Below are 56,966 nucleotides of genomic sequence, written 5' to 3'. Positions count from 1 at the left end.
GTAATTTCTCAATTCGATCAATTGATTCACCGGAAGCATAATAAATGTACTTTTGATCTTCAGGCATTCTTGACACATATTCATCCAGCGTAACGAGTTTCTTCTCTTTAGATGAGTAGAACATGATCAAGTCTTGTAATAATTCTTTATTGGCACCAAAGTCGCTATAGACTCCATACTTTAATTGACGACCGAACGATTGATAAAATTCTTCGTATTTTTCTCTTTCTTTTCTTTGCAGGCTTAGTAATTCGCTCTTGATATTCTTATTAATATTTTTCGCAATCAGCTTCAACTGGCGGTCATGCTGGAGCATTTCCCTTGAAATGTTAAGCGATAAATCCTCGGAGTCCACCATCCCTTTGACAAAACTAAAATGGTCAGGCAGCAGGTCTGCGCATTTATCCATGATCAGAACGCCATTTGAATAGAGTTCTAGGCCCTTTTCAAACTCTTTCGAATAGAAGTCGAAAGGCGTTTTTTCAGGGATGTAAAGAATAGCATTGTACCGGATGGACCCTTCTACGCTGATATGGATATGTTTGATCGGTTTATCAAAACCATAGCGTTTTTCCGCATAGAAGTTCTCGTAATCCTCATCAGTTAACTCACTTTTATTCTTTTTCCAAATTGGAACCATACTATTGATGATTTGTTCTTCATGATATTCCTCGTATTCGGACTCACTGCCATCCTTAAGTTTTCTGCTGGTAACATCCATTTTAATCGGATAACGAATGAAATCAGAGTATTTCTTAATGATTGATTTTAAGCGATATTCCTGTAGATACTCATCATAGTTTTCATCTTCGGTATTTTCTTTAATCTTTAAAATAATTTCTGTACCGACAGAATCTTTTTCAACCGGCTCTATTGTATAACCATCAGCACCTGTGGATTCCCATTTATAGGCCTCATCACTGCCTAATGCCTTACTAATAACGGTAACAACATCAGCTACCATGAATGCAGCATAAAAACCCACCCCGAATTGACCAATTATGTCATAGCCATCTTTAATTTCATTTTCCTTTTTAAAGGCTAGGGAGCCACTTTTGGCAATCGTTCCAAGGTTCGTTTCCAAGTCTTCCTTTGACATTCCAATCCCAGTGTCTAAAATCTTCAATGTTCGGTTCTCTTGGTCCGTAATCAATTTAATGAAATAGTTATCTTTGTCGAAACGTAAAGAATCGTCAGTTAAAGCCTTGTAATAGATTTTATCAATCGCATCACTTGCATTGGATAGTAACTCTCTTAAAAATACCTCTTTGTGTGTATAGATGGAGTTAATCATCATTTCTAGTAATCGTTTCGATTCTGCTTGAAATTGTTTCTTCGACATAGAAAAATCCCCTTTCCACTTTAAAATGCGATTATGTAATCACTGATTTAGGCTGTAAATCAGAACTATTAGCACTCTAACTTACCGAGTGCTAATTCCATATATTTAATATCATATTTTTCGTTAATCTGTCAATATGTTGGTTTTTTTCAACCTTAAGAAAATAACAACAGCCGCATAAAAAAGAAGGATTATTTTAGCTAAAGCTAAAATAACCCTTCATTCACATTGTTTTTGTGATTATTTATTTTGGTTTCTGATAGCTTCTCTATCTATCGATTGAGGCGGTTTTTCAAACCATCCATGATCAATCATAATTTTTGCCCCATTCTCCGCATAAGCTCCAACCTTCAAAAGGTATTTCTCATACAATAGGGCTAAATCCTTACGAAGTGAGGCGGCTATGGCAAGTCCGAAGTCCCCAATTCCAATCGCACTCTGCGTATTGGTATGAAATAGCATTAGTTTATCTGAAAAAGGAGCTTCCGTGCTAGCTGTTATCGTAGAATCCCATGTGGAAGGATAGGAATTGTCGTCCTCTTTTAATTTTATCATAAAATCTTCCACTATTTTCTTTCCTAAATCATACCCTTCTTTAAAATAGTCACTTATTTTTTTCGACTGAGCTACTTGGCTAAATCCTAAAAGCATCGTTTTAGCTACGTTTGATACCTCAATGTTGACCCCGCAATGGGCAATTTCCATGGCAAGCAGTGGACGCCGGTGCCCGAGTATACCTCCAAGAAAAGATTTATCCGTAATATATTCTACCTTATCTGGATAGGAAATATATGGAGACCGAATAAATACCCCTTTTTCCTGCATCATTTTTGTATTTCTGTCATAAAGGGTTTCCGTTTGGTCATAAAATCTTTTGAATAAGTAACGCACATCTTCTCTAGAGGAAATGGATTTAGCTAAGCTATATGTATTCAATCCCGTCCTTCCCATATGGTGCAAGTAACGCATATACGTTACATCAGAAAATAGTTTTTTTGCTTGTAAATTCACATCCTGTTTTCCAAATCCATTTGGTAGAGGAATTCCTTCTTTTGTAAATAACTCTGATATTAGATGGAGATGGTCATGAGCAGATTCTAGAGCGAATTCAATAACAGGGTTAATATCCTGATCTTCGGTCGTTTGTAAAAAATGACTTAAAATACAAATCGCCATTGAATCACCAACATATGTACTCCATAACATTGAAATTTCAGCCGATGTAATCTTGGGGTTATGGTGCTCCATTGATTTTCAACTCCATCAAAGAATTCTATAGATTTAAAATACTGTTTTCTTTTAATGTTAACCTTTTCTGCATAAATATAATTGTAAATACAAATTTTATATTTTATTCTTTCACATAATTGACATATTTGTAACGAGATTGACATATATTTTATCAATCGCATAGGAAGGAGGGTGAACCAATGGATAATCGAATTTTATTATTTTTTGTTTCGATTTTGTCTGGTTTTGCACTTATTAGAGTTCCTTTAGCCGATTCATTTCTTGAAAGCATTTCCCCGGTTACTGATATCATTGGCATACTGACCGTTCTTGTCTTCTCACTCGTCTTAATTTACAAGGGCGTAAAAGGTTTATTTAGTAAGTAAAGATATGATGGAAAGCACTCTAATGGGTGCTTTTCTTTTTTTGCCTTTCAATCCCTACTTTCGACGTATATTCTGATCATTTCCTTCATCACCAAGGGACATTTAGAGGTATTATTTACTTGGCACTGTAAAATGATTCTGGTTAGGTGCTGACTGTTTTCTTAGGTTGTTTACCGTGAATCATGATATTCTGTACTAAACATAAAAGGTGGAAAATCAAGGAGACGAATCATGAAGAACTATTCGAATTTGGATAATGTGACCAGTTACAAATCGTTTAAAGAGCTGCGGAAATGGCAAAGAGAACGGAAAAAGAAAGTGAAAGATTTAACAATTAACATTGAACAATATCCTTTAAAAATGGTACGTGAAATAAAGGAAAATAAAAGTAGGACATCTTATACATGGGTGGGCCACTCCACTTTTTTGATCCAACTAAATGGAATCAATATTCTTACCGATCCTGTTTGGGCAAAAAGGATGGGGTTAGAAAAAAGATTAACCGAACCTGGCATCTCGTTAGAAGATCTCCCAGAAATTGATGTGGTCGTTATTTCTCATGGCCATTATGACCATTTGGATTTCCCTACCTTGAAAAAATTAAAAGGAAATCCCCAATACTTGGTCCCTGCTGGTCTTACGTCTCTTTTCAACAGAAAAGGCTATTCGGATGTGACGGAATTGAATTGGTGGGAAAATTTAGAATATGGCGGGATAACGTTCCATTTTGTTCCTGCGCAACATTGGACAAGAAGATCTCTTACTGATATGAATACCTCTCATTGGGGAGGCTGGATAGTTCAATCCCCCCAAGAAACGCTCTACTTTGTCGGGGATACAGGATATTTTAGTGGATTTAAACAAATAGGGGAGCGTTTTACTTCTATTGATACAGTGTTTATGCCTATAGGTGCTTTTGAGCCAGAATGGTTCATGGCCCCTGCACATATCTCACCAGAAGATAGTGTGAAGGCCTTCATTGAATTAAAAGCAAAATCCTTCGTTCCCATGCATTATGGTACGTATCGGTTAGCTGATGACACTGGACCAGAAGCCTTAGAGCGTCTGCACCGTGAATGGGAAAAACAGCAGCTTCCCCAGGAACAATTAAAAGTACTGCTACTTGGGGAAACAGTCATTTGATCTGTTTCCACTCAAAATTTCCCTGCATTTCCCCTCGAATACATTCACTTAAACAGGTCACGATAAGTTTGTAAGACTTTTTTAAGGGAGTGACTTTTGTGGTGAGAAAAAGCTGGATGACTTTTGTTTTAGCAACGACCCTATTGGGTTTAACAGGCTGTGCAAATGACAATGATAATGCGGCCAATAATAATACCAACGATTTAGGTTTCAATAATGTTAGAAACAATGCTATTAATGGTGTGAATGTAAGGAATGTCGCTAACCAAAATTTACGTGTTTCGGCCCGTGCGACTCGAAACGTGGAGAGCTTAAAGGAAGTTGTTCAAGCAAATGTGATCATTCGCAACAATGATGCATATGTAGCTGTTCGATTAAAGGGGACTCAAAATGGGACTCGTGCACGTGGCGGCACAACGGGGACTGGTCCAAATATGAATGCCACTTATGGAAATGGCTATAATTCAGGTACGACAGGTACCAATGGCTCTGCCAATTTGCATGCTACAACAGGTAATATCAACAACGCTAATATTACTGGAACCAGAGGAACAAGAACAAATGCACGCGGAATCAATACACTAGATCAAAAAATCATAAACCAAGTTCGTGCAGCTGACCGCAGTATCGACAATGTTTACATTTCTTACGATACCGATACTTTCGGTCAAATGACGAACTATTCGAATGATATTCGGACTGGAACAAACAGAAACGACCTTTGGGACGACTTTTCAAATTTCGTAAACAGGATGTTTAGATAATTTGATGTGATTGGTCATCATCACCTGGATGATGACCTTTTTCTTTGGTTTTCAAAAGAGATTTGACATTATCCTCCTTTTTATTGGAAATCACATTCTACTTTCTTCACTTGATATTCTGATATAATAGAATATTCAAGGAGTGGATGGTATGAAACTAGTAAAATATCTTTTTGTTTGTATATTGCTCATTGGACTTAGTATTTCTGCGTGGATTTATTATCCGCAGTATCAAATACATCAGATGAAAAAACATTCGGTTGTGGTGAGCAAAAGCTCTAACCAAACCTCCTATCTTAATTATTATCGTAATGCAAAAATGGCTCAAATTCATCATTTGGCCATTGGCGATTCTATCGTTCGCGGAGTCGGTGCACCAAAGGAGAAGAATTTTGTCAGTCTATTTTCTAGCAAATTGGCAGCACAAACTTCCAAAAGAATTGTCACACAAAACGAAGGAATCAATGGAATTACCAGTAGTGAATTAAACAGCCTGGTTCAGGAAGGTCGATTTGATGAATCGATCAAGCAGTCTGATATTGTCACGATTAATGTAGGCGGCAATGATATTCTACAACTGGCAAAGGGTCAAAATTTTCGTTCGGTGATTCAAGGCTACGACCAATTAAAGACCAATTTCTCGAAAAATCTAACAGATATTACGGCGAAAATAACCATGCTTAACCCAAACGCCACGATTATTTTTTTAGAATTATACAATCCATTATCACCTGATGACCAATTGTATCCATTGGCAGATAAAATGCTCCCGAAGTGGAATATTAATATATATGAAGCTGCAAACAAAGTCCCCGGGTCAATCGTCATCGAGACAACGAAGGTCATAAATGGGGCACATCTGCAGAATCTTTCTCCTGATGGTGTCCATCCAAACCTGGCTGGGTATACCGCCATTTCAGAGCAAATGATGGATCAATTTAAACATCAATTTAGAAAAAGTTCAGTATAAAACCGAAGGAAGACTCATTTCCTTCGGTTTATTGTGTTAACATAGACTATTGCCCTGCTTTAACTAACGGGGCAATTCTATCAATCCGATTCGTCCATATGCCTCCAGTAAAGTGATCTGGAAGTCGTTTTAGATCTTCCGCTGAATCAAATCCTTCAGACCACCCTCCATCACCTGCGACCACTATGACTCTGGTATTTACTTCATCCATCCGATTTAAGAATTTATTCGGCCAGCCCCATAAAAGTGGTGCATATTTTTCTGGAACATGTAATTGTGTGTTCTTACACGCTGATGGGATATAACCTGTCCATCCCACTCCTAAATATGGGATCAAACAGCTTTTTAGTGTAGCCATAGACATCACTCGTAGTTCTGGAAGCTCTTGTTTTAATGCAGCAATTGGTTGATCATCACCATACACAGTAAGCTGATCAAGACGTTTATCCGCTAGTTTCGATAGAAATCCAGCAAGCATCGACCCCTCTTTTGGATCCGCATTTTTAATATGTATCAGAAAGGGTTGATCAGGGAATTGGGTCATCACTTCGTCAAGTGAAGGCATTAAGCCCACACCTTTTCCCCGAAACGGAAAAGTCTTACCATTATCAGCTGTATATCCGTAACCAATATCTAGCTTTTTTAATTCTGCCATCGTGTAGTCTTTGGTAGACCCTTTCACATTTGTGCGGCACTCAAGGGTTCCGTCATGGAACACGGCAAATTGACCATCTTTTGTTGGTTTTATATCTAATTCGACTAGATCAGCACCGTCATCAAAGGCAGCCTTCATCGAGGAAAGCGTGTTTTCTAAGTAGGGATGCTCTGGTTTATAAATGCGCTCCGCTGTACATGTATCCCACTCGATCCCTTTCATAGTGAAAGTTTGGCCAAGCCCGCGATGTGCCAGCAAGAATGGCTCACCCTTACGATCCTTCGTTAATAAAGAGCTATTATTAAAGAACATAAATACAATTAATAAAATCAAAAATAGTCCGAGTCTTTTTAATCGTTTTTTGAATTTCATTTTTTTCCTCCATTGCAAACATTAAGGTTCCCCCTTATTCATCATAATGGAAAGCAAAATTCTAGACAATTTTGAGCAACAAAAAAACACCCGCCACAATTCATTTTTCTAAATGAATGTGAAGGGCGTTTTATTGAATAAATCAAACGACCGGCCGTCTAAATCCTGACAATCATTCTCTCTTTGTTCTTAAAATAAACCCATTCCTTGAACCCAATTTCCTTGAGACGCTGCTGAACTAGATCAAAATCGTCCCCAACTCGATGCGGATCATGGGCATCGGATCCAAAGGTTACTTTCACACCATAGTGTAGAGCCATTTCGAGAATATCGTCCGACGGATACCAGCCGCCAACGTCCTTGGTTTTTCCAGAGGTGTTGATTTCAATTGCAATATCATTTTCTCCAATCACTTTTAGGGTATGTTCAACCGCAGCTGTCTGAATGGAAGAAAAAGCAGGATAAAATCCTTTCATGGCATCAATATGGCCGAGGATTTGAAACAGACCACTTCGTGCGGATTGCTCAATCAGCGAGTAGTAATTTTCTTTCGACTTGATCCTTTCTTTTTCTGTTAAGCCGTTCCATCGCTTTTTATTAAAAATACTTACTCCGTCCACATAGTGAACAGATCCAATGATGTAGTCAAAAGGATACGGCTCAAAACAGGAGCGGTAAATCTCAACGGACTCAGGAAAGAAATCAGACTCTACCCCAAGCAGCACGTCGATTTTCTCTCTATACATTTGTTTCAATTGAAGGACTTCATTAATATATTCGGGAAATGCGCTTTTTGCCATGGCGATGTTGGGATGGAGTTGATCCTCCTCACTGCTGAAGTATGGAGAATGATCAGCGATACCGATCACATTTAATCCTCTTTCAATGGCGGCTTCGATATAATCTTGTATTTTTCCGCGCGCATGACCGCACCGCTCATGATGGGTATGTAAATCAAATTTCGAATGTAAAATTTCCACAATTTTCACCTCAACTATTAATATGTACATTCTCCAGAAAAGATTAGTCCAAATTAAAAAAGAAAACCCCTTCCATTGAAGACGTTTTCCTAGCAACACTACTTAAATATAGTTCTGATTGATTGAATTAAGAAGAACTTCCCGTTTATCTTTTCTTCTTTTTTGCCTTTTGGCTTTTTCCTTTTCATAAAAATGATACACAATAAAATAAGAACAAATACCAAGAATTAACCCAAATATGGACATTCCTATTAACGTATGAATTCCTCCATGAAGGATACTTACAAGCGTATGAAAATCGCCATGGATTAATTTTTTAAACGAAAATGAGGAATGGTTCCCGAAATGAACCTTCATTGGAAATAGAAATTTCCCTAATGTTTTTGCAAAAGGTAATAGAATAACCGGGAGCAGTGTTAATTTTCCGATCACATTTCCAATAATCGATGCAGGTAATGAACCTTTCGCTAAACGGACAATTGGAACAAATAATATATAGATAAGTGATCCTGTTGACAGAACCAACATTTCTAAGCCAAGGCCAAGTGCAAATCCTAAGGATACTTTTTTGGCTCCACCAGGAGACCTGAGCAGTTTAATTATATTTAACTTAAAAGCACGTCCAAAACGTTGAAAAAAATTATACTTTTGTTTAATGCTCATGTAGGTATCTCCTTACTAAGATAGATAAGTTTATTATACTCTAAATCAGCCATAACTACTATTCTAACAAATTAACTTTTTAAACAAATAAAGAGTGGCTCCCGAAAGGAAACCACTCTACTTCAATGTTTAGGCTTGAACCTCTTTATTTAAATAAATTGACAGTATTTCTTTGACAGAATTCCTTCCCCTATTTAATGCAGTATTATATGCTTGTTCTCTGATAAACTCCGGCAAATGTACAAGTGATTTTAATTGAGCGTAAGTCCCGCTTGGTTCGATTTCGATATCGACAATATTATAGCTCCACTCGATCTCAGCAGGTATATGGATCGCATTGATTCCCAGTTCAAGCGCCGGTTTGATGTCCGTTTTGAGTGAATTTCCAATCATCCAAGTACACTTTTTATCTGTGTTGATATTATTTAGAATCTGCTGCAGTGAATCGGTGTTTTTATGTTCAAATATAAAGATTCTGTCCTCAAAGTAATCCGTTAACCTCAATTGAGTAATCTTTCTCCTTTGATTGGCTTCATCCCCTCCTGTAAATAATAACAATTGATGTCCTTCAGCTAGTAAGGTATCCAGGATTTCATACATATATGGAAACGGTTTTACCTTTCGTTGAAAAACACTTTGACCAATTTTTTGAATTTGATTAATTTCAGCCCCCTTCAGTCTTCTTCCAAATCTTAGGCAAAAATACCGATAGGTTGCCACTAAGGATTGCGTATATAAGGATGAATGCAGGCCGTTTTTTTCCACGCCTTTTATGTCAATTTCAGATTGCTTTTCGAGAATTTCTTGCTTTGATACCGATGTAAACCATTTCTTCATCACATTTGCAAATCTGTTTCTCGATTCTACAAAATATTTATTGCAATGAATTAAGGTGTCATCTAAATCCAATATTAAGGTTTGTTGATTCATGAACCAATTCCCCCTTTAATAATGGTGTAAACTAAGTATATGAGTTTACATCATTTTCATGATAAAATGAGCCTTTCCTAATTAAAGTTAGTGCGTTAGTATTGTAGGACTTTTTTACTACCAAATTAATAATATCAATATAATAGTAGCACTAAACAAAGTCAGTACCTTAAAAGACAAAAATCCAAATTTATGTAGTATAATAAAAAAATTATAGCTAACAGGAGTAGAGATCATTGGAAAAACAAAATAGCAAGTATCGATGGGTCGTTTTTGTGTCAGTCTTATTAACGTATTTATTAATTGTGAGTCAACGAACGGCTCCTGGATTGATTTCCGACCAATTAATGAAAGATTTTAACATAACCGCTTCTACGATTGGATTATTGGCAAGTATTCAATTCTTTGCGTATGCTGGCTTACAAATTCCGGTAGGGATCTTGTCCGATCGATTTGGTCCAAATTTCTTTCTAGTTATTGGGGCACTGCTTACAGGGATAGGTACATTAATTTATAGTACGGCCTCACATGAAGTCGTATTTCTTTTGGCTAGATTTTTGGTAGGTATGGGTGATGCGGCGATATGGGTTAATTTAGTTTTAATCCTCAGTCAATGGTTTAAAGTAAGAGAATTTGTAGGATTACTGGGTGTCGCGGGAATGGCTGGAAGTTTTGGCTTTTTGTTAGCGACCGTGCCCCTTTCGTCATGGATAACGCTATCCGGATGGCGCGTACCTTTTTTAACAGCAGGAATAATGTTGGTTCTTTGCAGCGTTCTTCTATATATCGTGCTTATTAAAAAACCTAAGAAAATGACGTGGAAAAGTACTGCTAGTAATAAGCCTAAGAAACCTCGTGAAAAAACACTGGTTTTATTACGCCGCATTTTTACCACCCGTCAGGCATGGGCCGCCTTCTTTTGTCACTTTGGTGCTGTTGGTACGTATGTAGGATTTATTGGTTCTTGGGCTGTCCCTTATGGGATGCATGTTTATGGGTTGTCTCGTTCAGATTCAAGTCAGCTGATTATGATCGGTCTCATCGGAGCAATTATTGGTGCTCCGTTAACTGGCTGGATTTCTAGCCGCTTAGACTCCATTAAACGAATCTATATTGTTGTTCACTGTATTATTGCTTTATCCTGGGTGTCATTTTTAATCATGAACGGAAAGCCGCCTCTCCTGATGCTTACGATTATTTTCTTTGTTATTGGATATGGAAACGGGGCTAGTGCCTTAACCTTTGCGATTGTCAGAAAATCTTTTGATATCAAAGAGGTCGGAGTGGTTTCTGGTTTTGCCAATATGGGTGGATTTTTAAGCGCAGTTCTATTACCAAGTATTTTCGGGAAAGTATTAGACCATTTCCATTCATCTGCAATCAGTGTCGGCTACCATTATGGTTTTATCATCCCTGCACTTTTCTCCCTTCTAGGGTTATTGGGTGGATTAATTATCATTGAAAAACGAAAAGAAGTCGTTCACCAGACACAATTAAATTAACGAACGAAAAAACTAGGAAACAGTACGTGATTTTCCTAGTTTTTTTCATTCATTCGATTGAATAATCCATGACCCATTCGGTGTTTGGCAAGTAGTTTATCAGGAAATGGCGGCCTTCCACACTGTTTTTGATTGGATAACGTGGATTTGGAGCAATGCTTAGTCGTTTATTATTGATGATAACCGTAATCGTTCCTTCTATTTGACCTTTGGATGTAGCTTTCTCATAAACAATTTTGGAAGGAATCCCTTCTATTTTTGCGTAATTTTTTTTAATGTATGCTGGTGAATCCGCCCAAAAAGAAGAAGCACTATATAAGGCTACAGCACCAAGTCCAAGAATACCTAAACGATAAATCCAAACAACTGATGAACCAATAATGGGTAATTTTTGCACCCTGTTAAAACCTTTCCAGTCGTTTTTTATTTTTAAACTATATAAAATAAAGGATAAACCCGCGCCTGTTAAACCAATCGTGACAAACGGGAAGATATTCGTATAGATTCCTAGTGGGACGAATAAGAAGAAGGTAATACCGAGTCCAAATATAACTGGTGCTTTCATATATTCCTCTCCTTTTAAGAATATATTGGATAACTTCTCCATTATTATGTGTAGATTAACCCTAAATTACTTAAGTTTAGATATAATTTCCACATCATGATAAAATTATTTTTGGGACGTAACAAGTAAACATTTTATTTAGACAGAAGGGTCTTCTTTGATGAAATTTACTATTGACGATAAAAGGCTTCGTTTTTGTGTAACATTGGTAACCGCATTAATTGGAGGGGCTTTATTTTCCATAATCCATTCACCGATTCCATGGCTCCTTGGACCAATGACCGCATTATTAATTGGCTCTCGGTTCGGAAAAGTTCAGTTTTACTGGCCAAGGATGATTCGAGATACCGGCTTAGTTATAGTTGGATATTCCATCGGCCTCTCGTTTTCAAAAGAAGCACTGCTGGAAATTGTGGCAAAACTGCCTTCTATGTTGCTGATGACGGTATTGCTCGTTTGTTGTTGTGCTGGAATCGCTTTTGTCGTATCCAAACTGTCTGGAGTCGATTATCCGACCGTCTTGATTGGCAGTATTCCTGGCGGGCTTTCTCAAATGATAATATTTGCAGAAGAATTAAAAGGAATTAACATAACAACCGTGACGTTTCTCCAAGTTGCTCGATTGATAATGATCATTTTCTTTGTTCCCTTTCTTATCTTTGGACCGCTGTTTAATAATACTTCCAACACAGTTCCTAACATAGTTACTGGTGGTGCTGTCTCCACTGGGCCCTTTTTTCCAACCATTATTTGGTTTGGGTTGATTTGTGTGGTTTGTGCATTACTTGCTAGAAAACTTCACTTTCCTACCCCGTATTTATTAGGGCCAATAATAGGAACAGCCATCTTCAATTTAATTGGGGCACATGGGCCATCGTTACCCCCATCCTTGCTGGATGCCTCCCAATTATTTATTGGAGCTTACATTGGGCTATTATTAAAACCCGAGAAACTCGAACATAAAACAAAAATTATTTCACTTGCACTCATAAGTGGGATGGTTATGATTCTTGTCTCCATTGGGTTAAGTATGCTGCTCGTTAGTTTTTATCATATTAGCCATGCCACTAGTTTTTTAGCCCTAGCTCCTGGGGGCATGGATCAGATGGGAATTCTCGCGCATGTCATCCATGCCGATTTATCCATGGTGACGGGCTATCAAATCTTTCGCCTCCTTTTTATTTACTTTGTCGTTCCTCCCATTCTTAGGTGGATTTTTAAAGTCGGGATAGGAAAGACCGTAAATACTCCTTAGATACATAGTTTCAATTAATTGTATTTTTTTGGATACAAGTAGTTAAACTATATGAAAAACGGAGATAAAAAAATGGAACATAAAATAGCTATCATTACAGATATTCATGGGAATTATTCAGCCTTAAAAGCGGTTTTGGATGATATTGATAAGGATCAAACGACGGAACATATTTATTGTTTAGGGGATTTGATTGGGATTGGGTATGAGACAAACGAGGTTCTTCGGCTCTTGACTTCACGTACTGATATTTCGTTTGTCATGGGAAACCACGATGAAGCGATTCTGGATATCATTGCTGGTAGAGAACCCTATAGCAGAGGGAAAGAGAAAGTCCATCATAAATGGATTGCTGCTCACATTGACAAGGAGTTTATTCCGTTTTTAGATGAGATTCCTGTGACTTTAGATGCGGTATACAATGATAAGAGATTGTTTTTTGTTCATTACCATTTAAGTGACCAACAGGTGTTTATCCCCTTAGATAAGGAACCAACCGAAGCAAAGCTTGATGAACATTACCGTACATCTACTGCCGATATCGTTTGTTTTGGACACCATCACGTGATCCACCACTTTAAATCCAACGGCCGACTATATCTCAATCCAAGCTCGTTGGGCTGCAATTATCAGCCATTAGCAGCCTATGCTGTGCTTATAATAGGTAATCAAGGAGAAGTTTCCGTTGCTTTTAGAGAAGTACCTTATGACAATAAAGAGTTCTTACTGGGTTATAAAAGACTGAATGTCCCTGATGGAGAATATATTTTGAAGGGTTTTTTTGGGGATCAGCATTTGAAATATATGTAAAAAAGGTAAAATAAGCTTCTGCCTAGCGCTGAAGCTTATTACTTTTCAGTGACCTGTCTTATTCTCACTAATTACATTTCGTTTGGGCTTGAATTTCTATATAGATCTAAAGACCTAAGGAAAATAGGAGGATTTACTTTCCCAGCTTATCTCTTAAAATACATAGAAGGAGGTTGAGATTCAATGTTTAAAAGAGTAATCATCCTTTTGGTGCTCTCATCAATATTATTAGCTTTAGTATTAGTAAGAAATCATACTTCAGCTCCTGTTAATGATTCAATATCTAAAAACGAAGTTTCATCTAAATACACTACAGTAGAATATAAGATTACTAAAATTAAAGGGAATCAATATTATGGAAAAAGTGAGGACGGAACAGATATAATTTTTTCTTCTAAGAACATCCTTTCAGGTGAAAAGATACAAATTCATGAGGTCGTTATATGTTATTTCGATAAGAATAATTTAGGCAACGGGTTAGTCAAAGTCGAAAAGAAATAATATCTACATATTAATTAAAGAAAGGGTAATTAGTTTGAAAGAATATACAGTATGTTATACATTTGATCACGAGATAATTATTGAAAAATTGATTAAAGAATCTAATGTCAAAAAAGAAGATGTTGAACAAGAAGTCGTTGAAAAGCTGAATCAAAACAAATACCATATCATAAAGAATGACCAAGGCACGTTTAAGATTGATTCATCTTTAGTCCGTTTTGTAAGGATTATAGATGTGAAGATATTGGTCTAATAAAAAACTAAGTTTCACCTGCCTCGATGGCAGATGAAACTTATTAAATTAACTTTAACTCATTTACATAAATGAAATTTACATTTCGAAAAAGCTATGTCTCTCAACACGGCATACTCTGAGAGAAAAGTTTTTATACCATTCCCTTCTTCCTTTTCCTTGTGCGACCTTATGGGCAGTATTTTCCTTCCATTCTTTGATGGATTCTAAGGTATCCCAATAGGAAACCGTAATTCCTAACTGCTCATCCCTCGCACTCTCTACACCTAGGAATCCTTTTTGCTGTGAAGCTAACTCTACCATTTTGTCCGCCATTCTTCCATACCCCCTATCCCCTTCTGTGCGCTGTGAAGCAAAAATAACGGCGTAGTATGGTGGTTCTGGTGTATTTGCAATCCCACTCATATAAATTCCCCCAATCTGTTTAATACTTACCTAAATTCATAGTTATCCTATTGTCTATTTATAGATGCATGTTGATTTTCCATACTCAACCCATACGGGTACTCGTTTCAAATATTTTTTATTTTGTAATGTGCTCATCATCTAACTCATATATTTTATATGAGCATTTTTATGAATCACATACCAAAAGAAATAGGTGAGACCAACATGTACGCTGTTCATTTTATTGAAAACAATAATGTTTTATTAACTCAGCTGCTTCAACGTGTTCCAACCGAAGGTGAAGAGTTAAAAATTAAAGGGCGTAAAGCAACGGTATCCAGTGTTAAAAATGTAGATGAACTACATGTTCATGTTCAAGTTATCTTAGAGGTCGTTAAGAAGAGTAAATTTGTTGTCGATAATTCCAAAAAGAAAAAACGATAAAGATGAATATAGAACGTACATGTTAGATTTAATATCTAATATGTGCGTTCTTTTTATGAACACATTTTCTTAGTATGGTCAGCCGTGTTATGTATCACACAAGCTTCAATATTCGGAAATCCTGCCTAAATTCATTAGAAATATACCCTTAAAAAAATGCTTTGCATAAGCTATATAGAATTTATGATAAAGTAGGTGAAATGAATGACTCACGGTCATGGTCAATCACAATCTCAATTTATGCCTTGGGAGCAGTGGCATCACCAACATCCTCATGGAACTTGGCAACAATGGCACCAACAACATCCATATATGCCTTGGCAACAGTGGCATCACCAATATCCTCATGGTACTCACCATCAATGGCACCAACAACATCCTTGGGTGCCTTGGCAGCAGTGGCATCATCAACATCCACATGGTACATGGCAGCAATGGCACCAAATGTACCCGCATCGAGAAAAGTAATAAAGGACCGAATCCTTGGAGGTGAACTGACCACCTCTTTTTTTATTTTATTGTGTAAAAAAAATCGATTAGTTGATAGATTACGACACCAATTAATATAAGTAGGCGCATTTTACTGATTTGAATCTTTGTTAGAAGTTTCCATTAAATACCCCCTCTACTATCCAAATTATAACATTAATCATCAAATATAATGCCCAAATAAGCAATCCTCAATAGTAAAATATTTTTTAAAAATTCGAATAAATAGTAGTAAAATCAATTATTGTGTTATACAATATAATTACAATTTAAAATCTGTTACATAACAGAAAAATCAAAATTAAAAATGGGAGAGAAGGGGTAACTGATATGAACAAAACTGATTCAATTGCACGTAGAATTCTGGGATGGAAGTTAAATCGATGGGATCGTTGGTATGATTATGATAAAGCTATGTTCATTCATGAATCTGATTTTCAACCTGAGCATAACCTAGACCATGCCATGCTCATTGTTGACAGATTAAAGGATTATGGCTATACATTTACATCTAATGGAGAATCTGAGGCTAGCTTCAATGATATCCATGCCACCGGTAAAACCCTTTCACAAGCCATTACGAATGCTGCCTACGCCATCATTGAAAATAATGTGGAAGATCGCTCGACATTTTGGGCCCAATTATGCTAGTTGATAAAAAAGGAGTTGATTACCTGCTAATGTCAGGAAATCAACTCCTTTTTCTATTTATTTTTTAATAACTGCTTTCAATTCATGATCCATAATTGGTTCCTGGCAACATCCTCATAATTCCATTGTCATATATACGCTATTGGGGTCCTCGGTATAATCCGAAAACGGTTGACAAGGGTGGAACCCGAACCTGGCATAGAGCCTCCTGGCAGGCTCAAAAGCATCCATTGAACCCGTTTCTAAACTTAGTCTGTTGTATCCGCGCTTTTTTGCTTCTTCAACAATATGTTGGAGCATCTGTTTAGCTACTCCTTTTCTTAGGTGCAAGGATGAAGTTCGCATTGATTTGATTTCCGCATGTTTGGTATCAAGTTCTTTTAAAGCCCCGCACCCAAGTAATTCCTTCCCTTCCCATGCACTCCAAAAAGTAATCTCCGGTTTTTGCAATTGATCAAGATTTAGGGCATGGATACTTTCCGGCGGTGAATTCTGTTTCATATTGTGAAGATGTTCACCTATCAATTTTGCAACATCTGTTCCGGTTAAATCATCGATTTTTATTTCCAAACAACATCCCCCTTAGGACCTTTTATTGGAAAATATTAACCTATTACCTGGGTTTTTGCTAGTAATAGTTCCGAATTTAGCGGAATTTTGAAACTAACTTCAAATTCATTTCGGATAGAGAATCTCATCAATAATCCCATATTCTTTCGCTTCCTCGGCACTCATAAAATAATCTCGATCTGTATCCTTTGCTACTTTTTCAAGCGGTTGGCCGGTCCGTTCTGAAATAATTTGATTGATGTGCTCTCTGAGCTTTAAGATTCTTCGTGCAGAAATTTCAATTTCCGTTGCCTGCCCTTTTGCCCCTCCTAATGGCTGATGGATCATAATTTCACTATTTGGCAAGGCATAACGTTTTCCTTTCTTACCTGCAAGAAGTAGCATCGCCCCGAAAGAAGCAGCCATTCCTGTACAAATCGTCCTCACATCTGGCTTAATATATTGCATCGTGTCAAAGATGGCGAAACCCGCAGTGGTTAAACCACCTGGGCTATTGATATACAGTGAAATTTCTTTATCCGGTGCATCTGCTGCTAAAAACAATAATTGGGCCACAACACTATTGGCCGTATGTTCATTTATTTCATCACCAATTATGATAATTCGATCCTTTAATAGTCTGGAGTATATGTCATATGAACGTTCCCCGCGATTCGATTGTTCAATTACGTATGGAATGGTACTCATTCCAATCCCTCCTTGAAAGCGATTTGGCTAAGCAGCCATACAGAGAGTGCTTGAAGGAGTGAAAGTATGTTTGGTACATATATTACCCGAAACAAGTTTAGGGGCTTCACTGGTAATTAATCGCGAACGAATCGATTGAATGAGGATGGTGGGATCTTGATTTTTCAATGCTACATAAAATAGATCTGATAGCCACTCCCTTTCTTCCTCATTCCAAAATAAATCCACTGAATGAAACTGCCTCTCTTCGTTTGCCTTTTCAAGCCGCTTTTTGGCGCGATGAAGATTGGCCTTCACTGCCATTTCTGTAGAATCTACTATCGCTGCAATTTCCTTCAATTGGTATTGAAACCCTTCTTTTAACAAAAAGATGATTGCTTGGTTGGGTGTGAAATTTCTGAGGAGTATTTCAACTGTTTCTGCGGTCGCATCCAATTGATGAAGTATAGCTTCATTCGCCAAATCGGGATCAGCCTCTATGGTTTCATTTTTTCTTTTTCGAAGCAGATCAATCCAATGATTATAGGCAATCTTGTTTAGTAAAGCTTTCGTCACCTTTTGCTGGCGGCCTTCATATTTTAGAGCCTTTATAAACGTCTCCTGTGCGATTTCGTCTCCGTCCCAACCATTTTGGGCGAGAAAATGACAATAGCGTCGAAGTTTTGGATAATTCTCCATCCAAAATTCCTCCGCAAACCCAATTTCTTGCTCTCCATCTATGCAGTCAATTTCTAGCTCGTGTGACATTGATTTCACTCCTTTTGCACTCTCTACCCTATAAACGTTTTAAGTTGGATGAAAAGATACGGGGGTAAAAAGTTTTTATTTAAAGTTACTTTATGTTTGTGCTTTCTAATATAAACTTGACCATTTTAGAAAGCAAAAGAAAATCATTCACCATCATTATCTAAATCCTAATGTGTTAAGTCTGGTGAGTAAGTCTCTGCTTTTGCTTGAGTGCCTTATTACCAATGGTTTTATTGACCGTTGGAGCGACAATTTCGGTGTAGTGGTAAATGGAGACTCTTTTCATTTACCGTTGAGGGTCTTTTCTCGTTGTAGCGGTAAATGGAGACCTCTTTCATTTACCGTTATGGATCTTTTTTCGCTGTAGCGGTAAATGGAGACTCTTCCATTAACCGTTGAGGGTCTTTTTTCGCTGTAGCGGTAAATGGAGACCTCTTTCATTAACCCTTATGGATCTTTTTTCGCTGTAGCGGTAAATGGAGACCTCTTTCATTAACCGTTATGGATCTTTTTTTCGCTGTAGCGGTAAATGGAGACTCTTCCATTAACAGTTAGTCGTCTTTTTACGTTGATTCGGTAAATAGGGGCTCAGAAAAATACTGTCAGCTTTCTTTACCTAGTACGAACTGGAACATCTTCATCCTTCCGGAGGATCAATCGTGCCTTTAGATAAGACCACAGACTTAGAATAATATACACCTCCGGTTCATATTGCCCCTATGAAAAACTTGTTAAACTAGAATTATTGGTTGGATAGGGGAAATAATAAATGGAGAAAAATGATACACCACAAAGATTTCGTGTAGGAAGGATTAGTTTTGCTTTATTATGCAGCCTGTTTGTCTGTTGTATTGTTGCACAGGTGTTCTTGGCAGGCTTAGCTGTTTTTGTGAATCCTAGCAATTGGGCATTCCATGAAGGATTCGTGCACTTATTTGAGGTTATTCCAATTTTAATGCTAGTGATGTCGTTTGTAGGCAAATTGCCGCGCTGGGCTATGTGGCAAAGTCATGCACTCTTTGGACTGATTTTCGTGATGTATTTCACGGCGAATATTATATCTATTTTACCTTGGGCAGCAGCTGCTCACCCTGTGATCGCTGTGATGTTGTTCTGGTTGTCGATCACTATGCATAAAAAAGCCTGGCGGATAACATTTAAACAAAAGCCTACTGAAAACGTTTAACTACCTTCTATTACTTAAGAGACACTAATTTCTATTTATAGTGTCTTTTTTATTTGAAAAAAATGGGGAAAAATAATGATGGACTATTTTTTGAAGCCTGTTATAATCCATATATGAAACTAATTTTAATTAAAGGTGGACATTATGGCGAACACTTGTAGATATGTTGTCAACGCACTTGGAAAAGGTGGAGAAACATATTATACGCTTTGTAAAGACAAGCAAGAATTACAAAAATGGATTAATACCAATCAAGAAAAACTAATTATGGAAGAATTAAAGATTACTGATAAAAATCAAACTTTCTTCTCTAAACTATTTAATCTAAAAAAACTATATTGATATTTTAACAGACGTCATTCTCCTTAAGAATGGCGTCATTATTTTGTAGATTAGTAGAATATCAAGTAGCTCCCCTATTTATGTTGGAATTTTTTGTGAATTTGACTATACTATATTTAATGTGGGGGTGCTATTTTGTGAGGGAAATTAGAAAGATTAATCAAAAACCAGGTTCAAATAATAATAAAAATGATGTTCGAGTAAACAATACGTTCCATTTAACTATTAACCTCGGTGATTCATTAAATTTATTTGCACTAGCCGGAGGTATTTTTTTCATTAGAAGATTAATCAAAAATCGTAGGGCAAAAAATAAAAAAATGTAATGGCAAGAACACCATTACATTTTTTTTCGTTTCAATTGGTCACACCTTACTACTAACTGCTTTGTTGACAAATTTCCGTTTTTGGATGTAGATAAGTCTAATGGAAAGGGCTATTCCTGCGGCGAGGAGGCCGAATGTTAGCCCGAGCCAGTAGCCTCTTGCTCCCAGCCCCGTGTAATGGGCAAGCAGGTATCCTGCCGGAAGACAGATTAACCAATAAGCGATTAATGTCATAATAAAGGCTAGGTTGACATCTTTATAGCCTCTTAAGGCTGCTTGTGCCGTAGCCTGAATCGCATCACAAATTTGAAAAAACAACGCAAAGATTAAGAAATTAGCCGTTAAATTAATTACTTCGGTTTCATTCGAATAAAAACCTGCTACTTGATATCGGAAAACCACGACAAATAAACCGGTGACAACCGCAATCAAGATCGCTAAATAAATCCCCAGCCAACTGTATTGTTTCGCATCTTTATAGCGACGAGCCCCTACCTCATATCCAACAAGAACCGTTTGTGCTGTCGAAATACTAATTGGTATCATATACAAAAAGGAAACGATATTTAAGGCTGATTGATAGGCAGCAATCGTGGTGACATTAAACTTACTTAATAGAATCGTAACCACTGCGAACATGCTTGTTTCAAAGAACGTTGAAAGGCCCATTGGCACGCCGATCTTTAGTATCTCCTTACATTTATCCCACGAAAATTCTTTGAAATCGGCAAATATCGGGTACGATGAGAAAGGTTCTTTGGTTCTGACGATAAACACAGTCATTACCATAATCCCCCAGTACGTTATTGAGGTTGCATAACCTGCCCCCGCCCCACCAAGGTCTGGGAAGCCTAAGTTTCCAAAAATGAGCACATAATTTAAAAAGAAATTCAATGGCAGCGACAAAAGCATGATGATCATGATGACTCGTGTTTTGCCAAGGGCATAGATAAATGATCGTAGTACATTAAAAATAAATAATGGCAGAATTCCATAGCTAAGTCCGATTAGGTAATGAAAAGCAGTATCTCGAACACCAGCATTTAGATTCATTTTGTCTAAAATAGGGTCTAACAAAAAAAATCCAAAGAGGATAACTACTAGCGCAATCAATATTGAAAGATAAATTCCATGCTTCACAACGGATGCAACTTCATGGCTCTTTTTTTCCCCAAAGCGTTGGGCGGCAATGGGTGAAACAGCAAGAAGAATCCCGCTTATCCCAGTAAAAATGGGACTCCAAATGGAGGAGCCAATCGCGACTCCAGCTAACGCCGTAGAGTTGTACTTCCCCGACATAATTGTATTAAAAAACACCATCGAAAACATGCCAAGCTGTGTAATTAAGATTGGAATTAACAAGATACATATTTGCTTTGTTTTTTCCTTTAAGGTAAAGGTTTGCTTCATATATAGATTCTCCTTGAAAAATAAAAATCCGAACCTTCATTATACTCTATATTGGATGAATATTCCTCATTTTATTTGGAGAGCCATTAAAGAGACCATGTTATAAAAACACATTCAGAATGTTCCTATTTTTTTAAATAAAATGAGGGTGGATGTAAAAAATAAGAAGGTTACACCAAAAACTGAGGAGGTTTTGTATGCAACAGGATCAACAAACAAAAGAGAATTTAGGTTCCATTATGCAACCCGAATTTGCAGGAACGGATGTACAAAAAGTGAAACAAGAAATTCAAAAAGATGTAAGCCAAGGAAAAGGTGCCATGACATCCCGTGAGGCAGGAGCAATGCGCGATTAAAAGAACATATCCTTTATCGAAAAAAAAAGGGAATGCCGTTGCAATTCCCTTTTTACACTTACACCTAGAAATAATTAAATGAAGTCAATTTATTTAATGACCAACCACTTTTCCAAGTCCACCCGGCTTGTTGTGCACGGCGAGTCTATCAATTAATTTATTGCTTTCAGCATTTAAGCCTACTAAATTTACAATTACTCCATGTTGATGGTACTTTAACACAACTTTATCAATTGCACCCACAGCAGAGTCATCCCAAAGATGGGCGTTGGAAAGGTCGAGGTCAATTTCACTAACGTTTTCTTTATAATCAAAACTGTTAACAAAGTCAGTTACAGAAGCAAAGAAAAGTTGACCTGACACCTGATATATTTTTTTAGTCGAGCCCTTTGGTGAAAGACCTGTCACTCTTACTTTAGAGATCTTGGAAGCAAAAAATATGGCGCTTAAAATAATTCCTGCTAAAACCCCTTTAGACAAGTCATGAGTTTCTATAACGATAATAACCGTCACAATCATAACAATAGTATCCGTAATGGGGACCTTTTTGAATGACTTTAAGCAGGACCAATCAAAGGTTCCAATCGACACCATGATCATAACACCCACTAGTGCAGCCATCGGAATTTGGATGAGGAATTCTCTTAATGAAACAATCAAGATTAACAAAAACGCACCAGCGACAAAAGTGGATAATCTCCCCCTCCCGCCTGATCTAACATTTATGCCAGACTGTCCGATCATTGCACAGCCGGCCATACCGCCAAAAAATGCGGAAACAATATTGGCAATCCCTTGTCCAACGGCTTCTTTATTCTTGTCACTCTCGGTATCTGTCAAATCGTCGACAATCGTTGCCGTCAGTAGTGATTCCACAAGTCCAACAATGGCGATTGATAATGAATAAGGAAAAATAATCTGTAGTGTTTCAAAGTTAAAGGGAATATCAGGAATTAAAAATACAGGTAATTGCGATGTTAATTTCCCCATATCCCCGACTGTACGAACATCACTGCCTGAAAAAACAGCAATCGCTGTAATTACAATAATCGCAACCAATGGCGAAGGGACGGCTTTCGTAAAGCGGGGTAAAATATAAATAATTGCAAGCGAACCTGCAACCATGGCATACATTTGCCATGATTCCCCCACGAAATGAGGTAATTGTGCCGCAAAAATCAGAATCGCCAGGGCATTAACAAAGCCAGTCATGACGGACCGCGGGACAAATTTCATTAATCGCCCCAGCTTTAAAGTCCCCATGATGATTTGGATGACACCAGTTAGAATCGTTGCTGCCAATAAATATTGCAACCCGTGATCTTTCACTAGATTCACCATTAATAAGGCGGTGGCACCTGTTGCAGCTGAAATCATCCCTGGTCTTCCGCCTACAAATGCGATAGTTATCGCGATACAAATTGATGCGTATAGCCCAACCATAGGGTCAACACCAGCAATGATCGAAAATGAAATCGCTTCTGGAACCAGCGCAAGTGCGACAACAATACCTGCTAATAGATCGCCTTTGATATTTCCAAACCATGAATATTTAATTTTACTTAAATTCAAACTTTGCACCTCTCCCTTTGTTTATCTATATTTATTTCTTCAGTATTAACACAACTATTTTCACACACTTGTTTAGATGACTTTCAACTCTCATGAAAGTCGGGTCCGTTGTCAACAGAACATAGTATATAGGAATGTGAACAATTTGTGAAATCCGATGTAATCGTTACCATTTACCTTTTTCGATCCTTTTTATCATTTTCATTTGGATTTCGTCCCAACTTCAAAAAGAAGGAAAATAAAAATAGGACCTCTAGGAAGAGCGTCCTATTTCTTTACGATTTTCGACGGATTATTGACTTTATACAAAACAGGAACATCCACTAAGAATTCTTCTTCCACATCTTTCCCTTTTCCAAGTTTCTTGGCAGCCACCTTCCCATCAAATTCAAGCTCATCACCGATAGCCAGTTCAAACTTTTTGAGTGTCTTGCTATGGCTGCACCAGGCTAATCCGACTTCAAGAGGATTTTCTTCTGAGACGACCTGTACATTTTCAAGGACGACCACCTCATCATTTTCTTCATTAAATGGATTGTAAACGAGTGCGAACTGTTTGACGCTAGCCGTAAAATGCACCTTATCAACCGGGAGATCAAGTTTAGGAGCCTTTGCTTTCTTCGGTTTTGGTTCCTTCGCTTTTGCTGCTTTTGGTGCCGCTTCCCGTTTAACAGGTTTTTCTGCCGCTGTAGATGTATCTTCTGTCATGACCTCACCAAGTATATTCACCTCAGCTGGTGAACCATCTTTGTCAGGCGTTTCTTTTTCATCAAAAGTTAATAAGCTTTCTTTTCCAAAGCTTGATTGCTGCATTTCTTTTAAATAAGCGGGGTGGATACATGTAAGATTTCCGTCTTGGAACTCAATCACTAGGGTGTTAATGTCCATTGCATTTCCATAAGTTTCGTAACCCTTAATAGTCACCAGGCGCTGATAATTTCGATCCTTGTACCAGAATTCTTTTTTCGCTTCGCGCGCAGAGGATAATCCCCATTCCTTCAATTTCTCTTTATAATGGTCGTTGTCACGAAACGATTCATAGTCACCTTTTGGTGGAATATACTTTGTTAATTCAGATTGCTCCAATTGAGGCCGCTGGATGATCATCCTGCCACTTCCTTCCGTTATGTACTTAGATTCATTATATTTTAAAGTATTACAATAAAAAAGGGAAAAGGGCTTTTCGACCTCTTCTCCCCATCTTTTTTAAGAAATTAAAAAAAGGCTCTACATGAGAGCCTTTTCCGTACATTTATGTGGTTTAGATTAAGCTTTACGTACGTTAGTAGCTTGTGGTCCACGTTGGCCTTGTTCTACTTCAAACGTAACTGATTGACCTTCGTCTAAAGATTTGAAACCTTCGCCTTGGATAGCAGAGAAGTGTACGAATACGTCGTCTCCAGCTTCGCGCTCGATGAATCCAAAACCTTTTTCTGCATTAAACCATTTAACTTTACCTTGTTCCATTTGTTGTATCCTCCTGCTGTGTGCTGCGCACACAATAAAATTACTACCCTTGTTCAAATCTTCCAGACAAAAAGCAGTTACGCCTTTTATTCCTTACCGACCAACAAAAATAATTCTCCCTTACTATAACAGAAGGTTGTACACAATGCAAATGCATTCAAGGAAATTATTATTTCTATTGTAAAATTTTGTAGGTAATTTGCCCTAACCCTTTGTCCTTGTGGTGCCAAAAATTTGAATTAAACGTTCAATTTTCCTAGAAAAATCAGTCTAAAAATTATTTTAATATAAGTAAAAACATTAAAGACAGATGCGTACATATAATAATTTTTAAAAAATTGCATCCAAACTAAATCAATTGTTTCAATTGTTGTAAACATTAGGGTGATAGTTTCATACTTTTAAGAAGGAGTTGGTGTAGAAGGAATGAGGTGAATAGAAATGATTAAAATTAATCAGGAAACGATTCACGTGGACGATCTCAGTAACATCCTTACAACAAAAGAACAGAAAGACATCATTACTAGAATGGACAAATCCAAAGAAATTTTTCAGTACCAGTCAATTAGTCAATTGGAATTTGTGCTGCTGTTTCGAACAAATACGCTAAAGGCCGCACGGGACCTTAATAATAGTAAGGTACAGTTTACGACCTTTGAATATGCCTTTTGCAATAAAAAGTATTGGACTCGATTAAATAATGGCGGTTTCCTCATAAAGCCAAATGTAAGCCCCACGGAAGCCCTTCTTGATGTCTTAAAGAATGGAAAGCTTTATGCGTTTGATTGTTCAACAGGAATTGCGATTGTCTTATATCTTGCTGCCCTTTATACCATTGGAAGCAGAAGGTTTAACCTCCTTTTTGACGGCCTTCTCTTATTGGATTGGCAATTTGATAACGATTTAAGGCTTACCCAAAAATATGGGGATGATTTCATCCCCGGTGATATCGTGCATTTTAATAATCCAGACGTCAATCCCAATGAATCCCATTGGCGTGCCGAAAATGTGATTTTCATGGCTGAAGACCAATACTATGGCCATGGAGTCGGGATTAAAAAGGCTGATACCATCATTTCCTTCCTAAATAAAAAAAGAAAGCCCAACGCTCGGATCCCTGCCTATCTCATGAACCTTATTACTAGACCCGTTTTGTCTAACATATATCAATCATAATAAGACCGCTGCCATAAAGCAGCGGTCAGTCTTTTGCTTAATAAAATGCCAAATCAATAGTTTACAAAAGCATCCTCTGCTTTGACGGTTTCTTTGATGACTTTGTTGTCTTTTAGCCACTGGGCTGTTTTCTCCCATGTTTGCGGGTCTTGGTAGCCAAATGGTTTTTCTTTGGCGTCCATTAGCGGGAGGAGGATTTCTAAACTCTTTGTTTCGACATCCTTCTCTAGTGGTGATGTTTTATCTTCATGGTTCATTAAGGTCGTTAGACCGTCTTCAGGATGATCTTGAACGTATTTTTGCCCCTTGGTGATTGCAGCCATAAACTTTTTAAACACCTCTGGCTTGTCTTTTAATCCCTTCTCACTTGCGACCAATACTAATTCATAATAATCTGGCACACCGTAATCAGCAGGATTTAAGGTACGCATTGGATGGCCTTCTTTTTCTAACAATAATTTCTCATGGTTAATATAGCCGCCGATTAGGGCATCCGTTTTTTTCGTCGCCATCGCAGGAATAAGATCCCAGCCAACATCCACCATTTTTACCTTTTTATCATCTCCACCATCGGCTTTCACCATCGTTCCTACGATCGCTTCATCCAACGGAATGGATGGATAGCCAATCGTTTTCCCCGCTAAATCTTTAGGGGATTGAACCGGCCCATCCGCAGGCACCATAAGTTGATTTAGCGGGTGACGGACAATCGCACCAAATGATTGAACAGGGATGTCCTCACTGCGTGCCACGAGCACCTGTGGTTGATAGCTCATCGCCATGTCGATTTGATTAGCTGCTACTAGTTTAAGCGGATCATTGGTATCTGCTGGCATTTGGATATCAACATCTAATCCTTGTTCTTTAAAATAGCCCTTCTCCTCAGCAACAAATAGAAACGAATGAACCGCATTTGGATACCAATCCAGCATTAAGCTTACTTTTTGAAGCTTATCTTTCGAACTGCCACTTTTTTCGGCTGTTTCTTTCCCGCAAGCACTTAATATAAGTAACAATAGACTTACCAGAATCAAAAAACTCTTTTTCATCTTTACGTTCTTCCTTTCTAGTTGTAACGATTTTTATTTTTTAATACCTGTTTTTCCAATAAACCAATTAATAAAAATAACAAGATTCCCAACATCGATAAAAGGAATATTGATGCAAAAACGGAATCTGCCTGTAAGTTACCAGACATTCTCCGGCTAAAATATCCTAAACCTTCACTTGCACCCAGCCATTCACCAATCGTCGCTCCGACGACACAATAAACGACAGACAACTTCAAGCCTGAAAAAATCGCGGGCAACGCCATTGGCAGTTGAATTTTTTTAAAAATGGTCCAGCGGCTCGCTCCCATCGTTAACAATAATTCACGATATTCATTTCCACCTGTTTTCAAGCCATCATACGTACTCACGACGATTGGAAAAAAAGCCGTTAAAATGGTCACGGCAATTTTGCTCCAAATCGAATAACCAAACCACATAATAAAAATCGGTGAAATAGCAATAAGCGGCACCGTCTGTGAGATCACAAGGAACGGATAAAGGACTTTTTCTATTGACCGGGAAAAATGCATTGCAACCCCAAGTATCAATCCAGCGATAACGGAGAGCCCAAAACCAATCAAAACTTCTTTGAGGGTAGCGGGCAAATGCTCTTCGAACAACAGCTGTTTGTTTTCTAGCAAAGCCCCCCAAATGGCTGAAGGAGCAGGCATAATAAATGACGGAATCATGGCCTGCCTTACTGCCCATTCCCATCCGCTGATAAGCAGAAGGACCACCAACAAAAACAAACCGTACTCTTCTGTCCATTTTTTCAAGCTAGCTTTCATTGTGAATCAGCATCTCCAGTTCTTTTCTCATCGTTAAAAACTCAGATTGATAGATTAGCTGTGAACTTCTTGGCCTCGGCAGATTGACTTTAAGTTCTTTGATTCCCGTATCTTGCAGCACATACACTCTGTCGCTTAATAAAATCGCTTCCTCAAGATCATGGGTAATAAACAAGACCGTCTTTTGTAATTCCCCCCACAGTCCTAATAACCATTTGTGCATCTTTCGTTTTGTCATCGAATCAAGAGCACCAAAGGGTTCGTCTAATAATAGAAGTTCCTTTCCCGTCATCAGCGTTCTTAAAAAAGCAACACGCTGCTTCATTCCCCCTGATAGCTCGGATGGATAGGAACTTTCATATTCTGCTAAACCAAACCGCGCTAACCACTCTTTTATTTCTGGCAATCTCGCTTGTTTACGCTCCTTTGTAACCTCAAGTGGTAATAACACGTTCTCTAAAACGGTTTTCCATGGTAACAACAAATCCTTTTGCGGCATGTACCCAACTCTTCCTAATCTCTTACCGGTCTTTTGACCATCAAACAGAATGTCCCCCTGATTTGGCTCCAGTAAACCAGTTACCAATTTGAAAAGAGTGCTTTTACCTGATCCGCTGGTACCAATAACGGAAACAAATTCTCCTCGCCTCACATCAAGGGTAAGTCCTTGAAAAATGGGCTTTTCTTTTTCAAAAGAATAAGAGAGGCCTTGAATGGATAACATCGTCGAGTTAGACAGGCCACTCGCCTCCCTGATAAACCATATCCCAGAACATATATTCAAACCGAGATGTTGTCAGGAAATGTTCTTCTAAGATGGCTAACTCCCGCTCTGGTTTTCCCTCTGCCAACCGATCTAATACATCAATAAGCCAGGTTGCTAATGAACCAAACTCATCAGAAGAGTACATTTTCACCCAATCTCCATAGAGGTGATGATCGATAGCATCAGGATAGTTATTTGCTAGCACTTTGCTAATCTCCCAATAGCTCCACATACACGGCAAGAGAGCAGATACTAGTTCTGCTAGTGAACCAGTTTGAGCAACATTGAGCATATATCTGGTATAGGCTAAGTTGATTGGCGTTGGAGTGGTTTCCTCCAGCTGTTGAGCGGTAATCCCAAACCTCTCTGCATACTGACGGTGCAAATCCATCTCTCCATGCAAGGTCTCATCCAATAGTTTCGCAAATGCCGCCATCGTCTCCACGTCTGTTGCTTTAACAGCCCCCAAAGCAAATAGCTTCGAATAATCGATTAAATACACATAATCCTGTTTCATATAGCGAATAAATGATTCAACCGGCAACTCCCCTGTGCCCATCCCGACAACAAATGGATGTTGATGGGTTTTGCCCCAAATATCACTTACTTTTTCAAAAAGTCTTTGGGTAAATCTCATTTCCCTACTGCTCCTTTCTCGTGTTGCACCACTCAGCGATGAAAACGGCTAACACTTTTGTAAAATCTAATAATTGGCTAACTTCAACTTTCTCATTCACGGCATGTGCCTCTTCTAATTTACCCGGTCCAAAAATGGCGGTTGGAATACCGGCACGTCCCAGCCAGCCTGCATCTGTAACCGTGGTGGACATCCCAACCTCTGGCTTGGCCGATAATAATTTTTCAAAGGAGTTCGCTAATAGCTTCGTTCCTGGATGTTCAGTATCTATTTCTAATGAAGGGAAAATTTCGCCTCGGTCGACAATCATCGATTTTCCACCCCACACAAATTGAGGCGGATTGTCACGAAGCCAGGGGTCTGCAGCTGCAACTGCTCCAATATGCTCTTCGATTTCTTTGATGACCTCTTCATAATCTTCATCTGGGTAAAAATGAACAGTAACCCAAAGCGCACAGCGATCAGCCACAAATGCTGCATGGCGTCCACCTTCAATCACCGCGGGATTAATCGTATTGGTACCAGGAGGAAAGCCTTCATAGCTTTTGGTAATTGCCCAGTGACGTTCTAACTCTTGAAGTCCAGCAATAATCTTCATCATTTTCTCAATCGCGCTTGCCCCTTGAACGCCGCCACCAGCATGGATCATCTTCCTTCTGATTCCATCATGGTAGGTCTCGTTGCTTTGAATGGTAATCCATCCCGTAATTACGCCGCCCTGCCCTTGAATATGTAAATCACTGGTATCTACCACAACCGCATAGTCAGCGGTATAACCTCTTTCCATGCATGCCAGGGTACCTGCCTCCCCAACCTCTTCGCCAATAACGGATTGAAATTGAAGATTGCCTTGAAGTGAAATTCCCAGTTCTTTTAAAAGTTTAATCGCAATCAGTGATGCTGCAAGTCCGCCCTTCATATCAGCGACACCACGTCCATATATATGGCCATCTTTGCAGTATGCTGAAAATGGAGACTCCTTCCACGCTGTAGAATCCCCCACTTCAGCGACGTCCACGTGACCATTTACAATTAAACTATTAAATTGATCAGGAGAGTCCCCTAGTAAAACACCTACGACATTAGGATCTCTCGGATAGACATCCCACTTATCAGTGTGAAATCCCAGATCTTCTAAATATCCTTTTATAAAATCCTGCACCTCATTCGTATTCCGCGCAGGAGGACTTTCCGTTGGGAAAGCAATGAGTGTCGACAACAATTCAATTAATTCCGCTTCTCTCGCTTCTACTTCTTGTGAGATTTTACCAAGCAGATCCTCTTTCATTTGTTCACGCCCTTATCGTTAATTCCTGATGGTTGTGTCATTTTCATTAACAATCAATACTTTCTTTCTTAAAAAAACTGTTAGAATAAGGAACCCTAGCAGCGCCCCTGCAAACGAGCTGAAAATAAATAAGGGAATAAATCCAAATAATGTTGCCTTTTGACCAAGGAAAAGAGTAGCTATAGGGTAAGAAAGCATGGCACCAAGGATTCCTGTCCCTATTACTTCACCAATAAAAGCTAGATATAGTTTTCTAGTTTTCCAGAATAATAGTGAGGCGAGCAAGGCTCCCACCATACTCCCCGGAAAGGCAAAAAGCGATCCTGTTCCCAACAAATTTCTAAGCAATGAAACACCAAAGGCCTGAGCGACAGCATAATAAGGTCCTAACAACACCGCTGATATGACATTCATAAAATGTTGAATAGGAAAGACCTTTGTAAAACCGATTGGAATATAGAATAGGTTACTTGTAAGTGTTCCAATCGCAATAATCATGGCCGTCAACGTCAATTTGCGAGTCTTATTCACGGATTAGACCACCCCTTTAAACATCACACTATTTCTTAATGCTTTCGCAGCTTCCAAAGGGGATTCTGCCTGACTTATAGCCGTAATTACAGAAACTCCATCTGCCCCCGCATCAATCACGGACCGAGCATTTTGGATCGTAATCCCGCCGATGCCAACAATCGGCATTTCACAACCATCATTTCTTAGCTTTTCAATCAGTGTCGTCCCTCGCGATGGCTTGGCATCCGCTTTTGTCCTTGTCGGAAACACAGGGCCAATTCCAAAATAATCTGCTCCTTCTTGGATTGCTGCCATGGCTTCTTCTGTCGTATGAACGGATACCCCAAGAATTTTGTTCGCACCGATTTTCTCCCGTACCATTTTTACCGATTCATCTTCTTGCCCGATATGAACACCATCTGCATCAATCTCCACAGCCAAGTCGATATCATCATTCACAATGAAAGGAATTTGATGGTTTCTGCAAAGAGTTTGGAGTTCTTTTGCCAGTGCATATTTTTCAGAACCAGTTCGTGCACTTTCCCCTTTTTCACGAAATTGAAAAAGCGTAATCCCTCCTGATATTGCTTCCTTTAATACTTCAACGGGTTCTTTCAAACAGTTGTTGCTGCCCATAATAAAATAAACACGTAACGCCTCTCTCAAATCAATCATGTCACGGGTAGCTCCTTTACAAGGTTTCTTTTTCCATACGCCCAATGGTTCGTAGGTCCATGTCCTTGACCAATCTCCAATTGATCTTCAATCGCAGCTTGAATAAAATCTTTCGCTGTCAAAACGGCTTCATAAACAGTCGCACCCTTAGCAAGTTCTGCGGTAATTACAGCCGAAAAAGTACAACCAGTACCATGTGTGTTCTTTGTCTCGATTCGCGGACTTGTAAAGGTGTAATATTCCTTCCCATCAAACAATAAATCAGTCGACTCGGATTGGTTTTCATCGTGACCGCCTTTAATCACAACGTGTTTCACACCTAAATCATGGAGTCTTCTAGCGGCCTCCTGTTTATCCTCTAAGGTCAGAATAGTCATCCCCGTTAGGACTTCTGCCTCCGGGATATTCGGTGTAATTACTTTGGAAACTGGCAACAAGCATTTTTTCATGGCAGAAATAGCTTCCATTTGCAGCAGTGATGCGCCACCTTTGGCAATCATAACTGGATCAACCACTACATTCTCCCAACCAAAAATCTTGATTTGAGCGGCAACCGCCTCGATGATTTCAGCATTGAAAAGCATTCCTGTTTTCACGGCATCGGCACCAATATCCGAGCCAATAGCTTCGATTTGCTTGACCACAGCCTCTCTCGACATTGGATAAACTCCGTGAACTCCTAATGTATTTTGGGCTGTTACTGCTGTTAACACCGACATTCCAAATACATCTAATTCCTGAAATGTCTTTATATCGGCTTGTATTCCTGCCCCGCCGCCACTATCTGAACCTGCAATTGTTAATGCTTTTTTCATTTAAATTACCCCACTTAATTAACTTTTTTGAAAGAACTATAAAGATTGATATCCTCATTTGAAACAAGTGATAATTGGTTTAAGAATTCGATTTGGAAACTTCCTGTTCCCTTTTCAGCTGTTTTCGCTGCTGCTTTTTCAGCGGCAACCTCATAGGATGTTAAAGCTGCCACGGAAGCTTTAAGCAGGTCCTTCTCCACTCCTGCAAACGCCCCAATCACTGAGGTTAACAAGCACCCCATACCGGTCACTTTTGTCATGATTGGGTGGCCGTTGTTAACAAGATAGCTAGTCTTGCCATCTGAAACGACATCCACTTTTCCTGTGATGATGACCACACAATTGCAAGTTTCTGCTGCTTTAATCGCAAGGCTCACGATATCCTCATTCGCTGACGCCCCCGCATCAACACCTTTAATTTCCCACTTTTCACCCAGGACATTTGCAATTTCAGCCGCGTTTCCCCGAATCGCTGAAACATTGACTTCCCTCATGATTCGTTGCGCAGTTTCGGTTCGGTACGTGGTAGCCCCAGCACCAACCGGATCAAAGATAACCGGTACATTGGATTCATTGGCTGCTTTTCCAGCAATAATCATCGAATCCACCGTTTGTGGGTTTAAGGTACCAATATTCAAAACCAGTGCACTAGCAATCTTAGCCATCTCCGCCACTTCTTCAGCAGCATACGCCATCACAGGCGAAGCGCCTAAAGCGAGCAGCCCATTAGCGGTAAAATTCGTTACCACGACATTAGTGATATTATGTACAAGCGGGTTTACCTCTCTTACTTTTTCCAACGTTTCATATAAATTAATTTTTTCCATTGTAATCTCTCCATTTCTTTTTATAAAATAGGCTGTGTTTGGCACTCTGTTGATTGGAGTGCCTGGAACGGAAATCAACAAACAAATATTTAACACAGCATAAAATAAAAAAACCAGATCCATAAATGGACCTGGTTAGTAAGTCAGAGAAAAAACATTCACTTGGCTACTTTCCTACGCTGGTATTACCCAGATCAGGTCCAAAGGGTTAAAAACATAGCGTTTTCTCTCAGCCTGATAACAGGGCACCCCTAGTAGATCGATTAGTTTATTAAATTAAGTACATAATAACGCTATGAAACTAGAATGTAAAGAAAATAGTTACATACGATTGGCAGTTTACATAATATAATTATTTTTTCGCATTTTTATAATCAGGTTAACATAATATCGTTACTGTTTACTGTTATATGGGAACGTAACAATAAAAGCAGTCCCTTTCCCTTTTTGAGAATGAATTTCTAACTGTCCTGCTAATTTTTCCAAGCTTCGCTGGACTAAAAATAAACCAATTCCTCGATTTTCTCCCTTAGTTGAAAATCCTTTCACACATAAGCTATTTATAATTTCCTCATCGATACCTTGTCCTGTATCATGGACCTCCAACACAAGGATATTTTCATAATAATCAAACCTTACCGTTACTTTTTTAAGCGGCTGGTCCGCGACCGCATCCAGTGCATTATCAATTAAATTTCCAAGAATCGTGACCACTTCATGTGTTGTTTCCTGCCTGTGCGGTTCTGGTAACAATCCTTCTCCATCAATGATCATTTCACAGCCTTTTTCCCTTGCAAAGCTAAGTTTTCCTAAAATAAACCCTGCTAATACAGGATCTTTAAAACGACTGACGACAAATTCTACCTCAGACTGCTGGTGATTCACAATTTTGGTAATGTACGTCGAAACCATTTGATAGTCCTTCATATGGACCAAACCTGAGATTACATGCAGTTTGTTCATGAATTCATGTGATTGGGTTCTAAGTGCCTCTGCATATAACTTGACTCCGGTCAATTGTTCTGCTAACTCCTTGATTTCAGTTTTTTCTCGAAAGGTGGCAATTGCTCCAACAATCTTTCCCTTCACGATTACTGGGACACGGTTGGTTAGAATGGTAATATGATTGATTTCCTGCTCTTGATCTAATTGTGCTTCCCCAGTCCCTAGGACGGTGGAAAGTTTGGTATTTGGCATGTATTCGTCCACTCTTTTCCCTAAAAAAGGACCTTCAATACCGGCCATATGGAGGAGCCTAACCCCTTCATTATTAACGAGGGTGGTTATCCCATCTTGATCAACCGCCAGCGTCCCTTCCTTGGTTGATTCCAGCATCGCACTTCGTTCTTCCAACAGTTTGGCTATTTCACTAGGCTCCATGCCAAACAGAATCGATTTAATTTTTCTTGCCAAAAACAGAGCTCCTAGGATGCCAACTAAAACACCCACACCGACTCCAATCAAAATAATTCTTCTACTCTGTTCGATGGCCAGATTTACTTTTTCTAACGAGATCCCTACGGCAACGGCCCCTATTTGTTTATTTTTCTCATCAAATACAGGGACGAACGAGCGTAATGATAATCCTAATGTTCCTTCGGCAGTCGAAATATGCTCTTTCCCTTTTAATACCGGACCTTCATCTCCACCGACAAAATGCTGGCCTAATAGATTCTGATTAGGATGTGATTTTCTCATTCCATTCATGTCCATGACGACGATGAATTCAACATGGGTGGACCGTTTGATATCATTCGCATATGTTTGGATGTCCTTCTCAGCCTTTTTGTTCACCAGCCCATTAACAACAATAGAGGACCCAGCAACAATCCGCGCAATATCCGTGGCTTTCTCAGCTTGCCCTTTCTTTGTTTCTTGTGAAATTTTGTTAGTGATTAATATCTCGGTAACAAACAATGCCATCACAACTACAATGCAAACTAGCAGGGTAATCGTCGTCTGTAAACGGAGTTTTGGTTTTCCAATCCTGATGTTCCAGTCCAACATGCTCCCTCCCATTTCACAAACATCGTATTTTATATTTACACTCCATATCGGTTGACTGGTCTTCCCACACCCCCGTAATGGATATGTATCTTTACTTTTCCTTCTTTTTCTAAATAATCAAGATATCTTCGTGCTGTTACCCGAGCCATACCAATGCCTTCGGCTACCTCCTCAGCAGAGACGGGTTCCTTCTCTTGCGAAAGAAAGTCGGTAATTTTTGTTAAAGTGTTCATATTTAATCCCTTTGGCAGGTTGTCTCTTTCACATTCTTCTTTTTGATCAATGAATAAGATGTGATCCAGTTCCTCTTGTGAAAGGGCCTTCTTTTCCGCTAATTTCATACGATAAGTTTTATAGTTATCTAGTGATTTTTTTATGCGCTCAAAGGTAAATGGTTTCATGATATAATCGAACGCACCTTGTTGAAGAACTCCATGGATGGTTTCCATATCGCTGGCCGCTGTTATGGCAATTACATCAATGGAGTAGAGCTCTGAACGAAGTTCTCTTAGCATCTCCAATCCACCCATATATGGCATATAAATGTCGATAATGGCAAGGTTGGGCCGGAGCTCTTTGATTAATCTCAGACCCTCAATACCGTTTGCAGCAACGCCGATTATCGAAAATCCCTCCACCCGATCAATAAATTGGCGGTGTACTTCCCGAACCATCGGGTCATCTTCTATTAATATTACCTTTAACGGAAACATCCCCTGCTCCCCCTTAAAGAACTCTCATTTATATTCTTATCATGGCCTATTTTATCAAAATAGTAAATTAATCGATGATATTTTTTCGTTGTTTTATTATGTAATTTTTATAACAAAAGGAACAATAAGACCAATATGACCAAAATCTTACGATTATCTGAATTTTCATTTATTCTGTCAATAGGTAGACTGAAAGCGTTAACAGTTCTAATTAAACAAAGGGGTGTACGGGAAAATGAGAATTAATTTTAAGAATTTGACCGTCCAAGTATTATTGGGGATTGTACTTGGAATTGTGATCGGATTTCTGTTTCCAAAATTCGGTACAGAATTAAAAGTTTTGGCAGATATCTTTATCAAATTAATTAAGATGGTAATTGCTCCGATTGTATTTTTAACGATTGTCATCGGTATTGGTAACATGGGGGATTTAAAAAAGGTTGGACGGATTGGCGGAAAAGCGCTCCTTTACTTTGAGATTGTTACTACCTTTGCGCTTGCAATCGGATTATTACTCGTCAATATCATTAAACCTGGATCTGGATTTAACACAGAGTCCGTAAAAGGCGGAGACATTTCACAATTTACTGAGCAGGCAAAGGAGTCCAGTCATGGATTTATGGAGTTTATTTTAGGAATTATTCCTGATAATTTTGTTGGGGCGATGGCAAAAGGTGATCTGCTCCCGATTTTATTCTTTGCGGTCCTATTCGGAATTGCCCTTGCTTCATTAGGACAAAAAGGGAAACCAGTCGTTGCTCTGTTTGAGCAATTTACTGAAATATTTTTTAAGATTGTTAATATGGTAATGAAATTTTCACCCATCGCCGCCTCTGGTGCAATGGCCTATACAATCGGTAATTTTGGGCTAGGCTCTTTAGTCTCGCTAGGTAAATTAATGGGAAGCGTTTATGCAACGATGTTTATTTTCATCGTATTTATCCTCGGGGCAATTGCAAAGCTTTATGGATTTAATATTTTGAAATTTATCGCTTATATTAAAGAAGAAATTCTCTTGGTGTTAGGTACATCCTCTTCTGAATCTGCCCTCCCGAGAATGATGGAAAGACTAGAGAAATACGGTTGTTCCAAATCGGTAGTGGGTCTGGTTGTACCAACCGGGTACTCTTTTAACTTAGATGGAACCGCGATTTATCTTTCGATGGCTGCACTTTTTATCGCTCAGGCATACAATGTTGATATTTCAATATGGCATCAAATCACCTTGTTAGGAATTTTAATGCTGACATCTAAAGGTGCGGCAGGTGTAACCGGTTCTGGTTTTATTACCCTTGCTGCCACTCTTTCCGCATTCCCTGTCATTCCAGTCGAAGGGATAGCCTTATTACTAGGTGTCGATCGGTTCATGTCTGAAGCTCGTGCGATTACAAACCTGATCGGAAATGGCGTAGCAACTGTGGTTGTTTCCAAGATGGAGAATGAGTTCCATCCTTCTGCTGAGATCCAAACCGCAGAAGAAAATAAATCTATAAGTGCATAACCGGATATAACAAAATGGCTTGGAGGATTTCCCTTCAAGCCATTTCATTTTTTATAATCAATGCCCTGTTTTATGGTGCAGTACCGAATACTCTGGACTGTCTTAACTTTTTGCCAGTTCCATCAACTCTTTCAGTTCATTGGTAAATCCTTTGACCGCCCGATTTTCAACGACTGTCACTGGAACACCCAAAAAGCCATATTTCTCTACTTCCTTTTGGTAATCTGGATTGACTGATAAATCTCTTGTTTCGAAAGGAATTCCTTCCTCACTAAGGACTTTTTTGACCATCGTGCACTCAATACAGTCTTTAGTAGTATAGACAATTACCTGCTTGTTCAATTTTCTTGTTCCCCTTTTGTTTAATTTTTTGGTTTACTCTTTTGTAAAAAAGATATGTTCCGCCTCTAATGATTCCCCGATATTAATGATACCAAATGAATAATTTTCCTGCCTTCTTTTGTCTGTTGGCGAACCAGGGTTGAAAATAAGGATACCTTGTTCATACTTTTTAATTGGAATATGTGAATGACCGAAAATGATGCAATCTACTTTTTCATCTGCAAATTTCTGAACGGCTCTTTTTTCAGTTGTTTTTCGGGTGCCATGACCATGGGTAATCCCGAGTTTATATCCGCCTGCCTCCACGATTCGTTTCTCCGGAAACATTTCCTTAATGTCTTTACCATCAACATTACCAAAAACCCCTTCTACTTTTGCAAAGGCTTTAAGCAGATCATAAACATCAATCGTTTGCCAATCTCCTGCATGGATAATCAAATCTGCATCCTTTAGTTCTTCCAGTAGTCGTGGCGGCAAGGATTTACCCCTTTTCGGCATATGAGTATCTGAAAGTACGATAATTTTCATAGCAGCGACTCCTATTAATTACTAATTATTAGATTATATCCCAAAAGGATGTCTTTTTCATTTAATACATTGCCAATAATCATAAAAGGCAAGTTGGGAAATAGATGAGAAGCTTTATTAAAAAATGTATCGATAATTGTCTAATCGTGCGCTTTCCCAAGGAATAATAGTGTTTAAGTTACCTATACTTTTTCCCACGAAAACCCTTACATACAAAAATCTGATTATTCAGTCAATAAAAACCGAACTACAACTCCTTTTTTTATATCCAAAATAAAAAAGTGTCCGCCAATGACGGACACAATGATCAAAGTGTTTATTAGTGGTGCCTGACACCAAGGTTTTTTATCTCATCATTACCCCTGTTAAGAAGGTGAGAAATACGTGTGTTCCCAGTTTGACTGTTGGTTGGACATGTGTGTCTTTTTGGGGATCAAGGCAGACGATGTCCATGGCTTTGACTTTTGGATGCTTAGCTGCGGTTAAAACCCCATCTAAGAGTTCCGCCGTTGTCATCCCCCCTGGCGTTGAAGCCGGTACTCCTGGAGCATAGGCAATATCAAGAACATCCATATCGACTGTTAAATAAATGATATCCACCTTTTCAGCCAACTCGTCTAAACATGCGGTAACCGTCTCTTCTATCCCTTTCTTCCTAATTTCCCGGAGCGTGAAATAATTGACCCCTTGTGCATCAGCATATTGCTTTAAATCTTTTGTGTTAAAGAATCCATGCAGACCGATGTTATACATATTCCTGCCTTCGACCACACCGCTTTCAATAAGATTCCGCATCGGTGTTCCGTTAGATGGGCCGTTATCGGACATGTCTCGTAAATCGAAATGGGTATCGAACTGGAGAATCCCAATTTTCTCCTCGGGTTTTGCTTGCTGCATACCTTTGACCATCATCGCAGTTATCGAATGATCGCCGCCAATTGCACAAACTTTGGATTTCTTAAAATGCTCATGAAGGGCAGCAGACGCTTCAATGATATTGTCATGGCAGCGCCTGATATCAGTAACATGCATTGGCACATCACCAACATCTATTGCCGTCAATTCCGACAAATCGATATCCTCGTCTAGGTTATAGGTAGTAAACCCCTTCCACGCACGTCGGAACCCCTCAGGAAATTCCGAGGCACCCGAGGCGCTGATAGATGATCGGGACAGTGGAACTCCAACCACAACAAAGTCTGCCTCCTTGCTTTTTTCAGGATCAGACTCAGACGTTAGCGGCTGGATCCATTCATGCACCTTCGCCATCCCGACTCCTTCATCTGGTCTTACCCATGTAAAACTAGGGGGATTTACCTTAGGAAAGAGAAAGCTCTTCAACTAACTGACCTCCCCTGACAACCACCTGACCATTTTTCACCACCGTATCGGTATGATTCACGCCATAAGAGTATTGCAGTTTCATATAATTCTCGACGTTAAAAATCGTAATATCTGCTTTTTTACCCACTTCCAAACTGCCAATTTCTTTGCCGCGATTAATGGCATGGGCCGCATTAATGGTCGTTGCTGTAATGACTTCTGCCGGTGTCATCCCCATTTTTAAACAGCCTAGATTCATAATGAATGGCAAGGATACCGTAGGTGATGACCCAGGATTGCAATCTGTGGACAGTGCCACCGGTACACCCAAATCGACCATTTTACGGCCATTTGCCGACTCCGCCATTAAAAAGTAAGCTGTCCCCGGGAGCAACACACCGACTACCCCTTTTTCAGCCATCGCTTTCATACCTTTTTCCGAAGCCTTTAATAAGTGGTCAGCCGAAATGGCCCCAACCTCAGCCGCTAATTCCGCTCCTTCATAGGGCTCAATTTCATCCGCATGAATCTTCGGAATCAAGCCATAGCGACGACCGGCCTCAAGAATTTTCCTGGATTGCTCTGGAGTAAACACACCGTGTTCACAGAAGACATCATTGAACTCAGCCAATCCGAGCTCTGCCACTTTTGGAATCATTTCCTCAATCAACAAGCGAACGAACTCATCCGGATTTGGTTTGTACTCATTCGGAACAGCATGAGCGCCCATGAAGGTTGAAACCACATCAATCACATGCTTCTCATTGAGCTGTTTTGCTACTTCGAGCTGCTTTAATTCGATTTTCCATTCCATCCCGTAACCGCTTTTCGCTTCAACCGTTGTGACGCCGTGACGCAGGAATTGATTTAAGCGCTCATAGCTTTCCTGAAAAAGTTCTTCATGTGTCGCAGACTGTGTCCTTCTAGTGGTCGCATAAATCCCGCCGCCGCTATTCATAATTTCCATATAGGTAGCACCTTGCAGTCGCATGTTAAACTCATTTTCCCTGCTTCCTGCAAAAACAATATGTGTATGTGGGTCCACAAGTCCTGGAGTTACGAGTTTACCACTCGCATCCACCGCTTCGACTTCACCCAAACGATCTGCATATTTTCGGGCAAGTTCCTCATCCGGACCAACAGCCTGAATCACTCCGTCTTCCAACCAAACACTGCCATTCTCAATTATTCCAAGCTCAGACATGGCCCCCTTTACACGGGGAGCCTCGGAACTCCCCTGTAATGTAACGAGTTGAGAGGCATTTCTGATAAAAATTGGTGTACTCATTAATCTTCCATCCCCTCTGTCTTAGTCTTGTTGTAGCATAGGCATTTTAATGCCCTTTTCTTTTGCCGTGTTAATCGCAATCTCATATCCCGCATCGGCATGGCGGACCACACCCATACCAGGGTCCGTTGTTAATACACGATCTAATCGTACTTCCGCATCCTTCGTGCCATCAGCTACAATAACCATTCCGGAATGCTGAGAATATCCCATGCCAACACCACCGCCATGGTGTAACGAAACCCAGCTCGCGCCGCCCACCGCATTGATCATCGCATTTAAAATCGGCCAGTCGGAAACTGCATCACTTCCGTCTCTCATCGCTTCTGTTTCACGATTTGGTGATGCTACAGAACCTGCATCTAAGTGATCACGGCCAATAACGATTGGTGCAGATACTTCTCCCGAAGCAACCATATCATTGATAACTTTACCAAAACGGGCACGATCACCATATCCAAGCCAGCAAATCCGAGCAGGGAGACCTTGGAAGCTAATTTTTTCTTGGGCCATTTTTACCCATTTGCATAAATGTTCATCATCTTTGAACTCACGAAGCAATGCTTCATCAATTTTGCGAATATCCTCCGGATCACCTGAAAGTGCTGCCCAGCGGAAAGGACCTTTTCCTTCGCAGAATAATGGGCGGATATATGCTGGTACAAAACCAGGGAAGTCAAATGCATTTTCCACTCCCTCATCCTTCGCAACTTGACGAATGTTGTTACCATAATCAAAGGTAACCGCACCTTTTTGCTGCATCGTTAGCATGGCCTTCACATGCAGTGCCATGCTTTGCTTGGAAAGTTCTACATACTTAGTTGGATCTTCTTTTCGTAATCCAGCCGCTTCTTCTAATGTGAAACCAACTGGAACATAACCATTTAATGGGTCGTGTGCAGAAGTTTGATCGGTTAATACATCTGGATTAAAGCCTTTTTCAATCATCAATGGCAAAATTTCTGCGGCATTTCCTAATAATCCAATCGATAGTGCCCTTCCAGCCACTTTTGCCTCGTGTGCTAATTTCAAAGCTTCATCTAAATCCTTAGTTTTCACATCAAGATAAGCAGTTTCAATTCGGCGGTCAATTCTAGTCTCATCGACATCAATCGCTAAACACACTCCGTCATTCATTGTTACTGCCAACGGCTGAGCACCACCCATGCCGCCAAGTCCAGCAGTTAGTGTGATTGTGTGTTTTAATGTACCCCCAAAGGCTTGACGCGCAAGCTCGGCAAACGTTTCATACGTCCCTTGGACAATTCCCTGGCTGCCGATATAGATCCAGCTCCCCGCTGTCATTTGACCGTACATCATTAGACCTTTTTTATCTAGCTCGTGGAAATGCTCCCAATTTGCCCAAGCAGGAACTAAGTTGGAGTTAGCAAGAAGTACACGCGGGGCATCCTTATGCGATTTCCATACAGCCACCGGCTTACCAGATTGAATCAATAAGGTTTCGTCATTTTCCAATTCTAACAATGTTTTCACAATGGCATCATAGGACTCCCAATTCCGAGCGGCCTTACCAATCCCGCCATAAACAACTAGATCCTCTGGTCTTTCTGCCACTTCTTGATCCAGGTTGTTCATCAACATCCTAAGTGCAGCCTCCTGAATCCAGCCTTTCGCATGTAATTCCGTACCTTTATAATTTTTTATCACTCTTGATTTCGCTGTGTTTGTTTCCATCCATTCCACTCCCTTTTTCATTATCAATCTATTTTAATTATAAAAATAAAATCTTCTGAAAAATACGAAAGGAACATTAGATATAGGGCAATATTTATAGGTTTAACTAGAATTTATTTAGGTGGTTTGTTCAAATAACCAATAAAACTTTCATAAATGTATATTATTTTTAGGTTTGATTTATGTAAAAAGACCGCTCACTTTGATGATCGGTCTACAGTTTGATCTATTTCAAATTAATTATTAAATCAACCATACTTGTCCGTTTTATATAATCGAAATTCTTTAGGTGAAGCACCTATTATTTCCTTAAACATCCGGCTAAAATAATTGGCATTTTGATAGCCCACCAGGATTGAAATTTCTTTAATCGGTTTATTTGTTTCAATCAGCAACCTTTTCGCTTCCTTCATTCGAATCGCTGTTAGTGATTCCGTAAAGCTAGAGCCTGTTTTCGTGATCAACAAATGGCTGAAATAAGAAGGGTTACGGTCCACATAGGCTGCCACATCCTCCAGCCTGAGCATGCTGTTTGAAAAATTTCCCTCCATAAAGGTAATGCCGCGTTCAATTGGATCTTGTATCTGATTTCTATTACTGCTCTCAGTACCCAAAAATAATTTTTGAATAAATAAGATGAGATTTTGAACCGTTCGATAAAGGACACGATCATATAAAATCGAATTGAAAATATAGCGGTATTCCTGTTCATAGCTTTGATTCTCGTCTAAATGATACGTCTTCATATATCTTCTAACCTGGGCCAGAATACTCGTTAGTCTAATTCGGACCAAACCTGGGTCAGGGTAAGGATCGTGCAATTGCAAAAATTCATCATACAGCCAATTTTTTATTTTTTCTAAATCAACGTTAGTTAACATGTCGACCCACGTTCGTTGTTCAGGCGGAGCTAAAAAAGGATCGATATGGACCCATGCGGGTGAGTGTCCAAATTCAACCACTTGGCGGTACCCTTTATAATAGGTCAACTCCAGCATTTTCCTCGTTTGCAGATATTTTTGATTCAAAGTAACGGCTGATGAATTTCCCTTATGAACTACGACCGCTAGAGGCTCAGAAAATTCCTCCTCCCACTTTCTCATCGCTTTTTGACATTGTTCCGTGATATCATTACCCGTCTCAGAAAACAAAACAACGACCATGTCGTCTAATGCAAAAATTCCGTGAACATCCTTGAATGGATATTCTGCTAAGAACGAATGCAAAGTCCGGTTGGCAGTGATACTTTCCGTTTGAAAAGCAGCTACATGGTATATTTCTGCTCCTGGGTCTTGCGATAGTAATAAGGCTTCATATGATATATCTTTATAGGAATTTGCATGGTGAATTCCATCCGCCTGACTTTTGGACCTAAGCTTACGTGCGGCTTTTTGAAAGGCGCTTTTCACCTTGGTTGCCGAAAAAGGTTTTATCATTAAATCTAATGCTTGCATATCGATGGCAAGGCGCGCTTTTTCGAAGGTTCCTTCTGCGGATGTTAATAATAAAATGGGGTCATAAATCTGCATCAGGTCACGAAAGGTGGACCAATCATCCTTCGTGATCATATCAAGTTCTATTAAGACAACATCAGGCTTCTCCTGTTCAAACCATACGACGAATTCCTGATAATGAGAAGCTGACAAAATAGTGGTAACGGGGATGGAGGAGGTTTTCAATAACCATTTTAATCCTTCACGTTCGTTCAAATCGCGATCGGCAATCAGCCACTTTCCTTCCATCTTTTGTCCCTCTTTCATTCATAGACTTTTGATTGCTTAAGCCATTTTCTAAGCATTTTGGTAAATAATGTTTATTAGTGTTACTGCTCCCTACTATATCGATTAGAAATGATAACACCGAAAATTAATCCAATGAAGATCGCCATTAAATGCGTGGAGCCAGTTGATAAAGACAAAAAATTGATTGTTATACCATAGCTTTTATTTACTAGGCTTAATAGGATCTGTTCCAGTATCGGTTTGTAAATCATCAGATACGGTAGAATTACCAAAGGAATCGCCAGCCATTTGTGACCAGTTATGTATTTCGTCAATAGTAAATAAATGATGGCAAATAGTATAGCAAATCCATAAACAAACCAATTCAAATATAGGAGGATCGGGCTAGGCCGATCAAAAATAGCTACCACATTAAGATACACGATCCAAAAAATCGCAATACTAATAGCAAGAATCTGTGTTTTCAGCAAAAATTTCATTGGTAACAGCACCAGCCTCAAATCAAATATGTTATTTTATTTCTACCATAACGCAAATACCTCATCTCCACAAATAAATACTCTATGAATTGAGACACTTCTAATAAACAAAAAAAGGACAAAAACAGTTACTCTACAGTTTTTGTCCTTTTTATATACCATTTTTTAGCCTACGTTTAGGCCGAAGTCTGTTGCGATACGGGCTAGGCCGCCTTGGTAGCCTGAACCTACGGCCGAGAATTTCCACTCACCATTGTGACGGTACAGTTCGCCAACGATAATAGCAGTCTCAATCGAAAAATCTTCTCCTAAATCATAGCGAATGAGTTCTTGGTTCGTTTCTTCGTTAACGATGCGGCAGAATGCATTAGATACCTGACCAAAATTCTGACCACGAGCTTCTGCATCATGAATGGTAATTACAAAAGAAATTTTTTCAATCTGAGCAGGGACCGCGCTAAGATTCACTTTTACTTGCTCATCATCCCCATCCCCTTCTCCTGTGCGGTTATCACCCGTATGTACTACAGATCCATTTCCACCTTCAAGTTGATTGTAGAAAACGAAATCCTTTTCAGACGTAACTTTTCCGTTAGATGCTAACAAGAAGATACTTGCATCTAAATCAAAATCATTTCCGCCATCATAACGATTGGTATCCCAGCCAAGACCAACAATAACCTTCGATAAACCGGGATTTGTTTTTGTTAAATCAATTTTTTGACCTTTAGATAAGGAAATAGCCATACAAACACCCTTTCAATCTTAATATTATCAATGTTTCACTTTAAGTTTACAAAAACAAGGAATATTTTTCTACTTTTTAATCACCTTCTTCTTATTAAATACAAGATTCACTGGTTTTGAGCATCAAAAAATGGTTAAGATAACTATTATTAATTGTTTATGCTATAATGAACTGCTAGCAAAACGGGAAACCCGTTTATTTTAAGTAAGGCAAGGAGAGATTTTCTAAATGATTAAAATTGAAATCCCTAATCCTGATATAGTGATTACGAAAAAAAATCAAGTTGGTGAAAAAGTAGAGGCGCCGCTTAGCAGCGTTTATGGTTTTACAGATTATAATAAAATTCCAAGAGACAAAGGCGGGATTATCCTTTTTTCAAACGCAAATGATGAATTACTGTTTGTCGGCAAAGCTAGGAAATTACGCCCCCGCGTAAAAAGACATTTCGAAGATTCTGTCTCACCGATCAAATTGCACCGTGATGAAGTTTATAAAATTGCTGTATGCGTTGTGGAAGATCCAATGGAAAGAGAAATTTACGAAACTTACCTCATCAATACGTTACATGCTAAATACAACATTGATAAAGTGTTCTATAAATAGTTGAAAGAGCGGGTTCGAAAACGAAACCTGCTCTTTTTTTTAACTAATTTCTCCGTATTTCAAAATCATTTCTTTTTCAATATGACTTGCCCGAATGCCAAACCTCGGTTTAATCAAATTTACCTCTTCACCTAGCAAGATTTTAACAGCCAAATACGGGATGTTGATCCCCGATAAGCAGCTAAAGTGCATGCCGCCGCTCATACGCGGATTGACTTCCAACAGCTTGGGTTCACCATTGTTGTTGTATTTGACTTGAATATTAAATACATATGGCACCTTAAATTCTTGGTGAAAATCGTGAGCCAATTTTATAAGTTCAGTCTGCTCCACAATCTCCCTTATCCTTCCATCCCCCTTCATTCGAGGTATGGCGGCATACAATTTATCTTGGGAGGATAGGCAATCGATACTATATTCTCTGCCTTCTAAAAATTCCAACACCATTAAGTCAGGGAATGTTTCTTGCTGACCTAAAATTTCGCAGGCATAGTGGTAAGGAATACGGTAGCTCGTTCCATGATTGAAAAGCTGGGGAATCGAATCAATCTGGTCTTTAATGACACGAAATCCGTTCGCACCTTCACCAATCACTGGTTTAAAACACACAGTATGACCTTTTTCCTTTAATTGTTCATACGCTATTTTAAACGCTTCAAGATTATTAACGACGTGATAATCAGGGATCAACGAGTTTGCCGGTCCACGCGTAAACATTTGATATGTCTCAGCTTTATTATCCATGCTCTCCATGAGACTAGCATCTGGGCAAACTAACACCTTCACTCCCAACTTCTCAAATTGACTCAGTCGTTTGGAGATGAGGACATTTTCCTTCCGCGGGATAAAAATATCAATCTCGTGCCGTTGACAAAAATCAAGACAAAAATCAATATATTCTTCCCCAGATATATCCGGCTCGACGAAGGCATAATCACAATTTTGTAAATACAGGGCATCCTTGTTCGGACTGGTTCCATAAATAATAAATTTTCGCTTTTCTTCGTTATCCCGAATCATGTCGATGAAATGGGAAACCGTTGTAAACCATCTGTTAAACCAAATCTTCATTTCAATCCTCTTTCTTGTTGTAATAAGACCTCACTCATTATTGTCCTTCTCGACATTTTTTATAAGCAAAATTTGACAAAAAATTCATTTCCTACTGCAATTCTTCGAAAAACAACACCTATATTCTGTATAAACGCAAAAAAATGTTCTGCAATGCGACGTAAATAAATACTTTTACAAAATAGATTTTGAATTTAAAAAAGAGACAATCGCCCGAACGATTGTCTCTTTACTATTTTTAAGGATGAATCTTAATGATTTATCATTATTAATTATTTACATGTACTTTTACACTTTTCTCGATCATGGAATAGATGTTTTTATGGTTGTTTTTTGCAATTTCTACATAATTACTTGTAACTTTTAGCAAGTCGTTACGACGCTCTCTTACAAAGAGTACATAATTCTCACTATTTTCCACAAGGTTATTATCAAATCGATCCATTAGATCGAAAGATAATTTAATTGGGGTTAATGCGAGATTCTCTACACGATCAGATACATCTCGAAATTGGTCTGTAAGCTCTGGAAAATCAATCTGTAAGGCATCATTTTTTTCATAAAGGGCGCTTACACTATCAACGATTTCACTGTTGGTCCTTTTTGATTCTTGATAAAGATTTAAAAAAGAATTTCTAAAGTCTTTATTAAACTTAATCGTTTCTTTTACAGTCTTTAGATAAACTTCTTCTCCACTTTCTTGTAGTTTCTTTGCCCAATCTAACGATAGCGCGAATTGATTCCATATTGTGTCTACAAATGGCATGACTTGATAACCCTCTTCCTTAACTACAGCTTTCTTTACTTGCTCACTTTTTTTTGACGTTGTACTCATTTTCATTCCTCCTCTTGTCACTGGTGCCTTTCTCTATTGGATCCTTCCTTTTAAATGAAGGGATAAAGAGCTTTAGTAAATTAGAATACGTATTGAGGAATTGATCTAACATTGATTGGTAGGTTTCTAATTGATTTGCATATCCCTTTAAGTATGTAACTCCTACCTCTGTGATTTTGTAACACCTCTTTGCCGGATCATTTCCCCTAGTATCCCATTCAGATGAAAAAAGGTTTTCCTTTTCAAGTTGACGAAGGAGCCGTATAAGCTTCCTTGATCAATCGGATGAAACCCAAATGTTTCAAGCTTTTGAAATAGCTCGTATCCATGAAGTGACATTCTACTAAGAATTAATAATATAAAGGCAGAACAAAACTCTTTGATGGTTGAATGGTTCTATTGGCGCTATCTTTTGCATTTGGATTATCTCCTAAGTTCTTCTATATATGTAATTTACACCTATAGGGATATTATGTCAATCATTTAAATTATTTGATTTTTAAATTAATTATTCATAAAAATTCTGTTTTATCCATCTATTATTCTCTTTCATCCTCAAATAGAATGTTATATCCAAAAATTCAGACAAGTGCAACAAATATACTGTAAAATAATCTCAAATAATCAGTCTGTTATAAGACAATGGTTCAGAAAGGCGGACATTGATTAGGATCAAGTCATATCAAAAGATTTCTAGTTCGATTTAAGTTGAACCCTTAGTGATTTTGGATAGTTTACTGCAAATAGAAAAGTATCTTTTGAAGTAACAAAATAAAGATGAGGAAGACTTATTATGAGCGAACAAGAAATGAAGGAACTGAAAGCTTCTAATCATAAAAACTATCAAAAACTATTTCCGCCAAGTGTTTGCTTCTATTGTGGTTCCATTATAGAAGATGAACATGAATCGTCCATGACGAAGTGCCAAAATTGTTTAAGTAAGGAGAAGAGTAGATAAAGGAAAAACACTAACTTGTTTTGAAAGCGCTTGATTTAACAAAACTATAGAGATTTTTCCTTAGAGAAAGGTTAGTTACATTTAATAAATTCAACTAAAGGAGATGAATTGAATGTCCAAAATTCTTGTAGTTAATGCTGGAAGTTCCTCATTGAAATATCAACTATTGCACATGCCAGAAGAATTTATAATAACAAAAGGTATGGTGGATCGGATCGGTTTAAAAGATTCAATGTTTACTATTGAAGTTCACAACAAGAAAATGAAATTAGTTCAAACGATCAATGACCATCTGGAGGCAGTTAAAATCCTATTGCATAAGCTGATCAATTTAGAAATTATTTCATCGCTTGATGAGATCGATGGGATTGGTCATCGAGTTGTTCATGGGGGCGAAAAATTCAGTGAATCGGTACTGATCAACGATGATATATTAAGAGAAATTGAGGAAGTATCGGAGCTCGCGCCGCTTCACAATCCTGCCAACCTTATCGTGATAAATGCGTTTCGTGAACTATTGCCTGATGTACCTTCAGTAGCAGTATTTGATACTGCTTTTCATCAAACGATGCCAGAACAATCTTTTCTTTACAGTTTACCATACGAGTATTATCAACAATATGGCATTCGTAAATATGGATTCCACGGGACAAGCCATCAATATGTATCACAACGTTCCGCAGAGTTGTTAAAACGTCCAATAAGAGAGCTTCGTCTAATTTCCTGCCATCTCGGAAATGGAGCAAGCCTTACAGCGATAGATGGAGGTAAATCAATTGACACGTCGATGGGATTTACGCCGTTGGCAGGGGTGACCATGGGAACACGTTCAGGTAATATTGATCCAGCACTAATCACCTATATCATGGAGAAAACAGGTCAGAGCGCTGAGAAAGTGGTGAGTATTTTAAATAAGGAAAGTGGCTTGCTGGGGATATCTGGTTATTCAAGTGATCTCCGAGATATTCAGGAGGCAGCAGAGAAGGGACACAAACGGGCAGAGCTTGCGCTGCAAGTGTTTGCAAAAAGAATTCAGGAATATATCGGGATGTACGCGGTAAGGATGAAGGGTCTTGATGCGATTATCTTTACTGCTGGTATTGGAGAAAACAGTGACCTTATCCGCGCTCGTGTATTGGAAGGTCTAGAATTTATGGGAGTGTATTGGGATCCTAGCCTTAATAAAGTAAGCGGCAGAGAAACGTTCATTAGTTATCAGCATTCACCGGTCAAAGTGATGGTCATTCCGACTAATGAAGAAATCATGATTGCAAGGGATACGTCTCGTTTAGGTATTCGTGAAAGTTTACTGGTTGTATAGAATTTTATAATATAAAAATATTTTTTATCTTGTTTTCGGTAAACTTGTAATCTACCAGATGAAAAAGCTAGCGTAAAGGCCAAACGTTGATTTCTATTCTGCGTCGGTTTATCACTGCTTAGGGATAAAACAAAACCTTTTCACACCTATTTTTGCGATGAGCCGCACGTCAGGCTGGATCGCTCATATTTTGGAACAGTATGAAAACAATCGCTTAATTCGCCCTCGTAACGACGATTAAGAATAATAAATAAGATTATAAAAAAGCTAGATAAGACATTTTTTAATAATGTGTTTTGTCTAGCTTTCTTTTGTCTAGTTTGATTATCTTAAATTTTATAATATACCCGTTAAAAATTGAGCTTTAGCAGCAGCTATTTAATTTTTATATCCACTACCTATTCGATTACGGATTAATGAATGTCCTTTTTCTTAAACCGACCACCATAAACTGCAGAAACATCTGAAGTAATGGTAAATGCTTCAGGATCTATCTCCTTAATAATATCTTTTAGCTTTGTATCCTCTAGCCTTGTAAAAGCACATAGAATAACACGTTTATCTTCACCGCTGAAAGAACCTTCTCCATGGAGAAAAGTGACGCCACGCCCTAATCGTTCTGTAATGGCATCTGCTATCTCATCGGTGTTATCACTAATGATATATTTGCATTTCATATCACCTAATCCTTTTACCACGATATCAATGGTTTTAAACGCAATAAAATAGGTAAGCATTGAAAACAAAGCATTTTCTATAGAAAATACAAAGGCAGCCAATGAGAAGATAATCACATTCACAGCCATGATGATCTCCCCGACTGAAAATGGCACCCTTTTTTCAATTAAAATAGATAATGTTTCAGTACCATCTAAAACTCCTCCATTTCTGATTGCTAAACCTACCCCAATTCCACATATGACACCGCCAAAAACAACTGACAGAAGCTGATCATGTACCATTGGGTCTATATGATGCATGAATGAAGTAATCACAGAAAGAGCTATGATTCCATAGAGCATACTAAAAGCAAATGTTTTACCGATTTGCTTATAACCTAAGAAGAAGAAAGGTAAGTTTAAAATGACTAAAAATATACTAAGGCTGATTGAAGTAACGTGACTTAAAATCATGGATAAGCCCGTCACTCCACCGTCAATTATATTATTCGGAATTAAAACAGCTTCTAACCCGTAAGCCATAATACTGGCACCAATTGTAATAAAAAAAGACCTTTTGACAACATTTCTTACAGATAATTTTTTATGATTTATTTTCTTTTTTTCTTCACTTGTATTCATAAAGCTTTACCCCTTATATTTATATATTTTAAAAATCACAGAGAATATGTGTTTTTTTCAAGACATAGCTTGTTAGATCGTATATAAAAATTCAATTAAACATGAGTAAAAAATTATTCATTTGTCATGAAAACACAAAAGGAGCTTGTTACCAAATAGGCATAATAATCCCATGGTGACAGGCTCCTCCATATTAGCACGTAATTTTATTCTTTGAAATTGTATCACATAAGGGAGAAATATTCACTTTTGTATAATTAAAATATGTGTACTGGTAGTTCGACTAACGCACCCGTTGGAATTATAAGGTCAGCCAGATAAGAAAATATTACTGGTTGACCTTATTTTATATTCGGTCCGGTACTTTTTATTTTAAAAAAACTCATCTTACTCTATAATAACCACAAAATTATTGAAGAATCTCCACATTTGCAGTTTTCCGTAAATATCCCACTGGCAATGGAGTCTTAAAAGCAAATTGGGTGAATCGAACTAAATTTTCGATTCACCCAACTAATATGTTTTAGGTTATTAATATAAGATATCAATGAAAGACTGAAAAATATAAGTGCCCCATTTGTTTCCTTCGAACTATTAATGAATCAAAATTGGACCAACTAATTCTTTTGGATTTTCGCCTAATGCCAACTTGCTAATGTTGACATAGGTTACTTGTTTATACTTTTTTAGAACCTGTTTTAATTCAGAGAATTTTTCGTCTGTTTTTAATTTTTCAATTTCACGATGGTAGATGGACATTACGTAGTCATCCAGGGACTTAGGGTAGAAATCACTTGTGTTTTCATCCATAATGACTGTTCCCATATACTGATATCCACAATGCAATTGACGTGTTAGTTTTACGATATTGATAAATTTTTTATAAATAGAAGGTTTTGTTGCATGTAAGTTTTCGATAGCAAGTTGTGCATTTCTCAATTCAGTGTAATTTGATTGTCTGATCATAAGATCTTCCCCTTTGTTTCACTATTAATCCCATGGTTTATCTAGTGTAAGTCTGGCCACAAGTTCTTTATTTTGTGTTCTTTTTAACTTACGAATTTCTTCGCGCTCTTTTCCCGTTTCATAAAGAAATTTCTCTTCCTCTGTTTCTGGAATGACTTCAGGCACTTCCAACGGTCTTTTATTTTCATCTAGAGGGACAAAAGTAAAAAATGCAGTAGCAGCAATTCTTCGTTCCCCGGTTTCAAGATTCTCTGCAATCACTTTACAGAAAATTTCCATTGATTTTGTACCTGTATAGCTGACAAATGACTCGATACAAACTGAATCACTTCGTCGGATTGGTTTAATGAAATTAACGGAGTCTGTCGATGCAGTAACACATTCCTTTACCCGTGAATGCCTACGGGCGGAAAGAGTCGCGCAAGCATCCATCTTCTTCATTAGAACTCCACCAAATAATGTAGAATAATTGTTCAAATCGTTAATGAGCACTTGATCGGTTTGAACAACACGTGTGTTTTTAATTTTTTTTGCTTCCATTTATTTTCTCCCTATATATATATAATGTTTTTGAAGCGTTCGCTTCTCATACATCACATAGGTGATTATAATATAACCACAGTGGAAAGGTACAATGCCAATAATATATGGAATTCATAACAAAACTGTATGGAAGCGTTTTTGGCAGGAACATTAAAAGACAAGTAAACCATTCCCATCATATTCCAATTTAATTCTAGGTCCAGTACTAGAATTTATAAGAAAAACATGAAAATAGAAAATTAACTGATCCTCATTTGTTCATTATTTCAGGAAATATCTAACTGGTTTAATTAAGATAACATCTCCCAACACTAAGAAAAGCGGAAGAGAAGTATGAAGAAATTGCTCAATATAGGGTGATAAAATGGAAGCGAAAAAAATTAGTGAAACGCGTGTAATTCATACCGATCAGGTGTTGCTTAATGATTTGAATAATTATGATACATTATTTGGCGGGGTTCTTATGAAGAAGATGGATGCATGTGCGACACTTTCGGCTCGCCGGCATTCACGAGTAAAGCAATGTGTTACGGCATCGACAGACTCCGTTAATTTTCTTCACCCCATTCAGCAAAGCGATTCGGTCGGTATCGAATCATTTGTTTGCTATACAGGTAAAAGGTCGATGGAGATTTTCTGTAAAATAATTGCTGAAGATCTCGAAACAGGGGAACGTAAAATTGCCGCTACAGCTTTCTTTACTTTCGTCCCTCTAGATGAAAATAAAAGACCATTGGAAGTGCCAAAAGTTATTCCAGAGACAGACGAAGAAAAATTTCTTTACGAAACCGGAAAAGAACGCGAAAAAATCCGCAAACTCAAAAGGGAGCAAAATAAAGAACTCGTATCCAGACTCTCACCGAAAAAAGCATGTACTTAGGGGGTTGAAACATGTTAGTCTCAGCAAATTATGAAGATTTGATTGACGCAAAAATGGCCATTGAACACTTAGGTGAAACAAAACCATCAATTTATCATATGTTCTTAAATATCATTGAACTAACTCGTAAACTTAATTTTGGATACCAATATATGGGAGCATTACTCATGGATGAAGACCCAAGCGAATTTAAGCCGGTAGGACAAGATGAATATGTTTTGTCCGTCTATCAAAAGGAAATCGAAGAGTTAAAAAAGGACCAAAAATTTTCTGAACTAAAACAGTTGCTAAAAGAGTATGAACAATTGAGTTATGCTAATATCAGCAAGTTAGCATTAGGAAACCCGCCAAGGGAACTAGCCGGTCCAACTGTGATTCATTAATAAAACGAGGCTGTGAGGAAATTACCCTCCAAGCCTCATTTTGTTTGTAGACACGGTATTAAAATCCATTGCTGAAATCTTCTACAATAGATTATGAATCACGGTAAGGATGCTTCCGACAGCTTCACTTTTGCAAACCGGATAAATTCTTTCTCAACCTGTGACATGTATCCATTCGTTTTCCAGATCAAGGCTAAACTCCATCGGATTGTCGGGTTGGTTATTGAGATTGTTTGAATATCATGTGTTAAATCCTTACATATACTCTCAGGCAGCAAGGTGATACCCAAATTAGAAGCAACCATTTCTTGGATAAAATCTAATTGTGATGTTTCCGAAATAATGGTCGGTTGAAAACCAATTCCTTTGCATGCAGCAATAACCAGACTCCTTAATTCAAAATCTCGGTTAAACATAATAAAATTTTCTTCTTTCAGCTCTTGCAATGACACTTCCTGTTTGCCGATAAAACGGTGGGAGGCGGGTATAACCAGTTTTAGTTTCTCATTAATAAACGTATAATAGTCAATACTTTCATTTTTGTCAGGGAGAAAGACAATACCAAAATCAAGTAAACCATTGACAATCTTCTGTTCAATTGTCTTTGATCCGTCCTCTTCCAATTGGAACGTAACTTCTGGATATTCTTGATGAAAAGAAGCAAGAAGTTTTGAGAAAAAAGTAGAATTGGTTACTGTAGGGAGCCCGATACGGATGTGTCCTTTTTTTGGCATTAACATCTTATCCATTTCCTCATCCAATTGCTGCAGCTGTTCTTCAATTTTTAATGCATGTTTTTTTAGGACACGTCCTGCATCAGTTAAGATCAACTTTTTCCTAGTTCGAACAAAAAGCTTTGTACCAAGTTGGTCTTCCAATGATTTGATAGTTCGGCTAAGGGCAGGCTGGGTAATGAAAAGATTTTCTGCTGCACTGGTAAAACTACCAGTACGCGTAATTTCAATAAAAAATTGCAACTGTTTAATTTCCAATTATAATCAAACACCTTATATTTCTTTTTCAATGCTAGACTAGTTTACCACAAATTTTTCTTTAAAGACACGCACTTGTGTCATACCCAAAAGGGAAACTTATTAAATCTTTAACTTACTCATATGTGGCTTTTAATTAATTTATATTCAGAAGCGATTAATTCGTATCCTTTTGATTTCGCCTTGTGTTTAATATACCATCCTTCTTCAACTAAAACAGCCATCAAATATTGAACTGTATTTTGTGATCAGTTTTTCTAAGCCATATATTGCCCCTTCAATTTTGGAATTTAGGGCTACTCTCGATTTTACCCTAGAAAATTTCCAATACTCTGCTGCAAAAAGAAGAAGACTCCATTTGAGCCTTCTTCTTTAGATGTGGCTATGCTGTTTGATTGCCTCCTTAACCAAATAAACACGTTCTGGGCGCCCGACCGTTCCGTAGGCTAAATCTGCCTCAATTTTTCCCTCTGACATGAGATGCTCAAGATACCTTCTAGCGGTCGTTCTACTTACACCTATTTCTTTAGCAACTATCTCGGCCGTTAAGCCATCAGCAACCTTAGATAGAACCTCGAGTACCTTTTCCAGCGTCAGTGGATCAATTCCCTTAGGCAGATAAGGTTTATCTGTTTTGGATCCCTCTATTTCTTTTCGCAGCAGCTTGTCCACCTGTTGCTGTGTTACATGGAGATTTTCATTCTTCAATTCTGCTAGCTTTGTAGAATATTCTTGATACCTCAGCAACGATTGTTTAAACCTCTCAAACACTACAGGTTTAATAATATAATCAAAAACACCAATACTAATTGCCTCTTGCACTTTATGAATTTCTTTTGTGGCAGTGATCATGATCACGTCCATTTGCTTCCTTTGCTGCTTTGTTTCTTTAAGCAAATCAATTCCATTCATATCCGGAAAATAGACATCTAACAAAAGTAAGTCTGGCTGTAATAAATCAATATACGTCTTTGCCTCTAAATAGCTTGCCGCAATTCCTACTGTTTGGAATCCTTGAATCTGTTCGATAAACCGTTTTTGAATTTCTGCAATCCGTAAATCATCCTCAACTATTAACACTTCTATATTGGGTTTCAGATTCATTTAAACACCCCCCGTGTTTTGGAACGTATTGTCAAAACTTTTATATTAAAAAAGTTAATAATCCTTGATTTATAAGGCTTAAAAAGCAAAAAACTTGCCACCCCCGTGAAATTAGGTTAAAAGTGAGGTTACCACACCGAACACCTAATCC

The 56,966-nt window shown here is 38.4% G+C and carries 65 protein-coding genes, 1 pseudogene and 1 riboswitch (1 of these 67 running past the window's edge); of the genes and pseudogenes, 23 read left to right on the top strand and 43 right to left on the bottom strand.

What is annotated here, in order from left to right:
- Positions 1-1,342 carry the 5' portion of a molecular chaperone HtpG gene (htpG, locus tag ACE198_RS22115; RefSeq protein WP_375377058.1) on the bottom strand. 539 nt of this gene lie to the left of the window's left edge, so the window shows 1,342 of its 1,881 coding nt (coding positions 1-1,342); the start codon lies at positions 1,340-1,342; its stop codon lies beyond the left edge, outside the window.
- 240 nt (positions 1,343-1,582) lie between these two features.
- Positions 1,583-2,590: a DUF3231 family protein gene (locus tag ACE198_RS22110; protein ID WP_375377057.1), complete on the bottom strand. Its 1,008-nt coding sequence runs from the start codon at positions 2,588-2,590 to the stop codon at positions 1,583-1,585.
- Between the two features lie 182 nt (positions 2,591-2,772).
- Here ACE198_RS22110 and ACE198_RS22105 point away from each other — a divergent pair, with 182 nt between their 5' ends.
- The 4 genes from ACE198_RS22105 (at position 2,773) to ACE198_RS22090 (ending at position 5,835) form a co-directional block, all read left to right on the top strand.
- Positions 2,773-2,958, top strand: a complete 186-nt coding sequence (locus tag ACE198_RS22105) for a hypothetical protein (RefSeq protein ID WP_098575418.1) — start codon at positions 2,773-2,775, stop codon at positions 2,956-2,958.
- A gap of 231 nt (positions 2,959-3,189) precedes the next feature.
- The gene (locus ACE198_RS22100; RefSeq protein WP_375377056.1) at positions 3,190-4,101 is read left to right on the top strand and encodes an MBL fold metallo-hydrolase; all 912 of its coding nucleotides are present in this window, start codon (positions 3,190-3,192) and stop codon (positions 4,099-4,101) included.
- 98 nt (positions 4,102-4,199) lie between these two features.
- Positions 4,200-4,865 (top strand): YhcN/YlaJ family sporulation lipoprotein, encoded by a 666-nt coding sequence (locus tag ACE198_RS22095; protein WP_375377055.1) that lies wholly within the window; start codon positions 4,200-4,202, stop codon positions 4,863-4,865.
- A gap of 151 nt (positions 4,866-5,016) precedes the next feature.
- A complete protein-coding gene (locus tag ACE198_RS22090) occupies positions 5,017-5,835 on the top strand; it encodes a GDSL-type esterase/lipase family protein (RefSeq protein ID WP_375377054.1) in 819 nt (272 codons plus the stop codon).
- A 46-nt stretch (positions 5,836-5,881) separates the two neighbouring features.
- Here ACE198_RS22090 and ACE198_RS22085 read toward each other — a convergent pair whose 3' ends face one another.
- The 4 genes from ACE198_RS22085 to ACE198_RS22070 all read right to left on the bottom strand — a co-directional run bounded on the left by ACE198_RS22085 (position 5,882) and on the right by ACE198_RS22070 (position 9,435).
- Complete coding sequence (locus ACE198_RS22085; protein ID WP_375377053.1) at positions 5,882-6,862, bottom strand: glycerophosphodiester phosphodiesterase family protein; 981 nt, start codon at positions 6,860-6,862, stop codon at positions 5,882-5,884.
- Positions 6,863-7,020: 158 nt separating this feature from the next.
- Positions 7,021-7,842 (bottom strand): histidinol-phosphatase, encoded by an 822-nt coding sequence (locus ACE198_RS22080; RefSeq protein WP_375377052.1) that lies wholly within the window; start codon positions 7,840-7,842, stop codon positions 7,021-7,023.
- 102 nt (positions 7,843-7,944) lie between these two features.
- On the bottom strand, positions 7,945-8,505 hold the full coding sequence (locus ACE198_RS22075; protein ID WP_375377051.1) for a DUF2062 domain-containing protein: 561 nt from the start codon (positions 8,503-8,505) through the stop codon (positions 7,945-7,947).
- 129 nt (positions 8,506-8,634) lie between these two features.
- Positions 8,635-9,435 (bottom strand): HAD family hydrolase, encoded by an 801-nt coding sequence (locus ACE198_RS22070; protein ID WP_375377050.1) that lies wholly within the window; start codon positions 9,433-9,435, stop codon positions 8,635-8,637.
- Between the two features lie 236 nt (positions 9,436-9,671).
- Here ACE198_RS22070 and ACE198_RS22065 point away from each other — a divergent pair, with 236 nt between their 5' ends.
- Positions 9,672-10,937, top strand: a complete 1,266-nt coding sequence (locus ACE198_RS22065) for an MFS transporter (protein WP_098575411.1) — start codon at positions 9,672-9,674, stop codon at positions 10,935-10,937.
- Between the two features lie 49 nt (positions 10,938-10,986).
- Here ACE198_RS22065 and ACE198_RS22060 read toward each other — a convergent pair whose 3' ends face one another.
- The gene (locus tag ACE198_RS22060; protein WP_375377049.1) at positions 10,987-11,502 is read right to left on the bottom strand and encodes a hypothetical protein; all 516 of its coding nucleotides are present in this window, start codon (positions 11,500-11,502) and stop codon (positions 10,987-10,989) included.
- A gap of 160 nt (positions 11,503-11,662) precedes the next feature.
- Here ACE198_RS22060 and ACE198_RS22055 point away from each other — a divergent pair, with 160 nt between their 5' ends.
- The 4 genes from ACE198_RS22055 (at position 11,663) to ACE198_RS22040 (ending at position 14,321) form a co-directional block, all read left to right on the top strand.
- Entirely contained in the window at positions 11,663-12,757 is a 1,095-nt protein-coding gene (locus tag ACE198_RS22055) for an AbrB family transcriptional regulator (RefSeq protein ID WP_375377048.1), read from the top strand.
- A gap of 72 nt (positions 12,758-12,829) precedes the next feature.
- Complete coding sequence (locus ACE198_RS22050; RefSeq protein WP_375377047.1) at positions 12,830-13,567, top strand: metallophosphoesterase family protein; 738 nt, start codon at positions 12,830-12,832, stop codon at positions 13,565-13,567.
- A gap of 183 nt (positions 13,568-13,750) precedes the next feature.
- Positions 13,751-14,068 (top strand): hypothetical protein, encoded by a 318-nt coding sequence (locus ACE198_RS22045; protein ID WP_375377046.1) that lies wholly within the window; start codon positions 13,751-13,753, stop codon positions 14,066-14,068.
- Positions 14,069-14,102: 34 nt separating this feature from the next.
- On the top strand, positions 14,103-14,321 hold the full coding sequence (locus ACE198_RS22040; RefSeq protein WP_375377045.1) for a hypothetical protein: 219 nt from the start codon (positions 14,103-14,105) through the stop codon (positions 14,319-14,321).
- A gap of 78 nt (positions 14,322-14,399) precedes the next feature.
- Here ACE198_RS22040 and ACE198_RS22035 read toward each other — a convergent pair whose 3' ends face one another.
- Positions 14,400-14,726, bottom strand: coding sequence for an antibiotic biosynthesis monooxygenase family protein (locus ACE198_RS22035; RefSeq protein ID WP_375377044.1), 327 nt, complete (start codon positions 14,724-14,726; stop codon positions 14,400-14,402).
- 207 nt (positions 14,727-14,933) lie between these two features.
- Between ACE198_RS22035 and ACE198_RS22030 the strand changes: the two genes are divergently transcribed.
- The gene (locus ACE198_RS22030; protein WP_375377043.1) at positions 14,934-15,152 is read left to right on the top strand and encodes a hypothetical protein; all 219 of its coding nucleotides are present in this window, start codon (positions 14,934-14,936) and stop codon (positions 15,150-15,152) included.
- 238 nt (positions 15,153-15,390) lie between these two features.
- Here ACE198_RS22030 and ACE198_RS22025 read toward each other — a convergent pair whose 3' ends face one another.
- On the bottom strand, positions 15,391-15,654 hold the full coding sequence (locus ACE198_RS22025) for a hypothetical protein (RefSeq protein ID WP_375377042.1): 264 nt from the start codon (positions 15,652-15,654) through the stop codon (positions 15,391-15,393).
- Positions 15,655-15,971: 317 nt separating this feature from the next.
- On the opposite strand from ACE198_RS22025, the gene ACE198_RS22020 reads away from it, so the two are divergent.
- On the top strand, positions 15,972-16,292 hold the full coding sequence (locus ACE198_RS22020) for a BC1872 family protein (RefSeq protein WP_375377041.1): 321 nt from the start codon (positions 15,972-15,974) through the stop codon (positions 16,290-16,292).
- Between the two features lie 114 nt (positions 16,293-16,406).
- Here the strand turns inward: ACE198_RS22020 and ACE198_RS22015 are convergent, their stop codons facing one another.
- The 3 genes from ACE198_RS22015 to ACE198_RS22005 all read right to left on the bottom strand — a co-directional run bounded on the left by ACE198_RS22015 (position 16,407) and on the right by ACE198_RS22005 (position 18,296).
- Positions 16,407-16,862 (bottom strand): GNAT family N-acetyltransferase, encoded by a 456-nt coding sequence (locus tag ACE198_RS22015; RefSeq protein WP_375377040.1) that lies wholly within the window; start codon positions 16,860-16,862, stop codon positions 16,407-16,409.
- A 105-nt stretch (positions 16,863-16,967) separates the two neighbouring features.
- Positions 16,968-17,549, bottom strand: a complete 582-nt coding sequence (gene clpP / locus ACE198_RS22010) for an ATP-dependent Clp endopeptidase proteolytic subunit ClpP (protein WP_166260093.1) — start codon at positions 17,547-17,549, stop codon at positions 16,968-16,970.
- Positions 17,550-17,576: 27 nt separating this feature from the next.
- Positions 17,577-18,296: a sigma-70 family RNA polymerase sigma factor gene (locus ACE198_RS22005; protein ID WP_375377039.1), complete on the bottom strand. Its 720-nt coding sequence runs from the start codon at positions 18,294-18,296 to the stop codon at positions 17,577-17,579.
- Positions 18,297-19,065: 769 nt separating this feature from the next.
- On the opposite strand from ACE198_RS22005, the gene ACE198_RS22000 reads away from it, so the two are divergent.
- From ACE198_RS22000 to ACE198_RS21990, 3 genes are all read left to right on the top strand, one after another.
- Complete coding sequence (locus tag ACE198_RS22000; RefSeq protein ID WP_251461523.1) at positions 19,066-19,482, top strand: DUF6220 domain-containing protein; 417 nt, start codon at positions 19,066-19,068, stop codon at positions 19,480-19,482.
- 144 nt (positions 19,483-19,626) lie between these two features.
- Entirely contained in the window at positions 19,627-19,824 is a 198-nt protein-coding gene (locus ACE198_RS21995; protein ID WP_098575398.1) for a hypothetical protein, read from the top strand.
- A 137-nt stretch (positions 19,825-19,961) separates the two neighbouring features.
- A complete protein-coding gene (locus tag ACE198_RS21990; protein ID WP_251461525.1) occupies positions 19,962-20,150 on the top strand; it encodes a hypothetical protein in 189 nt (62 codons plus the stop codon).
- A gap of 39 nt (positions 20,151-20,189) precedes the next feature.
- Here ACE198_RS21990 and ACE198_RS21985 read toward each other — a convergent pair whose 3' ends face one another.
- Positions 20,190-21,560: an MATE family efflux transporter gene (locus ACE198_RS21985; protein WP_098575397.1), complete on the bottom strand. Its 1,371-nt coding sequence runs from the start codon at positions 21,558-21,560 to the stop codon at positions 20,190-20,192.
- A gap of 197 nt (positions 21,561-21,757) precedes the next feature.
- Between ACE198_RS21985 and ACE198_RS21980 the strand changes: the two genes are divergently transcribed.
- Positions 21,758-21,916, top strand: coding sequence for a hypothetical protein (locus ACE198_RS21980; protein WP_375377038.1), 159 nt, complete (start codon positions 21,758-21,760; stop codon positions 21,914-21,916).
- Positions 21,917-22,009: 93 nt separating this feature from the next.
- Here ACE198_RS21980 and ACE198_RS21975 read toward each other — a convergent pair whose 3' ends face one another.
- The 3 genes from ACE198_RS21975 to ACE198_RS21965 all read right to left on the bottom strand — a co-directional run bounded on the left by ACE198_RS21975 (position 22,010) and on the right by ACE198_RS21965 (position 24,955).
- Positions 22,010-23,488: a SulP family inorganic anion transporter gene (locus ACE198_RS21975; RefSeq protein ID WP_375377037.1), complete on the bottom strand. Its 1,479-nt coding sequence runs from the start codon at positions 23,486-23,488 to the stop codon at positions 22,010-22,012.
- Between the two features lie 267 nt (positions 23,489-23,755).
- Entirely contained in the window at positions 23,756-24,595 is an 840-nt protein-coding gene (locus ACE198_RS21970; RefSeq protein WP_098575396.1) for a hypothetical protein, read from the bottom strand.
- Between the two features lie 159 nt (positions 24,596-24,754).
- On the bottom strand, positions 24,755-24,955 hold the full coding sequence (locus ACE198_RS21965; protein ID WP_026567057.1) for a cold-shock protein: 201 nt from the start codon (positions 24,953-24,955) through the stop codon (positions 24,755-24,757).
- A gap of 441 nt (positions 24,956-25,396) precedes the next feature.
- On the opposite strand from ACE198_RS21965, the gene ACE198_RS21960 reads away from it, so the two are divergent.
- Entirely contained in the window at positions 25,397-26,131 is a 735-nt protein-coding gene (locus ACE198_RS21960; protein WP_098575395.1) for a protein-glutamine gamma-glutamyltransferase, read from the top strand.
- A gap of 53 nt (positions 26,132-26,184) precedes the next feature.
- Here the strand turns inward: ACE198_RS21960 and ACE198_RS21955 are convergent, their stop codons facing one another.
- From ACE198_RS21955 to ACE198_RS21905, 11 genes are all read right to left on the bottom strand, one after another.
- Positions 26,185-27,180: an ABC transporter substrate-binding protein gene (locus ACE198_RS21955; protein WP_375377036.1), complete on the bottom strand. Its 996-nt coding sequence runs from the start codon at positions 27,178-27,180 to the stop codon at positions 26,185-26,187.
- Between the two features lie 17 nt (positions 27,181-27,197).
- Positions 27,198-27,971: an ABC transporter permease gene (locus tag ACE198_RS21950; protein ID WP_375377035.1), complete on the bottom strand. Its 774-nt coding sequence runs from the start codon at positions 27,969-27,971 to the stop codon at positions 27,198-27,200.
- Complete coding sequence (locus ACE198_RS21945; protein ID WP_375377034.1) at positions 27,961-28,695, bottom strand: ABC transporter ATP-binding protein; 735 nt, start codon at positions 28,693-28,695, stop codon at positions 27,961-27,963. Before ACE198_RS21945 ends, ACE198_RS21950 begins: the two co-directional genes overlap by 11 nt.
- A 7-nt stretch (positions 28,696-28,702) precedes the next feature.
- Positions 28,703-29,374, bottom strand: coding sequence for a thiaminase II (gene tenA / locus ACE198_RS21940; protein WP_375377033.1), 672 nt, complete (start codon positions 29,372-29,374; stop codon positions 28,703-28,705).
- Between the two features lie 4 nt (positions 29,375-29,378).
- A complete protein-coding gene (locus ACE198_RS21935) occupies positions 29,379-30,662 on the bottom strand; it encodes an acetylornithine deacetylase (RefSeq protein WP_375377032.1) in 1,284 nt (427 codons plus the stop codon).
- An 18-nt stretch (positions 30,663-30,680) separates the two neighbouring features.
- Positions 30,681-31,193: an energy coupling factor transporter S component ThiW gene (gene thiW, locus ACE198_RS21930; RefSeq protein WP_375377031.1), complete on the bottom strand. Its 513-nt coding sequence runs from the start codon at positions 31,191-31,193 to the stop codon at positions 30,681-30,683.
- Positions 31,194-31,196: 3 nt separating this feature from the next.
- The gene (gene thiE / locus ACE198_RS21925; RefSeq protein WP_375377030.1) at positions 31,197-31,850 is read right to left on the bottom strand and encodes a thiamine phosphate synthase; all 654 of its coding nucleotides are present in this window, start codon (positions 31,848-31,850) and stop codon (positions 31,197-31,199) included.
- A complete protein-coding gene (gene thiD / locus ACE198_RS21920) occupies positions 31,847-32,665 on the bottom strand; it encodes a bifunctional hydroxymethylpyrimidine kinase/phosphomethylpyrimidine kinase (protein WP_375377029.1) in 819 nt (272 codons plus the stop codon). Before thiD ends, thiE begins: the two co-directional genes overlap by 4 nt.
- Positions 32,666-32,679: 14 nt before the next feature.
- Positions 32,680-33,492: a hydroxyethylthiazole kinase gene (gene thiM / locus ACE198_RS21915; protein WP_375377028.1), complete on the bottom strand. Its 813-nt coding sequence runs from the start codon at positions 33,490-33,492 to the stop codon at positions 32,680-32,682.
- 154 nt (positions 33,493-33,646) lie between these two features.
- A riboswitch (TPP riboswitch) is annotated at positions 33,647-33,755 on the bottom strand.
- 130 nt (positions 33,756-33,885) lie between these two features.
- Positions 33,886-35,484, bottom strand: a complete 1,599-nt coding sequence (gene dcuS, locus ACE198_RS21910; protein WP_375377070.1) for a DcuS/MalK family sensor histidine kinase — start codon at positions 35,482-35,484, stop codon at positions 33,886-33,888.
- Between the two features lie 50 nt (positions 35,485-35,534).
- Complete coding sequence (locus tag ACE198_RS21905) at positions 35,535-36,212, bottom strand: response regulator (RefSeq protein ID WP_098575384.1); 678 nt, start codon at positions 36,210-36,212, stop codon at positions 35,535-35,537.
- Between the two features lie 235 nt (positions 36,213-36,447).
- Between ACE198_RS21905 and ACE198_RS21900 the strand changes: the two genes are divergently transcribed.
- Entirely contained in the window at positions 36,448-37,713 is a 1,266-nt protein-coding gene (locus ACE198_RS21900; protein ID WP_375377027.1) for a dicarboxylate/amino acid:cation symporter, read from the top strand.
- A gap of 102 nt (positions 37,714-37,815) precedes the next feature.
- On the opposite strand, the gene ACE198_RS21895 is transcribed toward ACE198_RS21900, so the two are convergent.
- The 8 genes from ACE198_RS21895 to ACE198_RS21860 all read right to left on the bottom strand — a co-directional run bounded on the left by ACE198_RS21895 (position 37,816) and on the right by ACE198_RS21860 (position 45,857).
- Positions 37,816-38,055: a glutaredoxin family protein gene (locus tag ACE198_RS21895; protein ID WP_375377026.1), complete on the bottom strand. Its 240-nt coding sequence runs from the start codon at positions 38,053-38,055 to the stop codon at positions 37,816-37,818.
- Between the two features lie 33 nt (positions 38,056-38,088).
- The gene (locus ACE198_RS21890) at positions 38,089-38,583 is read right to left on the bottom strand and encodes a metallophosphoesterase family protein (RefSeq protein ID WP_375377025.1); all 495 of its coding nucleotides are present in this window, start codon (positions 38,581-38,583) and stop codon (positions 38,089-38,091) included.
- Between the two features lie 345 nt (positions 38,584-38,928).
- Positions 38,929-39,924, bottom strand: coding sequence for an agmatinase family protein (locus tag ACE198_RS21885; RefSeq protein WP_375377024.1), 996 nt, complete (start codon positions 39,922-39,924; stop codon positions 38,929-38,931).
- Positions 39,902-41,194, bottom strand: coding sequence for an imidazolonepropionase (gene hutI / locus ACE198_RS21880; protein WP_375377023.1), 1,293 nt, complete (start codon positions 41,192-41,194; stop codon positions 39,902-39,904). The genes ACE198_RS21885 and hutI overlap by 23 nt, the downstream gene beginning before the upstream one ends.
- A 21-nt stretch (positions 41,195-41,215) precedes the next feature.
- A complete protein-coding gene (hutU, locus tag ACE198_RS21875; RefSeq protein WP_375377022.1) occupies positions 41,216-42,889 on the bottom strand; it encodes a urocanate hydratase in 1,674 nt (557 codons plus the stop codon).
- Positions 42,890-43,137: 248 nt separating this feature from the next.
- Positions 43,138-44,631, bottom strand: coding sequence for a helix-turn-helix domain-containing protein (locus tag ACE198_RS21870; protein ID WP_375377021.1), 1,494 nt, complete (start codon positions 44,629-44,631; stop codon positions 43,138-43,140).
- Positions 44,632-44,711: 80 nt separating this feature from the next.
- Positions 44,712-45,110, bottom strand: a complete 399-nt coding sequence (locus tag ACE198_RS21865) for a hypothetical protein (RefSeq protein WP_375377020.1) — start codon at positions 45,108-45,110, stop codon at positions 44,712-44,714.
- Positions 45,111-45,275: 165 nt separating this feature from the next.
- Positions 45,276-45,857, bottom strand: coding sequence for a TerD family protein (locus tag ACE198_RS21860; protein WP_375377019.1), 582 nt, complete (start codon positions 45,855-45,857; stop codon positions 45,276-45,278).
- Positions 45,858-46,086: 229 nt separating this feature from the next.
- Between ACE198_RS21860 and ACE198_RS21855 the strand changes: the two genes are divergently transcribed.
- Entirely contained in the window at positions 46,087-46,461 is a 375-nt protein-coding gene (locus ACE198_RS21855; protein WP_026567028.1) for a nucleotide excision repair endonuclease, read from the top strand.
- Between the two features lie 39 nt (positions 46,462-46,500).
- Here the strand turns inward: ACE198_RS21855 and ACE198_RS21850 are convergent, their stop codons facing one another.
- The 3 genes from ACE198_RS21850 to ACE198_RS21840 all read right to left on the bottom strand — a co-directional run bounded on the left by ACE198_RS21850 (position 46,501) and on the right by ACE198_RS21840 (position 48,706).
- Positions 46,501-47,532 (bottom strand): ATP-grasp domain-containing protein, encoded by a 1,032-nt coding sequence (locus tag ACE198_RS21850; protein ID WP_375377018.1) that lies wholly within the window; start codon positions 47,530-47,532, stop codon positions 46,501-46,503.
- Between the two features lie 268 nt (positions 47,533-47,800).
- Positions 47,801-48,367, bottom strand: a complete 567-nt coding sequence (locus ACE198_RS21845; RefSeq protein ID WP_375377017.1) for a hypothetical protein — start codon at positions 48,365-48,367, stop codon at positions 47,801-47,803.
- 162 nt (positions 48,368-48,529) lie between these two features.
- Complete coding sequence (locus tag ACE198_RS21840) at positions 48,530-48,706, bottom strand: hypothetical protein (RefSeq protein ID WP_375377016.1); 177 nt, start codon at positions 48,704-48,706, stop codon at positions 48,530-48,532.
- A 454-nt stretch (positions 48,707-49,160) separates the two neighbouring features.
- Between ACE198_RS21840 and ACE198_RS21835 the strand changes: the two genes are divergently transcribed.
- The 3 genes and pseudogenes from ACE198_RS21835 to ACE198_RS21825 all read left to right on the top strand — a co-directional run.
- A complete protein-coding gene (locus tag ACE198_RS21835; RefSeq protein ID WP_179195757.1) occupies positions 49,161-49,325 on the top strand; it encodes a hypothetical protein in 165 nt (54 codons plus the stop codon).
- Positions 49,326-49,437: 112 nt separating this feature from the next.
- Entirely contained in the window at positions 49,438-50,646 is a 1,209-nt protein-coding gene (locus ACE198_RS21830) for an acetate kinase (protein ID WP_375377015.1), read from the top strand.
- A 79-nt stretch (positions 50,647-50,725) separates the two neighbouring features.
- Positions 50,726-50,887: pseudogene (locus ACE198_RS21825) on the top strand (citrate/2-methylcitrate synthase); the annotation flags it as partial.
- A gap of 172 nt (positions 50,888-51,059) precedes the next feature.
- On the opposite strand, the gene ACE198_RS21820 reads toward ACE198_RS21825, so the two are convergent.
- From ACE198_RS21820 to ACE198_RS21810, 3 genes are all read right to left on the bottom strand, one after another.
- Positions 51,060-51,947, bottom strand: coding sequence for a YitT family protein (locus ACE198_RS21820; protein ID WP_251461573.1), 888 nt, complete (start codon positions 51,945-51,947; stop codon positions 51,060-51,062).
- A 594-nt stretch (positions 51,948-52,541) separates the two neighbouring features.
- Entirely contained in the window at positions 52,542-52,913 is a 372-nt protein-coding gene (locus ACE198_RS21815) for a hypothetical protein (protein WP_098575370.1), read from the bottom strand.
- Positions 52,914-52,937: 24 nt separating this feature from the next.
- Entirely contained in the window at positions 52,938-53,453 is a 516-nt protein-coding gene (locus tag ACE198_RS21810; RefSeq protein WP_098575369.1) for an acyl-CoA thioesterase, read from the bottom strand.
- 367 nt (positions 53,454-53,820) lie between these two features.
- Between ACE198_RS21810 and ACE198_RS21805 the strand changes: the two genes are divergently transcribed.
- Positions 53,821-54,336, top strand: a complete 516-nt coding sequence (locus ACE198_RS21805; RefSeq protein ID WP_098575368.1) for an acyl-CoA thioesterase — start codon at positions 53,821-53,823, stop codon at positions 54,334-54,336.
- An 11-nt stretch (positions 54,337-54,347) separates the two neighbouring features.
- Positions 54,348-54,719 (top strand): hypothetical protein, encoded by a 372-nt coding sequence (locus tag ACE198_RS21800; protein ID WP_251461580.1) that lies wholly within the window; start codon positions 54,348-54,350, stop codon positions 54,717-54,719.
- A gap of 98 nt (positions 54,720-54,817) precedes the next feature.
- Here the strand turns inward: ACE198_RS21800 and ACE198_RS21795 are convergent, their stop codons facing one another.
- Positions 54,818-55,711, bottom strand: a complete 894-nt coding sequence (locus ACE198_RS21795; RefSeq protein ID WP_375377014.1) for a LysR family transcriptional regulator — start codon at positions 55,709-55,711, stop codon at positions 54,818-54,820.
- Between the two features lie 372 nt (positions 55,712-56,083).
- Entirely contained in the window at positions 56,084-56,815 is a 732-nt protein-coding gene (locus tag ACE198_RS21790) for a response regulator (RefSeq protein WP_375377013.1), read from the bottom strand.
- Between the last annotated feature and the right edge of the window lie 151 nt (positions 56,816-56,966).

The sequence above is a fragment of the Neobacillus sp. KR4-4 genome (assembly GCF_042136325.1).
Classification (GTDB): Bacteria; Bacillota; Bacilli; order Bacillales; family Cytobacillaceae; genus Neobacillus.
The sequence above is the reverse complement of the archived record's forward strand: the minus strand, read 5'-3'. Positions and strand labels throughout refer to the sequence as shown.

What these genes read in the sequence shown, in the direction of transcription:
- ACE198_RS22110 (WP_375377057.1), bottom strand. Translation starts at nt 2,590, where the DNA reads ATGGAGCACCATAACCCCAAGATTACATCGGCTGAAATTTCAATGTTA.
- ACE198_RS22105 (WP_098575418.1), top strand. Translation starts at nt 2,773, where the DNA reads ATGGATAATCGAATTTTATTATTTTTTGTTTCGATTTTGTCTGGTTTT.
- ACE198_RS22100 (WP_375377056.1), top strand. Translation starts at nt 3,190, where the DNA reads ATGAAGAACTATTCGAATTTGGATAATGTGACCAGTTACAAATCGTTT.
- ACE198_RS22090 (WP_375377054.1), top strand. Translation starts at nt 5,017, where the DNA reads ATGAAACTAGTAAAATATCTTTTTGTTTGTATATTGCTCATTGGACTT.
- ACE198_RS22085 (WP_375377053.1), bottom strand. Translation starts at nt 6,862, where the DNA reads ATGAAATTCAAAAAACGATTAAAAAGACTCGGACTATTTTTGATTTTA.
- ACE198_RS22075 (WP_375377051.1), bottom strand. Translation starts at nt 8,505, where the DNA reads ATGAGCATTAAACAAAAGTATAATTTTTTTCAACGTTTTGGACGTGCT.
- ACE198_RS22070 (WP_375377050.1), bottom strand. Translation starts at nt 9,435, where the DNA reads ATGAATCAACAAACCTTAATATTGGATTTAGATGACACCTTAATTCAT.
- ACE198_RS22060 (WP_375377049.1), bottom strand. Translation starts at nt 11,502, where the DNA reads ATGAAAGCACCAGTTATATTTGGACTCGGTATTACCTTCTTCTTATTC.
- ACE198_RS22055 (WP_375377048.1), top strand. Translation starts at nt 11,663, where the DNA reads ATGAAATTTACTATTGACGATAAAAGGCTTCGTTTTTGTGTAACATTG.
- ACE198_RS22050 (WP_375377047.1), top strand. Translation starts at nt 12,830, where the DNA reads ATGGAACATAAAATAGCTATCATTACAGATATTCATGGGAATTATTCA.
- ACE198_RS22045 (WP_375377046.1), top strand. Translation starts at nt 13,751, where the DNA reads ATGTTTAAAAGAGTAATCATCCTTTTGGTGCTCTCATCAATATTATTA.
- ACE198_RS22035 (WP_375377044.1), bottom strand. Translation starts at nt 14,726, where the DNA reads ATGAGTGGGATTGCAAATACACCAGAACCACCATACTACGCCGTTATT.
- ACE198_RS22030 (WP_375377043.1), top strand. Translation starts at nt 14,934, where the DNA reads ATGTACGCTGTTCATTTTATTGAAAACAATAATGTTTTATTAACTCAG.
- ACE198_RS22020 (WP_375377041.1), top strand. Translation starts at nt 15,972, where the DNA reads ATGAACAAAACTGATTCAATTGCACGTAGAATTCTGGGATGGAAGTTA.
- clpP (WP_166260093.1), bottom strand. Translation starts at nt 17,549, where the DNA reads ATGAGTACCATTCCATACGTAATTGAACAATCGAATCGCGGGGAACGT.
- ACE198_RS22005 (WP_375377039.1), bottom strand. Translation starts at nt 18,296, where the DNA reads ATGTCACACGAGCTAGAAATTGACTGCATAGATGGAGAGCAAGAAATT.
- ACE198_RS22000 (WP_251461523.1), top strand. Translation starts at nt 19,066, where the DNA reads ATGGAGAAAAATGATACACCACAAAGATTTCGTGTAGGAAGGATTAGT.
- ACE198_RS21995 (WP_098575398.1), top strand. Translation starts at nt 19,627, where the DNA reads ATGGCGAACACTTGTAGATATGTTGTCAACGCACTTGGAAAAGGTGGA.
- ACE198_RS21985 (WP_098575397.1), bottom strand. Translation starts at nt 21,560, where the DNA reads ATGAAGCAAACCTTTACCTTAAAGGAAAAAACAAAGCAAATATGTATC.
- ACE198_RS21980 (WP_375377038.1), top strand. Translation starts at nt 21,758, where the DNA reads ATGCAACAGGATCAACAAACAAAAGAGAATTTAGGTTCCATTATGCAA.
- ACE198_RS21970 (WP_098575396.1), bottom strand. Translation starts at nt 24,595, where the DNA reads ATGATCATCCAGCGGCCTCAATTGGAGCAATCTGAATTAACAAAGTAT.
- ACE198_RS21965 (WP_026567057.1), bottom strand. Translation starts at nt 24,955, where the DNA reads ATGGAACAAGGTAAAGTTAAATGGTTTAATGCAGAAAAAGGTTTTGGA.
- ACE198_RS21960 (WP_098575395.1), top strand. Translation starts at nt 25,397, where the DNA reads ATGATTAAAATTAATCAGGAAACGATTCACGTGGACGATCTCAGTAAC.
- ACE198_RS21955 (WP_375377036.1), bottom strand. Translation starts at nt 27,180, where the DNA reads ATGAAAAAGAGTTTTTTGATTCTGGTAAGTCTATTGTTACTTATATTA.
- ACE198_RS21950 (WP_375377035.1), bottom strand. Translation starts at nt 27,971, where the DNA reads ATGAAAGCTAGCTTGAAAAAATGGACAGAAGAGTACGGTTTGTTTTTG.
- ACE198_RS21945 (WP_375377034.1), bottom strand. Translation starts at nt 28,695, where the DNA reads ATGTTATCCATTCAAGGCCTCTCTTATTCTTTTGAAAAAGAAAAGCCC.
- tenA (WP_375377033.1), bottom strand. Translation starts at nt 29,374, where the DNA reads ATGAGATTTACCCAAAGACTTTTTGAAAAAGTAAGTGATATTTGGGGC.
- ACE198_RS21935 (WP_375377032.1), bottom strand. Translation starts at nt 30,662, where the DNA reads ATGAAAGAGGATCTGCTTGGTAAAATCTCACAAGAAGTAGAAGCGAGA.
- thiE (WP_375377030.1), bottom strand. Translation starts at nt 31,850, where the DNA reads ATGATTGATTTGAGAGAGGCGTTACGTGTTTATTTTATTATGGGCAGC.
- thiD (WP_375377029.1), bottom strand. Translation starts at nt 32,665, where the DNA reads ATGAAAAAAGCATTAACAATTGCAGGTTCAGATAGTGGCGGCGGGGCA.
- thiM (WP_375377028.1), bottom strand. Translation starts at nt 33,492, where the DNA reads ATGGAAAAAATTAATTTATATGAAACGTTGGAAAAAGTAAGAGAGGTA.
- ACE198_RS21905 (WP_098575384.1), bottom strand. Translation starts at nt 36,212, where the DNA reads ATGTTTCCGTTAAAGGTAATATTAATAGAAGATGACCCGATGGTTCGG.
- ACE198_RS21900 (WP_375377027.1), top strand. Translation starts at nt 36,448, where the DNA reads ATGAGAATTAATTTTAAGAATTTGACCGTCCAAGTATTATTGGGGATT.
- ACE198_RS21890 (WP_375377025.1), bottom strand. Translation starts at nt 38,583, where the DNA reads ATGAAAATTATCGTACTTTCAGATACTCATATGCCGAAAAGGGGTAAA.
- hutI (WP_375377023.1), bottom strand. Translation starts at nt 41,194, where the DNA reads ATGAGTACACCAATTTTTATCAGAAATGCCTCTCAACTCGTTACATTA.
- hutU (WP_375377022.1), bottom strand. Translation starts at nt 42,889, where the DNA reads ATGGAAACAAACACAGCGAAATCAAGAGTGATAAAAAATTATAAAGGT.
- ACE198_RS21870 (WP_375377021.1), bottom strand. Translation starts at nt 44,631, where the DNA reads ATGGAAGGAAAGTGGCTGATTGCCGATCGCGATTTGAACGAACGTGAA.
- ACE198_RS21865 (WP_375377020.1), bottom strand. Translation starts at nt 45,110, where the DNA reads ATGAAATTTTTGCTGAAAACACAGATTCTTGCTATTAGTATTGCGATT.
- ACE198_RS21860 (WP_375377019.1), bottom strand. Translation starts at nt 45,857, where the DNA reads ATGGCTATTTCCTTATCTAAAGGTCAAAAAATTGATTTAACAAAAACA.
- ACE198_RS21855 (WP_026567028.1), top strand. Translation starts at nt 46,087, where the DNA reads ATGATTAAAATTGAAATCCCTAATCCTGATATAGTGATTACGAAAAAA.
- ACE198_RS21850 (WP_375377018.1), bottom strand. Translation starts at nt 47,532, where the DNA reads ATGAAGATTTGGTTTAACAGATGGTTTACAACGGTTTCCCATTTCATC.
- ACE198_RS21845 (WP_375377017.1), bottom strand. Translation starts at nt 48,367, where the DNA reads ATGAGTACAACGTCAAAAAAAAGTGAGCAAGTAAAGAAAGCTGTAGTT.
- ACE198_RS21840 (WP_375377016.1), bottom strand. Translation starts at nt 48,706, where the DNA reads ATGTCACTTCATGGATACGAGCTATTTCAAAAGCTTGAAACATTTGGG.
- ACE198_RS21835 (WP_179195757.1), top strand. Translation starts at nt 49,161, where the DNA reads ATGAGCGAACAAGAAATGAAGGAACTGAAAGCTTCTAATCATAAAAAC.
- ACE198_RS21830 (WP_375377015.1), top strand. Translation starts at nt 49,438, where the DNA reads ATGTCCAAAATTCTTGTAGTTAATGCTGGAAGTTCCTCATTGAAATAT.
- ACE198_RS21820 (WP_251461573.1), bottom strand. Translation starts at nt 51,947, where the DNA reads ATGAATACAAGTGAAGAAAAAAAGAAAATAAATCATAAAAAATTATCT.
- ACE198_RS21815 (WP_098575370.1), bottom strand. Translation starts at nt 52,913, where the DNA reads ATGATCAGACAATCAAATTACACTGAATTGAGAAATGCACAACTTGCT.
- ACE198_RS21810 (WP_098575369.1), bottom strand. Translation starts at nt 53,453, where the DNA reads ATGGAAGCAAAAAAAATTAAAAACACACGTGTTGTTCAAACCGATCAA.
- ACE198_RS21805 (WP_098575368.1), top strand. Translation starts at nt 53,821, where the DNA reads ATGGAAGCGAAAAAAATTAGTGAAACGCGTGTAATTCATACCGATCAG.
- ACE198_RS21800 (WP_251461580.1), top strand. Translation starts at nt 54,348, where the DNA reads ATGTTAGTCTCAGCAAATTATGAAGATTTGATTGACGCAAAAATGGCC.
- ACE198_RS21790 (WP_375377013.1), bottom strand. Translation starts at nt 56,815, where the DNA reads ATGAATCTGAAACCCAATATAGAAGTGTTAATAGTTGAGGATGATTTA.